The organism is Peribacillus tepidiphilus, assembly GCF_009466385.1.
In the GTDB taxonomy this organism is placed as follows: Bacteria; Bacillota; Bacilli; order Bacillales; family DSM-1321; genus Bacillus_BN; species Bacillus_BN tepidiphilus.
In genome coordinates this window covers 1-57,671 of sequence record NZ_WIAQ01000011.1, presented here as the reverse complement: position 1 = coordinate 57,671, position 57,671 = coordinate 1, and the positions used below count along the sequence as shown (strand labels likewise).

The following is a 57,671-nucleotide window of genomic DNA, read 5'->3' as shown; positions in this document are numbered from 1 at the left end:
AATAAGTACAAACTGCCATTTATTCGTGCCAATTATCTTTATTTCTGCTATGTATTCAGGCGGAACCACTGGACCAAGACTTGTTTCAATAAGTGATAACGTGCCAATTATCTTTATTTCTGCTATGTATTCAGGCAATATCTTCAATATTCATGTTTGCAACAGTTTTCGGTGCCAATTATCTTTATTTCTGCTATGTATTCAGGCATCATGTATATTGGTGATTTATTGCCTATTTCTCTATGTGCCAATTATCTTTATTTCTGCTATGTATTCAGGCATATCCAATCCCACTCCATTTTTTAGTGTTCTTGTGGGTGCCAATTATCTTTATTTCTGCTATGTATTCAGGCGAAACGCCGCGACAGCGTCGAAATTGCAAACAGCTAGAAGTGCCAATTATCTTTATTTCTGCTATGTATTCAGGCACCATTATACATCTGAACAGAAGGAATTTATAAAAACGTGCCAATTATCTTTATTTCTGCTATGTATTCAGGCAGAGCAAAAGGTATTATCATAGCAATAATGGTAAGGTCGTGCCAATTATCTTTATTTCTGCTATGTATTCAGGCAATGAGTAACGAAACTTAAATTTTATTTTACTCAAAGTGCCAATTATCTTTATTTCTGCTATGTATTCAGGTATTGTATTTGAAGAAGTGTTTAAAAATAGTTAAAAAAGTGCCAATTATCTTTATTTCTGCTATGTATTCAGGTAAAAGGTCCTTGTCTTCAAGACCTTTCTCTTTATGTGCCAATTATCTTTATTTCTGCTATGTATTCAGGTTGCTTCTCGTAGAATCTATTGGGAGTACTGTGATTTGAGAGCTATTTTCGAGCAATCATAAATTTAAGATTAAAAAGTCTTTTTAACATAGAAAAAGTTGGTCATTATTGGAGATAAAAACCTGAATAAATAAAGAATTCGAGTACCTCCTGGTCTTTTTGACCTAGGTTGGTACTCGACAATAAAAAAACAAAATACTTAGCAGAAATACGATAATTCTGTGGTGGGTAAGGTTTAATTACCAAGGCACACGCACAGATTCATTGACCCTATAGGTCATTTTTATTATATTATTCTGTCTACTTTAAATCAAGATTATTATTGGAATTTTTTATCAATAAATTAATTTTGAAATATCTCTAGGATAGTATTCTCTTCCCACTGTAGAAATCTTTTTGTCTAACTGATCTCTTGTAACTGAACCAATATGCACAAACATAACCTGATCCTGATTATGGTGAATAATATCTTCTAATTTACCTTTCAAAACTGCAGCTTGAAGATCGGTTAACTGGCAGATGAAAACAGAATATTGTACATGTTCACCAAAAGCCTTCATCGTTTTAAAAACCTTTCTCCAGCGTTTAGCGTCTGAAATATCGTAACTGACTAACACAAAATATCTCATGTTTCACACCTACCTTGTAGTAACCGGCCTATATTCATTAATTTCTCCTTCAAGGTATCTGGCCAACAATCGAACTTCTAAGTCTAATGTTCTTCGGTAACTGATTTTATACCCAAAGCTAGGATGGGTTAAAGTTTCATGCATACGGCGTTCATATGCGGCAAAAAATTTTTTTCTGCCATTTTTCTTTAATTGGCAGCTATCTTGTCCTTGATAGAAGTCTTCAAGGCAGATTTCTTGTGTGTTTAAAGTTCTTAAGACAGCACTATCAACTATAAGTGGGCGAAATGGTTCCATAAGGTCAAGAGCTAGAGCTGGCCGACCTGGCTCAATCGAATGAAAAAAACCAAACATTGGGTCTAATCCTACACTTAAACATGCAGCCATTACGTCACGTGATAAAAGTGTGTAACCTAAAGAAAGAAGCGCATTTACAGGGTCCTTGGGAGGTCTCCTGCTTCTACCTTTCATTAAAAGGACTTTATCAAAATCTTTAATTTTTAACATTGTAGGAAATGCTTGAAAGTAAAGTTTTGCAGCTCTTCCCTCAATCCCTCTTAAGCTGTCTATACTCTCTGACACAATAGCTTTGTCCCTCAGAACTTTCATTTCATCCAATAACATTTTTGATGCCTTTCCATTCCTCCGAATTAAAGTTCTTTGATTGGCTATTTTTGCATGTATGATCCATCGTGATAGCCTTAAAGCAATATCAGGATGCTGAAATTTAATAAATTGATACTTCCGGAGAAAAATATTCTTTGTGATGGGTGGCATTGTGTATCCTACTAATTGGCCATGAGTTGACAAGTAACTAATTGTAATACCACACGCCATTAGAGTATGAGTTAGCTGTGTAGAGCACTGAACATTTCCCATCAAAGAAATATGAACTATATCCTTAATTGGAATTTCCTCTTTTCTATCATCTGGATAACGAATCGTTAAGCTTTCCCCGTCTTTTCCTAATCTTGCTCCAGGCTCAGAAACATATAAGATTCCACCGTCAGCTCTACTTGGGACGATTTTTCTAATATTCGTGCTAGCTCCGACCAAATAATTTGTCTCATCTGGCAAACAAACGTAGTTCAACGAGCATCGAAAACATTTATTAGAATCTTTAAGAGGCTTTGGAATAGGCTTACTCATTAACTCTTGAGCTTTCCTAATGTAATCAGTTGTAAGCTGGACTAAATCATCTGTAAAATCTATTCTTACTTTCTTCTTATTTCCTCTATAGTAAAGATACCCAAAATCAGTTGAATATCCATTTCTCCGTAATAATATCCCTTGTGCACACAATTGAATTTGATCATTCGGCCACGCTGTTCCTTGTAGATCATATGATTCAACTCTAAAACTTTGACCGCCGTCAGGAGCAGACGAATGTTTGCCTTCAACTGGCACCCATTGATCATTTTCAAGAGCAACTGTATCTAATTTTCCCACAATATTTAGGTGATCATCACCTAAATGCAGACTAAGTGGGGCTGCCCCCCACATTTCCGTGGGGGCAATAGTTCCTTTTCTCATACGATTTTCTGCTCTGCGATGCTGTGCAGACCCTTCAACCGTGTCCGCACTTTCTTCAAAAATTCCTTGTACATGCATAATATAGTACAAACGTTCACAATACTGAATTTCATTAAGCATCCTAATCGGGATAGACAACTTTTAAAAAACCTCCATTCACACCTCCACTTTATTTTTCAGGATTTTCTTTTTTAAACTGCTTCTTATTATGTTGTTAACAATAGACCAAAACTCTTTTTGTGGACGCCAGTTTTTTTCATTAAAGAAATATCCACTTGGGTCACGGAACAGTGTCGAGTATTTCTTCTGCTGCTCTTGAGCAAGCTCAAGAGTTTGAAAAATATCTTCGAACCCTTCTAAATCCTGCAAAGTTATTGTGGATTCTGTTTTTATTTTCATTTTTTCAGATTCTTCCCAATTATATACCTCTTTCTTGTCATTAATCTTTACAAATCTTCCTTTACCAAAATACTTCTTTACTATTTCAGTTTGTGATTTTGGAATGAAAAATTCATCGTCACCAGCTTTTTCTAATTGACATGGTATTCTATAAACTTCAGAATTCTGTTGCCAGAACCGTTTTTGAAGATTTTGAGCAGCATTAATATCCGCGTGTATAACTGTTAGCTCTATATCTTTACCCTTTTTATAAGGCTTAGAAAGAGTTACAAATAATTCTCCTCCAGGCCAAGGAACAATGTCACCTTTTTTCAGGCTACTAATCTCTTCCTCACTTATAAATCCAGTTTCAATTAGGTGTTTTAACTTGAAAGATTCTTCTTTTAAATCTTCATCATTCAAGGAATGACAGCGAATTCCAGGTGCTCCTGACTTTGCATGAAAGCGGGAAGAATACTCTGACCGGACATCTCCAACCTGCAATCCGAACATCTCCCCCTGCATCCATACAGTTCTCGGAATACTCCTATGTGCCCACTTCATTAACTTTGAATTTTCACGTTTGGAACGATCTAAGCTAAACAAGTAACGGTTAAGGTTCTCAAATAATATTACCTGACAAGCCGGATATTTTTCTTTCCAACGTTTATCCCGACTCTTCTCTTCTTTGTCATACTTATATCCTAAAGCGGTCATTACAATTAGATTAGCCAATTGTTTAAGCCGGTCATCTTTTACATTTTGGATATGCTCAAGTAACTTGGCTCCAAAAGGTTCATCGTTATTAATTCTATTTGCTTCTCCAGGGGTTCGCGACCTTTTGCTCCAAGAAATTAGCAATCTCCGAGTATCTTCTAATTCTTCTATATTCCACATGGTGATCCCAGCTAAGTTCCGGCGGCCTTCATTTAAACTTTTTCGCCATTCACTTACAAGTTGTCCAACATGAGGTTCCATTCTGTGGTGTGATTTAATCAAACTTTCCCGCCATATTTCTTGTTTAAATACTGCCTTATTAGTTAAATATTCAAATTCACTATTCCAAATTTCTTTTTCAGACTCTGTCCATTCATAAGAATCTACTATTTCTACCAATTTGTTTATCGCTTTCTTCCGTTCATCAGGAGTATTTTTCGTTTCCAATTTTAATACACTAGCTAACATTCGAATTTGGGATCTAATAAATAGAAGCTTCTTTCTGCGGTCTTTTCTTTTCTGTCTATTTCTTTTTGTAACCTCTTCACCAGGAAGATTTAATAGAAAACTCCTTTTATGCAAGGCAAAAAGCTCAGTATCTTTGATGTTATAATATAACATTTTTTCCTTATCTTTCGGCAATTCTTTCACGACTTCAAAAATGGATACAGATGCTGATGTACGTTGCCCCAAATCAATACTCATTACCCGCATTCCTTCAGTTATGGACTCAACACCTACCTTACCCGTAACAGAACTTACATTAATCCATTCTGTTAATTCTTTTGGTTTGTAATCAATTACTTTTGGAAATTCCGAAGACACGACTTTCAACGTTTTTCCGATAGGGCTTTTCAGTCTCCCATTCCTTGTCTCCTGTATAGGTAATAAATCAATGACTAAATTGAAAAAAACAGGCCCGATATCACCCGAAGGTAAAAGTTCTTGATGGTTTTCAATGTATTTTCTGTCAAATTGAATTCTCGACCCTCCCAGTACTCCTTTAAGTGAAATACCAGAGCTATAGTCTGAAAAACTAATTTCTTGCTTTCCTTTAATATGATCTTGCAATTTAATTTGCCGATAAAATTGTTTCGAAGGTGCCAAGTCGACCTCAACATTTTCCTTTTCAAACCATCCATCTTCAGTTGGCCAAATAATTTTACTAAGAATTACTTTACAATTCTTTTTTGTTGTTTCTTCAAGTTTGAAAAGATTAAGATTCGTTCCGCCCTGAGCCTCATAGCGTATCCAAAGGGGATGTTTAACTGCATCAGGAAGCGTGAATGTAGCTTGTGCTTTAGTATGAGAAAGTTTTTTAAGCAAACCATTATATGTTGCTATATGATAAATCCTTTCTGGATGCTTTCTCCATATATCCATGTTTTCTAATTCAGCCAAAAAGCTAAAAACTTTTGGATCTCCAAACCCTTCTCTCATCTTGCTCTGTTGTTCTGCAACAACTCTCCATAATTCTTCTTTTGAAGCTGATTCAGAGATTTTACTCCACTTTTCATAAACACGATCCCACCCGCGTATTTGTCTAGATGTTATTAAATATCCATCGTTTGAGCTAAATGATGTTTCCCCCAACTCTCGGTCGCGTACCCTTTCAAATTCCCTGATTTTTTCTATCCAAATTTGACCACCCGATAAATGCTCTTTATAGAAATTTTCAATTTTCTCTTCTAATTTTTCCCGTTCAGCACCTAACCGGCGATTCCAGGATTCCCAGGATAAAAGACGCTCAATAGCTTGAATAAACATATCCTTATCCCATTTCCGAACAGATTGCCGCTTTCCCATTGGAAGCCATTCTATATCTTTTTGATTATTTGTAAATAATGGAAATAACGGAAGCAAACTGTACTTTTTAAGATGATCAAAAACCTTAATTGTTGGGTCATTAGCTTTACGCTCTTCATCCTTTTTAAACTCCACTTCCCAGTCAGGGTTCCCTTCTTCCTTCATACGTTTCCATTTCGACTTGCGTCCAGCGTTGGAAGTTCCCTTCCCTGACTGGCTGTTTGGATCAACAAGAGGATATAAAAACTTATTTCCTAATTGGTTCGCATCTCCGCTTTCTCCATTAATTGAAGGAATGATTAACTCATATAAATGGCGAAGAAGTGAAAGAATTTCCTGATCACTTCCAAGTTCTTCAGATAGACCATTGTTCCGTTGTTGTTCTCTAATTTTCTTTATTAATTCAGATTGTATTTCCTCTTTAGTCCTATCTCCTAATGTATCTTGACGATAGAGAGTTAATAAACTCATGTAGTAAACAATGCCTTCATTTATTAGTCGGTGTGTTCGCCAAAGAGCTTTTCGTAAATAAATTGAGTCAGTTCCTGAATTCGTTTTCATTTTTAATTTGATGCTACGGACTACCATGAATAATCTTCCTTTCTTTATATTTTATAAATAAGTAAAACTTATATTTACAAGACATACTATTATCAGTATAAAAAGAGAGGATTTTGAACAATATGAGCAGTAACATTATTGAAGTATTAGTTCTAAAAATTGTCATCATAATTATTTGTAAATTTTATAGATATAGGCTTTTATAAATATCCATGCATGTGCAAAAAAAGGCGGAAAAACCCATTTACCCATGGAATATTTTACCTAGCACTATAAATTAAAGTATAACCTAAATTTATGGTTTATTGAAAAATTTTGTAAATAATTTTTTCTATACGATGTCATTTAAACTCTCTAAACTTGAATAGGAAAAATCGTTAGTCATAACTACAAAAAAAGAAAAAGCCGATCCATGATAGTTGTTTCCAACAACTTTTCGGATCAGCAAATAGCTAAGTCTTAAAGACTACATTTCTAATTGCAATTCTGTATTTAAAATTCTCTATATCAATAGAAAATCCTTAAAAAAACAAAAATAGATTGTTCCGACTTTCCCATGAGAGGCGTCTCTTGCTTTTTACTCCATGATCATTTTTTGGATCTGCTCTTTTGTAGGTAAGGCGGAAATGGCACCTTTTCCAGTCGTAGTGAATGCACCGCTGGCATTTGCGAAACGAAGAATTTCCTTATGGTTTTCACAAAGCAGATCCACAAGATTACCCGGTTGTGCCCCTGCTTCTAGCAGCTTGAACAAAAACCCGCCCATAAAGGCATCTCCAGCTCCTGTCGTATCCTGAACATTCACCAAAAACCCTTCAGATTCAAATTTCTTTCTTTTTATATACAAATCGGCACCTTTTGCTCCTTTTGTATAAACAACCGCTAACACATTGCCTTTAAATAAGGATTGAATAGCGTTTTCAACATCATGGATCTCCGTAATAAATTCCAATTCTTCATCTGAAATTTTGATGAGGTGAGCCATTGGCAGAAATTCCTGTATGGCGGCACGGCACTTGTCTTTGCTTTCCCAGAGCGGAAGTCTTACATTGGGATCGAAGCTGACTAGGCAGCCTCTTTCTATGGCACTATGAATGGCCTTTTTATGAGCCGATTTCATCGGACTTTCCACTAAATCTACTGAACAAAAGTGAAGGATATCTCCTTTTTCAAACCATAAAGGATCAATTTCCTCTTCGTTTAACAGCAAATCTGCAGACGGGTTCCGATAAAAGGAAAAATCACGTTCGCCGTTTTCTTTTAACGAAACAAAAGCTAGTCCGGTATTTGCTTCTTTTGTCCGGAGTATTTTATCAGTCTTAACCCCTGCCTGTGACAGCTGTTCAACTAAAAAGTCACCAAACGCATCTTCGCCAAGCTTTGTAATCATAGCCGCTTCCCCGCCATATTTTGAGACAGCGGCCGCTACGTTTGCAGGAGCTCCACCTGGCATGCGTTCAAAAGAAGTAACATCTTTCAACGCCATCCCTTTTTGCTGTGGAATAAAATCGATTAACACTTCTCCGATTGCCCAAAGTTTCCCCATATTTTCACCTCAAAACTCGAATATACTGAACTCACATTTGCTCAACCAATCGTCTAACACAATTTCTAGCTTGTGATTTCCCACTTTTGTGCTTTTAATTGAACAGCCCCATTATTCGCAAAAAATTTAATACCCTTGCTTTCTTTAGCTGGAAATATTCGTCCTGTAAATACTTCTTCTCCATCATTTATAAAGATTTCGACAGAGGATACATCCACAAAGATGCGGAAAGTTAAATCGTCTGACTCCATGCTGCATTTTCTTGCGGTTCCATATTGCTCTCCAACTGCCTCCCCAGATAATGAACGGTCAAAAATAACCTTTTTAATTTTAGAGTCATACTTGATGATCGTCTTTTCGTTCTCCCCAACACGAAGCTCCATCCCAAACTCCTCTGCTGAGTTCCTGGAAAAATGAGCAATTAATTCATAGGTTTCTCCTCTAATCCCTTGAAACTCTCTGCATTCATTCTTGATTAAAGCTTCAACTTCGGTTTTCTCGCCACGAAGCAGTTCCAGTTCTTTAACTGGCTTTTGAATCAGTTTCCCATTACGAATCGATAATTCTCTTGGAAGAGTCAAACAATGGGCCCAGCCATATGGATCAGTAGGATATTCTACTTCCGGCAATCCCATCCATCCCACTAAAATACGACGGCCACTTGGGTCGAGCATCGTTTGAGGTGCATAAAAGTCAAAGCCTCGATCGAGCTCGATAAAATCACCGTGAGAGAATTTCAAATTACCTTGCTGCACATTCAATTTTTCTCCAATTACATAGCCGGATTGATAGATATTCTGATATTGATCTCCTTCTGGCATCAAACCCTGCGGCGAAAAGATCAGTACACCTTGACTATCCAATTCAAAGTAATCTGGGCATTCCCACATATATCCGAAAGATTCGAGACTCGTATGAACTTCTCCTTCAAATCTCCAATCCAGTAAATTAGTAGAACGATAGAGTACCACGCAGCCTGTTTCGTTTGTTCTTTGCGCACCGAGTATAGCAAAAAAGGTATCTCCCTCTTTCCATACCTTCGGGTCACGAAAATGATCCGTATACCCTTTTGGTACTTCAGAAATGACCGGTCCTAATTTTGTAATGCTTCGGTTTTGTTCCATTACCGCCAAACATTGATAAGGGTGTCTTTCCCACTTTTCATCGCGTGTGTTCCCTGTATATAGCAAATATAGCTTTCCGTTGTGATTGACCGCACTTCCAGAATAAGCTCCGTGACTGTCAAAGTAATCATTTGGCGCTATACCAATCCCGACATTTTCCCAATCAACAAGATTTGTAGATTTCGTATGGTACCAATATTTAAGTCCATGTACTGGTCCAAGCGGAAACCATTGATAAAATAGATGGTACTCTCCATTATAATAGGAAAAACCATTCGGATCATTCAGAAGACCTGTTTCAGGTTGAATATGAAAAGTTTGTCTCCATGGACTACTATTCACTATTTTTTTCAGTTTTGTTAATTCTTCCTTTGTAGCATCTTCCATTTTTCTGTATCTTCGTTCTTTAGTCCATTTCATTTCTATCAAACTCCTAGAGGCTAACAAAAAATAAAGAGCCAGGCACCCTTGGCTACTAATGATTGAAAACAGGAGAATTGTTCCACAATATTAGTAACGGTTAACTGGATGCCAGGCGCTTAGTTCAGTTCATTAATATTCCGTTTACTTAAGCGGCTGGTGTTTGCTTTGCAGGACTGCTTTCTTTTATTGCTGCTCTTTTCGATAAAACGATGGTCAATGCAAATGTAACGACAAAAGAGATTGCCATCCCGATGATATAAGGGATGATTGAACCAGGTTGGATCGAAATAACCCCCGGAAGTCCTGCTGCACCCAATGCAACTGCTTTTACTTTGTAGAAAGTGATAAAGGCTGATCCTGCTGCGGCACCACTAATGGCTCCAATAAACGGATACCTTAGCTTTAAGTTAATTCCAAACATCGCTGGTTCTGTAATACCAAGTAGTGCTGAAATACCTGCAGCTGAAGCAGTTCCTTTTAATTTTGCATCACGGGTAATCAAGAGAACAGCTAGAGTTGCTGCACCTTGTGCCACATTGGACATAGAGGCTACGGCAAATATGAACGACCCGCCTGTTTTGGCCATGTCTGCTAATAATTGCGTTTCTACCGCAATAAAGCTGTGATGCATACCAGTTATTACAATAGGTGCGTAAAGAAGCCCAAATAAAGCACCGCCAATGAAACCAGTTGTATCATATAGCCACACGATTCCATCTGACAACAAGTTACCTGCTGCACGTGTAATCGGTCCAACTAATGTAAAAGTTAAAATACCAGTGATGAAAATCGTTAATAAGGGTGTTAATAGGTTATCTAGAGCTGATGGAACGACTCTTCGTAAATACGTTTCGATTTTTGCTAATATAAATGATGCTGCAAGAACCGGCAATACTGTACCTTGATAGCCGACTTTTTCAATTTCAAAGCCAAAAATGCTCCAAACCGGAATTTCACCTTTTGCCAATGCACCGCCGTATCCCCAGCCATTTAGTAAATCAGGGTGCACCATTAGCATTCCAAGTGCGGCTCCCAAATATGGATTTCCTCCGAACCGCTGTGTTGCGGAAAAGCCAATTAAAATGGGAAGGAAAACAAATGCCGCGTTGGCAAAGGTATTGATAAGGGCTGCTAAATCTGCCATTTCCGGATTTGCTTCGACAATTGATTTACCTGCAATAAATAAATCCTTAGCGGTTAATAGGTTATTAATACCCATCAACAAACCGCCTGCAACAATTGCTGGAATGATTGGAACGAAAATATCAGACAGTAACTTAACAAATTGTTGAAGTGGATTTAACTTCTTCGCACCAGCATCTTTTACGTCCTTTGTGGACATTTCTCCTAAACCAGTTAATTTAGCTACATTCTTATACACTTCTTGAACGGTTCCTGATCCTAAAATAATCTGGAACTGTCCTCCAGTAGAAAAAGTCCCTTTTACTGCATCCATGCTATCAAGCTTCGCCTGATCTACTTTGCTTTCATCATGCAACACTAAACGCAAACGAGTTGCACAGTGGGCTGCAGCCGAAACATTTTCTTTTCCGCCTATTGCATCCAGAATTTCTTGAGCGACTTGATGATGATTCATTATGATCCTCCCTTTAAAATATTTTAATCGAAACCGGTTTCAATTATTTGATAATTAGAACCGGTTCCATTCACAGCAAAAAAATAAAGATTTGCTAATTGGAACCGGTTCCGTTTTAAGGTAAAAACCAAACCGGATGGAACCGGTCCCAAACACGTCTATATTAAAAAATCGCTTTCATTTTCAAATCTACTTAGAGTATATCACAACATTATTTATTGTCAACGCTTTCTCTTTCAATTATTTTATATTTTGATATCGTTAATTTAGGGATGTCTTCTCCATTTACTAATCTCACAATATTTTGAGCTGCTATTTCCCCAGCTTCCTTATAAAAAAATTTAGCTGTTGTCAACCCTGGGTTCAGCATTTCGGTTACTTCATATCCTCCAAACCCTGTGATCGATAAATCTGCTGGAACCTTTAAACCTTTTAAATAGGCAGCTTTTAACGCTCCAATTGCAAGATTGTCGGTTGCACACACTAATACAGATGGATTGAACTCTTCAATGATGGAGGGAACTTGATAAAGGGCATCTGTAATTTTAAAGCCTGTTTGATAATATTGAATCTCGCAGTCTGATTGAGTTTGCATGGCGTGTATAAATCCTTCCTTTCTCTTTACTCCAACTGCGATATCTTCTTCTGTTACACCTAAAAAAGCAATTCGTCTGTGTCCCTTTTCTAGAATTAATTTCCCCATTTCAAATCCAGCTTCATAATCATTATGAATCAGGCTGTAAACATCGTCATGCTGTTGCCCTACAAGCATGACAGGAATTTGAACCTCTTGAAACGCCTTTAAATGATCCTCAGTAATTTTCGTAGCCAGCAAAATAATGCCTGCAACCTTCTGCTTTGATAACGTGTAAATATTTTCGATTTCACGCTCTAAGTCCTGGCTCGTATTAGATACAAGCATTTGAAAATGTAATTCTCGCAAACGCTCATCTATGCCAATTAAAGTACGTGATGTTGCATAGGAATCGAGTCGCGGAACAATCGTTCCAATAATATTTGGTTTCTTTGCTTTTAGACTTTGGGCGAAAGTGTTAGGAGTATAACCTGTTTCGAGGATCACTTCCTCGATCTTCCTTTTCGTATGTTCACTAATAGACCCGCCATTTAAATAGCGTGAGACTGTACTTTTTGCAACTCCTGCAATCCGGGCAATATCAGCAATTGTTGTCATATTACCATCTCCATATCAAAAATCCTTCTATCATTATAGACTTAAGTACCTTATTAAAAAAGCAAGAAATTTTTAATGGCAATATGCTTACAAGATAAATAAACAAAATCTAATGAAATTTAGATCTCTTAACTGTAATTTTCTAACAACTGATCACTAATTTTTTCTTATGTAACTTAACTTAGATAAACTTTACTTTTCTGGTGGAGATTCAGGGTGATATTGATAGATTTCAAGATTAATCGAGTTATGATTTGTAAACTGAATACCTTCGCTTTCTAATGACATCTTTTGAATAAAAAATAACTCTTCAGCTTTTAATCCAATCTCACCTTTAGCATTGATGACTCGATGCCAAGGAAGCTTATATTTGTCACTCATTGAGTGAAGAATACGGACTACTTGTCTAGCTCCCCTTGGACTTCCAGCTAATCTTGCAATTTGTCCATAGGTCATCACTTTTCCAGATGGAATTTGCTGAATGATTTGAATGACTCGTTCAGTGAAACTCTCCAACTAGCTCAAACCCTTGATACAATTAAAAATCGACTAGTTTATAAACGATTTAACACGACAGAGGATGATCATTTCCCCTCCCCTATTCGTTTTTTACTATTCCGCTACGCTCTTTTATTCCTTAAACTTTCCCGTTAGATAAACGATGATCGCTTGACGGATTTCTTCTTGCGTATTCATCACAAATCCATTTTTATGAGTGGGACTTTGTCTTTGATATTGTACAGTTTTAATGCGGCGAATACCTCATGGCTTCTCCATAGGTCTACCCAAAAAAAGAATTGACAACTACTTTATAAGAATAGCATACTCCTTTCCATTTCTATGTCAAAAAGATTGATTACAAGATTTGGATGTAATCACGACTTAACAATGGAATGGTATAATAGTATGGAAAACAATGGTGAATAGATTGCTATGAAATGGATTTTTGCTGAAAGGACTGATAAAAATGTCTTGGATCATGGGTTTGATTGGACTAATCGTTTTGAGCTGTTTCGTTTTGCTTTTGATTATGCTAGGAAAACAAAATGAACCTGCAAGGAGAGAACGTTTCAAAAAAGAGTTTCAAAACAAATATCATGAGACTCTCATTCTTTCTCAAACGAATATCGTAAATGAAGAATTCATTCACAGATTAAACAATGCTTTGAAAGCTGATTTTATGGAAACTGTGAATACAGAATTCAGACTTCAATTCCCTCGCTATTCCCAGAATCAGGTGAATGAGTTATGGAGAGAACTAAAACGGTATTTTTTGATGGCAGCTGTATTCAAAAAAATAGAGATGTTTAACGTGAAGGTTGATGAACTGTGGCATATCATGCTGAAGTTTGAAAAAGAGTACAATGAATTCTGCGAGATGTTTATTGGGCGCCGGATTCATCATATTCCCCATGGTCAGCCTATGTTCAAACCTGCGGAAAGAACATTTTTTGATTTTTGCTATGTTCAATTATTTTCGGTAGATTCGGTCTCATTGAAAATATGGGGAAGGTTTTTCAAGCATGGAAAAGGCAAAGAGCTATTACAAGAATTTGAAAATGGAAAGATGACAAAGTTAAAAGACAAATATATGCACGATTCCCCAAGCTCTCTAGGAGAGAAGGTTTTCGAATCATTCGTGTCAAGATTTAAAGAATACAAACTAGATAAATCTCCAATATGGCAACATTCATATAAAGATTCAAGTGATGCAAGCTACGCTTACTTTGCCTATGTAAGTACGAATGATAAGGATGATTCGTTTGGAGATCTTTTTGGTCACGATTCTTCAGACAGTCATGGCAGTCATGATGGTGGACATGGTGGCTCAGATTCTTCGAGCTGCTCATCATGCAGCTCTTGTTCGTCTTCCTGAGGAATGGCATATGAAAGTGTCGATATTGGTTTGCGAAGTTTTACTATTTCACCAAAAAGGGCTGAAAGCTAAATGGCCATTCATGTGCCTTCTTGGCTCAGCCCTAATTTTGAAAAACATGTAATATCCCCTTAATCGTTCTATTAAGACTTTTGCCTAAGGTACCTTTTGTCCTTCATGAACAAGCTCCAAAAATAAATGAAACCAGGGAATAGAATGGCAAACCCAACAATATAAACGATAAACACTGCCCTAAAGGAATTTGGGTCAGTAAATCCAGTTTGAATCGTCACTTCAGGATAAACAATATATGGCAGGTGTGCCTTTCCGTACACATAGCCCGCTACTAAATACTGTGCGGTGATCGCAACAACTGCCAGCCTTGGCATCCCTTTTACTCCCTTTTTATCTCGCATTATAAGGGCTATTCCTGCAATGATGAAGCAAAGGATCGATCCTACTAATAGGGGGAAGTCTTTCATCATCTTGATATATAGCCAGTTTGCTTCACCCTTCATGGTTAACATGATGAGGAAGGCCATAACTAATGAAATAGGGCCAATCATAACTGCATCTCTCCGATACACGTCATAAGCTTGATCCTCTTCAGAAGCTTTTGAGTAATCTGCTAGCCATAATGACGACAAAAACAGCGAACTAGTAATGGCAAACCCAATAAACGCATAAACATGAGGACTAGTAAAAAGCTTACCAAGTAACAAGTACTGCCGTTCCCCATTAAAAACAACATAATCTCCATGCGAAATAGGTAAAACGGCCATTAATAGACCGGGAATTATGATTCCTGAGATCCCTGAAATATACACTAACAGCCTTCTATATTTTTCCGCATTGTGAGAGAACACCAAGAATGCACTTCTTATAGACAATAACAATAAGATCAGACTGCCTGGAATCAGAAGAATCGTCCCAAGCGAATAGGCTGCTCCTGGAAAAAAGCTATAGATCGCCACAACAAGAGCAACGATAAAAACATTGGAAACTTCCCAGGTTGGGGATAAATAGCGATTTGCTATATTGGTTGCGTTTGTTTTTTCTTTATTAATGTAGACCATAGACCAAAAGCCTGCTCCAAAGTCCATCGAAGCCATTACGGCATAAATAAAAACAAATCCCCATAGAACAGTAATCGCCAAAAGCTCGTCACCAAAAGTGACACCGGTCATATCAATCACCTTCTTAATTTATTGTAACGTTATTTTCATCGTTTTTTCCTTCTATAGCATTAATCTCTTGGATCAGCGGATTTCTTTTGAAGTAATAATAAAGAACTAAAATCACCGTTATGCCAAGAATCGCATACACACCAGAAAAGATGGCAAATAGAGGACCTAAATTAGTCTGCGTTGTGACTGAATCACTTGTTCTGAGCATGTGGTAAATCGTCCATGGCTGTCTTCCTGTACAGGCAAAAATCCATCCAAACTCAATCGAAAGAACAGACAGCGGCCCTGATGCAACAAACAACCATAATAGCCATTTTGGAAACCGATCCTTTTTCAAAAACTTATTCCAAACAAATCCAACAATAGAAAGAAGGATGGTAAAGGTTCCGATTGCGACCATTCCATTGAAGAGAGTATGGACGAACAACGGAGGCCAATCTTCTTCCGGATAATCATTCAGTCCTTTCACGACCGTATCAAAACGGTTCCCGGCAAGAAAGCTGAGGGCCCAAGGGATTTCAATCGCCCAATCTACTTCCTGTGTTTCACGGTTTGTAAACCCGCCAATGGCGAGAGGGGCATATGACTGTGTTTCAAACAGCCCTTCTGCCGCTGCTAATTTTTCCGGCTGATATTTATGTAGATATTGTGCTGAAGCATGGCCATTTATGGCACTTGCTAAAGAGAATATGCCTCCAATCACTAAACTTATCATTAACGCTTTCAAATGATGACGATATAAACGACTTTCAAATGGTGTTTTTAACATTTTAAAGGCAGCAACGGCTGCAGTGACAAACGCACCTGTCATGAGCGCTGTCAGAGCAACATGCCCTGCCGTAACAAAGAAGCTCGGATTAAAAAAAGCCGCCCAAGGATCGACATCGTAAATTTTTCCGTTTTCCATCTTAAAACCAGCTGGAGTTCCCTCAAAAGCATGAACGTTCGAAATAAGAACAGCTGATGCTAAAGCACCAAAGGTAACGAGCGCTAAACTGATCACTCTTGCCTTCGATGAAATTCGATCATAAGCATATACATAAATAGACAGAAACAGTGCTTCAATAAAAAAAGCATAGATTTCAATTTGAAATGGAAGTGCCATCACTCGGCCAACCACTTCCATAAATCCCGGCCATAATAAAGACAGCTGTACACCAGCGATTGTTCCCGATGGTATGGCAATTCCAAGCAGAACGGCTTTCGCTTTTGTCCATCTCCTCGCCATAATAGAGTAATCTTTGTCTTTCGTTTTAAAAAACATCAATTCAGCTACCAAAATCATAAATGGAAGTCCAATGCCTAATGTGGCAAAAATAATATGAAAAGCCATAGTCGTTCCAAACAACGATCTTGCGATTAAAATATCACTCAAAACATAAACCCCTTTCAAAAGCACTTAACTTTCAAGGTTATTGTAAGCATAAAAGGAAAAAATATACTTTTAACCAATAAAAATTGAAATAACTAAACATTGTTCTAGACCATCCTGTCTATTGAGTCGTTTCATCAAGCTGCATATTCTCCTCTATTTTTTTACCAATAAAAAATCCCCATGCAGTATGCCTAGGGAATTGATCGGGTATTGATTTTTCTCTTTCATCTAAGCAGGATTATTGCTTCGATAAGATCCGTGTGTAAAGAGGCTATTTTCGAAAATTTAGATATTAATACATAAATAGTAACTATATAATTATATTCAAGGGCCTTATATCATTGCTATCTAAAGGAGAGGAACTCTTTGTTGAAAAAAAATTTTAAACTGGCACTTTTTATTACTTTTCTAGGAATAATAGGGATTATTTCCATCATGCCGTATCAATTTACTTTTATTAAAGGGATGGTTGATCAGCTAGGTGATATACCAATCCCCGTGGTTCTTGCATTAGGAGTCGTTCAATCTACGATTCTAGTTTTTATCCTTACAAACATTGCTTTACTAGTACAAAAACGAACAGGATTAGATGCTCCACACTTACGAACATGGGTGAATAAAACCGAACAGAAGCCCTTTTCATGGAAATGGGTAGGGATTGGGATCCTAGTCAGTTTCTTTGGAAGCCTTCTTGTTTTTGTGCTTGATTCCTTTGTATTTTTACCACAAATCGATACTACAGGAATAGAACAATCTCCAAAACCTCTTTGGTGGCAAAGTTTACTTGCCATGTTTTATGGTGGAATCACAGAAGAAATCATGGTTCGCTTGTTTTTGATGACACTAATTGTCTGGATTTTAGCCAAAATGACTCGTAAAGAAGGAAAAAGTATTCCCCCCATTTATTTTTGGATTGGCATCCTATTATCAACCCTTCTCTTTGGAGTGGGTCATTTACCGGCAACTATTCAGTTATTTGGAGAACTAACACCAATCCTTTTGCTAAGAGCGTTAGTGTTAAATGGAATTTTAGGTGTATGGTTTGGATATTTGTATTGGAAAAAAGGCTTAGAATACGCCATGATCTCCCATATGGCAGCCGATGTGTTCTTACATGTTATCTTCACTAACTTATTTACTTAGGTCGTCAAAAAGTGAACTTGAAAATATCGCCAAAAAATCGAATAAAAAATAACGAAAGCTGACTCAAAAGGTCGTTGTTAACCACACCTTTGAGTCAGCTTTATTTAATAGTATATTACTTCCTGAGTAGTCGAACGACTTGGTGAGTGATTGAATGATCTCCTTAAATAATCAACTTTTCTTCCTAAGTGATTGAATAATAACGCTGAGTGATCGTAATCTATTGAGTAACCCTAACTTTTTATTACTTAACGGAGTACCCTTATTTAGTAGCCACCCTGTAATACTGCTCAATCAATTGATTTAATCGCTGCAAATGAAACGTATATTCTACAATAGAGGAAGCAATAATCAAAAGCCTTAATTTTTGATCCTTGTTTTGAAGGTATAGCTCTAGAATTCGCTCGAAAAACGCTGCACTTTCTTGCATGACATCCTCTTCGATCTGATCTTCTTGCTCTTTCATTTTTCCTTCATATTTTAATAAAAAGTACTCATGATATTTGATTAATTGCTCAAGATGGTGGTCGAATAGATGATTCTCTTCCTCGCTCGTCTTACTTTGGAAATAGTGCTCTTCGATATTTTCTAACACTTCTTCTCCCTGCTGCAGCGTCTTAAGCATTTGCTTAAATACAACAATTTCTCGAACATCTAACGGGTTAAGCTTTGCCATATTTCTTCTTTCTTCATCAAATAGCTTATATTGCTCTTCTAGCTTTTGAATGTCACTCTTTAACTTTTTACTATATTCTTGAAAGGACTTCTCTGTCATTTCGTTCGAAATAGCCGTGCGTAATAATAACGACAAATTCTGAAAAACAGCTTGCACTTGTTCCAGATAATGATTTTTATATTTTGGTGGTAAAATCAATAGATTTACAAGCAGCGCAGAGCCAATACCAATCAATATGATTAAAAAACGATTCCAGGTAAACAATAGATTTTCATTGCCTGGAGCACTCATAATAGCTAACACGGTAACGAGGGTAAGCGGAATCGAGCTTTCCATTTTCATTTTTAAGCTAAGAGAAATCACTACCATCATCACGAGGCCAATGGTAATCGGGTGATCTCCTAAAAAATGAATGGAAAACAGGGCAATCCCTGCACCTATTATATTAGCGATTAATTGGTCTAACAGCTGTCTCCATGTACGATATATAGAGGGCTGGACAGTAAAAATGGCTGCTACCCCAGCAAATACAGCCGGCTGAAGATGTAAAATCGAGCATATGTATAGCGCCAATGTTACCGCAATCCCCGTTTTAAGTACACGCGGACCTAAAGTCATAAATCATGATCCCCCAATCTGTCTTTCGTGATGAATCTTAAAATAGAAATTTATCACATTTCGAAAAAAGAATCTCTCTCTACCTTACAAACCCTCAATGCAAATGTTTTGTACCACTCTGTTTTACCTTTTTCCTGCGCAACCTGATGAGCTGCATGTTCCTTCCAGTTCTTAATAGCTTCTAAAGAATCCCAGTATGAAATCGTTATCCCGATTCCTTCGCTATCACGAGCACTTTCAATACCTAAAAACCCTTCAGCTTGACTAGCTAATTCTACCATTCTTGCTGCCATTTTTCCGTATCCCCGGTCTCCTTCCGTCCGTTCTGAAAAGAAAATCACCGCATAATAAGGTGGCTGGGGTGTTTTCGCGAATCTGCTCATATTCAAAATCCTCCATATTGAGCTGTTAATTTTGAGACTTAAAGAGGTCAGTATTCAACCATACCTCATATATATAAGTACACTGTATTCATTTTACATGATGAAATAATCACAATCCTAATAAAAGGAATGATGATCTTGATAAAAATTAATCAAAAATTGACAAAGGTTTCTGATATTAATCTCGGAAATTTACCATATGAAGCAGCTGATATCCTTGAATTAATGGCGAAAAATAATAAAGTTTATGAATATGAAACACTGGAGGAGCTGAAATTTGAGCTAATCATACGGATTCAAATTACACGAGCTGCTATTTTGTTATACAAAAGCGATGTCCAATTTGCCACCTTTAGAACCTCTAAGTGTAATGAACAATATTGGAAACTGACTGAAAAAGGAGCATTTGAACTCAAACCAAATGTTTTACCTCAAACTGGAATTGAAGATATATTCCTGAATAGTAATAAATATGCGTTTGAATGTGCTACAGCGATCGTCATTATTTTTTATAAGGCTGTTTTAGAATCCATTGATCATAACAGTTTTAACCGACTATTTTCCGATCTGATTCTTTACGATTGGGAATACGATCAGGATCTTAATCTTGAAACGATTGATGGGACAGATTATTTACCTGGTGATTGTGTCTACTTTAAAAACCCTGACCACGACCCAGAAACTCCACATTGGCGCGGAGAAAACGCCATCATTTTAGAAGAAGGACTCTATTATGGCCATGGGATTGGCATAAAAACGAAAGAGGGAATAATTAAAGCTTTAAATACAAAAAGAAAAAAGAACCCCGAGCAATCTGCCTATTTAACAGACATAATCACACGGGTGAAATTTAACATATATAAGGCATACAGAATAAAAAATTTTCGTGAAAATCCACTAATGAATTATAACCTTTTTTCCAATCTAATTGTTTCAGAAATTGGGTCTAGAACGTATTTTTTTTAAATTTAGGCTCTGTTAAACTTTAATGTTGAAAAAAGAATAAAAATTAGGGAAAGCCTTAATTAAGGTTTCCCTGCACTTGTTTAACTGACGTTTATAAGATGCTCTATATAAACAATCCCCATAAAAATTAGCCAAACTGCTAATGGAATTGCCAAACTTCTAATTGCTTGTAACAACTTATAATCTTTATGGTTGTTTTGTAGTACTCTGTCGGTCATAAAAAACAATATAGAAGCACCTAAACTATAAAAAAGTAATACAAGACCAAAAACAACGTGTAAAATGCCAGAGATCATTATTTCATATTTATCATTTTTTATTTTTGTTGAAACAAACTTACTGACTTTATCACTAACAATAGAGGTAAGTACCCCGTAAATTAAAATAACTGGGAAACTATACATTAAATAAAGAGGCGTAATTGATACAACAGAAAATAAATAATTTGGTATGGAAGTGATCGTTTCACCAAATGGATTTGCTTGTATTATTCCTAACAAAATTGCAAATAAAGAACCAGAAATAGATGCAGAGATAATTTTTCTTGATAAAATTTCCATTCACCTCTATTTGTTTGGTACCTACGTTGGTTAATAGAATACTAAACATTGAATTTTGTTCTCTACCTTTTTCTTTTGCATAGGTTTTGTAGGCTCTCCAAGCATCAGTAACGAGTACCTTATCAGGTTGTCAGCTTAGAACCAATCATATTATCAACCTTAGGTCTCGTCAACCTCATCGATCCCTGCAAATTGCTTAAAATCCATTTGTTTTAAGGCACTCAACAATTTGTGCCTCCAATAAAAAAGTGTAACCCATGTAACCCCTACGATTTCAGCCGATTTTCCTTTAACAGAGCCTAAATTTAATGAAGCTCTGTAGAGATTTTTTCTCCACAGAGCTTCCATTTTGTCAGGAGCTTTCTTTCACCAAATATCAGGGCGTGCCAGGTCAGGCTACAAGGTTATTTTAATCAATTTTACAATACTCTCATAATAGACAGGATTGTGTGGTACAAAGTGATCTTTATTTACTGTCTTTTTCATAGAAACTTTATGACCAGCATCATCTATTTCGAACCCTTCAACGGTAATCTCTGCTTTTTCTCCTAACCAAAGTTCATAGAATGTATTAAACTCAGCTTTTACAATCCCTAAAACTTCTTCTTTTTGGAGATTGTTGTCCCATTTTATGTACTTCTTCCCTAGTAGCGATTCCTATTTGATTTCTTTGTTCATCAAATATTTTAAGTGATTCTAATGTAGAAATAAAAGGGGTTCGCCAATCTGACAAAACCCTTAACATTTTTTTAATTATTTCTTTTTCTTACCTATATGCTTTTACTCTATTTCTACATATATTTGCTTTGCTGAAGAAGTTTGGATTCTCCTGTACGTTCCCATTCTTCTACTGTTTCATATGCACTTTCAGGAGAATACCCTTTCCCTACAAGAACTCCCATTAGAATAAATTCTTGCAGAATGTGTGTAGAATTTATTCCTTTTTTAGCATCCTCTAATCCTTCATTTACCAAAAATTCCTGTACTGTATCCATTCATCTGGAGTCCTGCCAAAAATGACTGTATTTCCATTGCCATGACCTTCTTCCGCAGCCAATGCATCTGCTTTGGTAACATGAACAGTACCAAATGGATGGTTAGGAGGAGCATATATTGAGTAAAGTTTTAGCGGAATATTACCTGTATTAGTTAGATTATGCCATGTTCCTGCAGGTATCATTATGGCGGAATCATCATAGACATTTCTTTCAAAGTTTAAATGATCTTTCCTCTTGCCCATTTGAACAATCCCCTGTCCTTGTTCAATACGTAAGAATTGATCAACATCAGGATGCATTTCCAAACCGATATCTTCCCCAACATTGAGACTCATTAACGTAACTTGTAAATGTGTTCCTGTCCATAAAGCAGTACGATACGTATTGTTTTGCTTCGTTGCTTCATTGATATTAACGACAAATGGTTTTGGTCCATAATCTGTTAACAAAATACTTCCATCTCCGTTGGAAGAGCGAAAAGAATCAAATTTGTTTGCATGTTCTATCTCATTAGGAAAAGTCCAGTAAAAAGACTGTCTTCCATAATTATACATTTGTACATTAACATAATAAGGATATTGATATTGATACATATAAGGAACATAGTACATTTTTCTCAATCCCTTCACAGTTTATAAAATTATCCTATGCACTTGTTAAGGGAATGTACTTAGATTCAAGGTGACAAATTTATAGAAAGCGTTTTTAGCCTAAAACACTTATTTTATTAAAAGGCCCTTTAATGGAATAACATGACTGGCGTTTTTAAACACTTTTTTTGTAAATGTAATTGAACAGCTTTATTGTTATTCAACAATTCAATGATTTATTCTTCATTTGTTCTATTCAACATTAATAAAGCAAATCGACATGCTCTGAAAGAAAATGTTATAATTCCACTTTCTTTGCCGAATGCAAACTACTTTTGTCAACTATAGAGGAATCCCGTTGTAAAAAGAGAACTCATTTCTATTAAGGAGGGATTACGATGAATACAAATCATGTTGCAAAGCTATTAGGAGTTTCAAAAAGTACGGTAAAGCGTTGGGTAAAGGATTTGGAATTGGAGATGGAGCGAAATGACCTTGGCCATTATCTATTTACGGAAGAAAAAATCGAGCTATTAAAGCATGTTCAAAAACAAATTCAAAATGGTGTTCTTCTTCAGGATGTAGTCCTTCCTGAGCAACCCATTCATCCTACAACAATGCCTGTAGATAAAAAAGATCAAGTAATCGAGAAGCTGTTATTCAAACTGAATCAAATGGAAAGCACGCTCAATGAAAAAGCAGATGCTGTGGTATCCTATCAGCTATTGCAGCATCGCAGGGAAATTGAGGAATTACAAAGTGAATTGAAAATCATGAAAGAACGTTTAGAAGAGCTTGAGTCCAAGCAAAAACCGAAAAAGAGTCCTTCCACAGAGCAACCACTTATCTTCGAACAAATTGTAAACAAGAAAAAATCCAAAAGAAAGAACCTGATGAGCATGCTGTTTAACTTCTAACCAACACAGCATATATTAGGATGTGCTATGTTGATTAAAATAGTGTCGGATTAATGGCCGATATTTTGATCCTGACGATTAATATATTGCTTTGCCGCTGACGGTTGATATTTCTGTATGACGGTCGATATTTTTCCTCTGACGATTGATATTTTAATCCTGACGACCGATATTTTAATCCTGACGACCGATATTTTAATCCTGACGACCGATATTTTGATCCTGACGACCGATATTTTGATCCTGACGACCGATATATCGGATTGACGACCGATATTTTGATCCTGACGACCGATATATCGGATTGACGACCGATATTTTGATCCTGCCGAGCGATATATCCAAATGATGACCAATATTTAGGTAAAACAAACGTTTTTCAATCCTGTTAAATGTACTTGAACTATACTTATTCAAAATTCTAAGGTGCTTTCCGGTTGGAAAGCACCTTTTTTCCTCCTTATAATTACAAAATGTGATTTGCCAAAAATTTATTGTTGCATTATCAAACATAATACGGATATTATTATATAGGTAAATTTTCCTAATTTTTGATATAAATATCTAAATGGTCTGGAGAAATAATTATGATATTGGAATTGATTAAGGACCTGTTTACAAATCTTGCTATTTTCACTTCTACTACGGTTCTTTTGCATTATTTTTTTAAAGATAAAGTTTTTTTTACAGATGTCCATGATATTCATCCTAATAAGATTCCATTTCGTTTAAAAATGATGATCGGGTTTTGTGATGGTATGGTTGGTACGATCATCATGTTTTACGGTTTTGATTTAGGTTATGGGATTCACATTGATCTTCGGCATCTATCTATTATGATTAGCGCTCTTTTTGGTGGATTGCCCTCAGCCTTGTTGGCGGGTGGAATCATTGCTCTAAACCGAATGATATTTATTACAAATATGGACTTCCCATCGATCGTTGCAGCGATTAATGCGATCAATATGGCAATTGGATGCGGACTGATCTCAACCTATGTTTCCAAAAATAAATGGTGGATTATGACCCTATACTCCCTAATTTCAACTACGATTGTAGGTATTATTCTCTTATATAATATAAAAGATTTTGTATTATTTCTTACCCCCTTATGGACGATCTCCATTATTAGTGCTTTTTGCATCATTTTCTTACTCAATCATTTAATTAAATCAAATGCACTTCAAACCAAAATTAAAGAAAATGAAGAAAAATTTCGTTTGATTACAGAAAACATGTCTGATGTTGTAACTCTTATAGATCCAGCTGGAAGGGCTTTGTATGTATCTCCTTCACTGAAATTATATGGAATCGATCCAAAGGATTATATAGGCTCATATCCTCTCAAAAATATTCATCCTGAAGATATAAAACGTGTACAAGATGAGTTTCGGAAAATGCTAAAGAAAAAAAATGTCATTCAAATTGAATTTCGATGGAGACACCCAAAAGGACATTGGGTTGATATTGATACGAGAGGAACACCAATTGAGGAGGATGCTGTAATAACGAAAGTCGTTCTTGTTTCGAGAGATATTACAGAACGTAAGAAAATGGAACAAAAGCTACAATATTTATCCAATATTGATCCGTTAACCGGCATTGCGAATCGTCGCTACCTAGATCGAGCATTAGACAAAGAGTGGAAAAGATCCATGAGTGAATCAACTCCACTCTCCTTTCTTATGTTTGATATTGACCATTTTAAGGAATACAACGATACCTATGGTCATCGAGCTGGGGATCGGTGCTTACAAAGGATTGCAGATTTGTTACAGCAGATTGTAAAGCCGCCTCATATTGTTGCACGATATGGAGGAGAAGAATTTGCGGTCATTTTACCTCAAACAGACAATGATCAAGCAAAAATAATAGCCGAAGAAATTAGATTTAGAGTTGAAGCATTACGGCTCCCACACATCGGCTCACCAGATTGCCAAGTGGTGACAGTCAGCATTGGAGTAGCTACACAAATCGCTACACCGCAAAGTAAACCAGATCAGTTAATTGAAAAAGCAGACCGAGCATTGTATCAAGTAAAAAATGAGGGACGAAATCGTGTTTTAAGTTACTAAATAAACTTTCCATTGATCGTATAGGACATATGTATTTTCTTTCGTGAAGGATATATATGTCCTTGTAAATAAAAGCTCAGTAGAGAATTTTCTCTCAACAGAGCTTCCTTTTCCTCCCGTGCACAGGATATTCCCGCCAGTTTGTTTGATAATCCCGCGACTTTACGAGGTAATCCCGCCAGTTTACTAGATAATCCCGCAACTTTACGAGGTAATCCCGCCAGTTTACTAGATAATCCCGCCAAATATTACTTTTTACTCTTTTTTGTAAGGTGTGGTGTAAGCGATGGTTGTAACTCTATAAAAAAGCTTTGCAGAGATTTTCTCTCCACAAAGCTTCCAATTTGTCAAGAACTTTTGTTCGTCAAATCTCGGGGCGTGACAGGCACCGTGCGCCTACACGCCTCTTTTATTCCCCCAGACATACGTATGCAATTGAGGCAGAACCTTGACGTTCTTTAATTCGTTATCTTCCATGACTTTATTGATCAGCCATTCATATTTTTTCAGCAATCGTTGGATGAGCTCTTGGTCATCCGTTGTTTTTGTATCATCATTGCCCACTTGTAAAAAGAACGGGATATCGGGATAGCGATGATGCACTTTTTTCGCATACTCATAATCCTCATCATCAAAAACGACCACTTTCAAGCTGACATGATGAGAACCCTTTTGATTTTCTAGGTTCCTAATAATTTGATCGAGAACATCAAAGTCCGTCTTCATTCGAGAACTAGGCGGCTTTGGTGAGATCGTTAATTCATCGATGTCGAAAAACCAATCCTGCCACTTGCTCCCTTGCGTTTCTAAGCAAATTTTGATGTTGTTTTCTTTTAAAAGCTGGATCAAGCTGCTTAAATTTTTCAATAATGCTGGATTCCCACCAGAAATCGTAACAAAGGAAAAGCCATCTCCGCCAAGTGCCTTTAGCTCTTCCCAAATTTCTTCTGCTTCCATTTGTCTAATCGAATCTTTCCCTGTGCCATCCCAGGTAAAAGAAGAATCACACCAAGCACAGGAATAATCGCAGCCTGCTGTGCGGACAAACATCGTCTTTTGGCCGATGACCATTCCTTCACCTTGAATCGTTGGTCCAAAAATCTCCATCACAGGAATTTTACTCACTTTCCATCCACTCCCGTCTAGCTTCCGCGTAACTAGTAGGAGTTTCATATAGGCGAACGAACTCCACTCTTGCTCCGTGATATTTTTTCTGACGATCCTCCTGCTTAAGAGCTTCTGCCATCTTTTCATAAATCCAGACAACCATATTTTCAGCCGTCGTATTCATCGGTGGCAACGTTTCATTTAAGTAGCGATGATCTAAATATATTTCAATTTCATTCTTCCAAATATCCTTAATATCGCCAAAGTCCATCATTAAGCCTGTATCGTCGACATACCCGCTAATTCCAAAAATCACTTTATACGTATGCCCGTGAAGATTTTTGCACTTGCCTTCATAGCAATGAAGATGATGAGCTGCATCAAAGGTAAATTCCTTACTCACTAACACACGCTTGGAATGATATTTCAATTGCTCGCGCTTAATATCTTCATCAATTTTTTGGAGCTTATCAACAATTCGAAAACCGTACATTGTCTTACAACTCCTTTCTAGCTTTCAAGTATTCTTCCAGACCCTTTTGTCTTAGCTTGCAGGCTGGACATTCTCCGCATCCATCGGCAATAATTCCGTTATAGCACGTTAACGTTTTTTCACGGACAAAATCAAACGCACCGAGCTGATCCGCCAGTTCCCACGTTTGGGCTTTATTTAACCACATTAACGGAGTATGAATAACAAATTGCTCATCCATTGAAAGGTTTAGCGTAACATTTAGAGATTTAATGAATACATCTCGGCAGTCTGGATAGCCGCTAAAGTCCGTCTCGCACACACCCGTTACAATGTGCTTCGCACCAATTTGTCTTGCTAAAACCCCAGCAAATGACATGAATAGAAGGTTTCTGCCTGGAACAAACGTAGAAGGCAGCTCTCCATTCTCCCCATCTTTTACCTCAATATCCTCTCTCGTTAAAGCATTGGGAGCCAATTGATTTAAAAGGGACATATCTAATATGTGATGCTTAATACCAAGTTCCTTCGTGATATTTTTTGCACATTCAATTTCCGTTTTGTGTCTTTGATTATAATCAAATGTGACAGCTACGACTTCTGCAAAGCGTTCCATTGCCCAAAATAAGCAAGTTGTACTGTCCTGTCCTCCGCTAAATACCACTACAGCTTTATCTTTTTTCATTTCTAAAGATCTCCTTTTCACGAAAAAACAGCACCACTAAGAAAGTAGTACTGTTTTTCCTTAGTTTTTTTGAGAGGGTAGCTAGAACCTCTACCGCATGTGCGGATTTATTATGAAATTAACAACATTCTTATTCTAACATAATTCAATCAAATAAGCGTGTATTATTTTTTCTTCTTGGCTCTTTTCTAAAAGATTGTTGTTTTTACATAGGTTCTGGGAATGAAAACCTTTGATAAAAAAAAGTTGGTTGATTGGAGCGCAAGGTGCGAGACTCCTGCGGGAGCAGCGGGACAGGTGAGAACCCACAGGTCCTAAAGAGTAAATAAGCACCGATCCCTATCGAAATAATTGAAATAGCATCTCCACCGATCTTTTTTATCCAGTCGTGACCTTGAAATAATAAAAGCCACAAATAATACCCTGCAATAAAAAGCAGAATAAGGGGCAACATCTTTTTATTCCGATCTATATCCAAGGTCATCTAATAAACTCCTCCCTTTCACAGGAGAATATTACTATATAAACCGGCTAACTTTTGTCGTTTTTTGTCGAATTTAGTAAAAATTTCTGCATCATTGATAAAACTAACCTATCCATTTGCCTCTAAATCTAGTTTTCGAATTCAAACCATCGACAAAGGAAATGTCAGTTTCTGCGCTTTCCTGAGAAATAATCGGTGAATGGATCCTGTCACACTTTACAATGTATGCCCTTTTTCTCTTTGTCTATTACACTTTGATAATAGAGGTCTACCATTGCTCCATATCACATTGACCGGAAGCTCCAAAAACTCTGATAGGACCTGTTCTGAAAGCATATCTTGTGTTTTTCCTAAGGCAAATACTTCTCCCTTTTTTAAGAGAAGAGTTTTTGTAAAAACGGGTAAAATCTCTTCCACATGATGAGTAACGTAAAGAAGTGTAGGACCATCTTGTGCGGCAGCAATTCGGTCAATCGCTTCTAAAACTTGTTCCCTTGCAAGAAAATCAAGTCCATTTGTCGGTTCGTCCAAGATAAGTAACTCTGGGTCAGCCATGAGAGCTCTAGCTATTAATACCCGTTGCCTTTCCCCTTGTGACAATGTTTCATAGTTTCTATTTGCATAATCCAAGCAGCCCAACTCTGTTAACAACGAAATAGCTTTTTGTCTGATTTCATCGGTTGGAGTCTGATATAAACCAATCGAAGCATAGGCTCCGCTTAGCACGATTTCAAAAGCATTGTCTGAAGGGTAAAATTTTTGCTGTAAAGACGAAGAAACGAGGCCGATTTTACTCCGCAGCTCCGATCCAAGTGGTGACTTCCCAAACTCTTTACCAAGGACGGTCGCTTTTCCTTTTGTCGGGAAATGATAGGCATTTATTAAGTTTAGTAAAGCCGTTTTTCCAGCACCATTCAATCCAAATATCGCCCAGTGCTCCCCTTTTTCTACTTTCCAATGAATATTCTTTAAGATCCAAGTACCATTTCGAATCAGCCATACATTTTCTATTTTTATAACCATGCGTTTCTCCTCTCCAATTGATAGTTGTAAGTAAAAACATCTAGATGTGCCGATCCAAACCCTACTATTTCCCCATTATACATTAACCATTTTAAATATTCGAATTACTTAATTTTTTCGAGTAAATTTACCATCTGAATAGTCTTTCAAGTTAAAATTTCGAATTGTAAACAACAAGATACAACTTAAAAAGAAAAACAGACTTGGAAGTATTCCAGCCTGTTTTTCTTAGGAGATTTGCCAAAAAATATCAGAAAGTGCCATGTTATATCGTTTTCATTTCTTCGGACTTAAGGCAAATCGTAATGCTTTACGAATTAAGGGAGGGAGAACGGATGTATGACCTTCGTCCTCAAATTCAATGAACTTTACGTTTAAACCTCGATGTTCATAAGCAGAAAGTCGTTCTGACATTTTTTTGGCGTTATCTCTTATCTGACTTTTATGGTATTTTTCTAACTCTCCTATCCCTATTAAAAGGTCGATATGTACTTCTTCCTTTTCTAAATAGGTTAGAAATTGGTTTTTTTCTTCAAGTATAAATTGCTCAATCTGCCCTCATTAATGATTACAGTTTCAACTCTCGGATTTTCATTCAACATAAAACGAATCATTTCTACTAGGGATCAAGTCGTACCTTTTGGTCACCTTTTCACAACAACCTGCTCTGTATTCTTTTCCATGGACACATTGGATTTTTTCATAAGTCCCTGTAGTGCCTCAAAATTAACGAGTACGGTTCCGATCATAATCGTCATGACTCCAATGCCCATTAACCAAGAAATTGGCTCATGATGAAAAATGGCACCTACTGTAATCGCGATGAGTGGTGAGATATATAACCACGTGGATGGGAAAACCGGGTTGGTCTTAGCAACCAGCCAATAATATAAGCTGTGCGCCACCATTGAACCGATGACAATTAAATACAGTAGAGATCCTAACGCTTTCATGGAAAGCAAGGACTCGAAATGAACCGTTTCAGTGAACAAGGATAAAACAATGAGAAGTACACCTCCGTACAGCATTTGAGCTGCGTTCAATGCGATCGGCGATGTATCCTTAAAGATTCCGATTACTTTTTTCGAATAAATGGTACCAGAAGCATAACTGAATACTCCTACTAAAATGACGACACAACCAAGAAACCAAAGCAGGCTTACGTCAAACGTGATGCTAGAGGATAACAAGAGAATGACACCGACAAATCCTACGAAACATCCAATCAATGATTTTCGGTTAAAACTTTCACGTAAAATATACGTTTGGATGACTAAAACCATGATCGGACCTGTAGCGGATAGCACAGCTGCAATCCCTGAGCTTACATATTGTTCACCCCAATAAAGGGTTGAGAACGTACCAAAGGTTAAGCCTAAACTTGACAACAACATCTCTTTTCGAAAAAGAAGCGACAGGTTTGCCTTTCCTCTGACCATCATGACCAAATACAGTATAAGGCCCGCCAGAAAAAAACGAAGTCCCGCTGACATAAACGGAGGAGCCCCTGCATCCACCCCGATTTTGATTGCTAAAAAAGTCGTTCCAAAAATAAAACACATGATGACATAATTCATTAAGACCATGAATCATCCCCCTTTTTCCTAATCATAATGGATTGTGTATAGAACAGATCATAGAAAACAGAACAGTTTAGCTGGTAAATCTGTTATGATGAGAAGGAAAGGAGCTGAGCTGATGGCATTGAAAAAGAGCGCAAACCATCTGTATGAAGAGGTGTACGATTATATCATAAACCGAATCAATCGTGGGGAATGGAAGGCTCACGACAAGCTCCCCTCTGTTCGTGAACTAGCCAAGGAATTGAATGTTCACCGTCTAACGGTCTTTAAAGCTTATCAACAGTTAAAAGAAAAAGAAAAAGTGTATGTAAAAGATAAATCAGGCTATTTTATTCATCCAGGTCATGTATTAGGACTTGAACCATTCGATTCACCTCTTTTTTCGTCATATGGTCAAAAAAGTCATCTGTCTGAAATTCATCAAATCCCTGTTACCTATCAGTTTTCTCAGGCGGTCATTGATCCGAATCTTCTTCCGAACCATTACTTTGCCGATTATGTAAAGAAGGTATTCGATCTGTATCCAAAGGTACTAGGAACCTATTCAACGGTTCAAGGGGATGAAGAACTAAGAGAAGCTCTCTCTCACGATTTTTTCAAACGCCATCAGGTAGACGTCAGCGCCGATGAATTACTGATTACATCCGGTGCCCAGCAAGGAATTAACTTGATTGCACAAGCGCTGATTAAGCCGAGAGATACGGTGTTAATGGAACGACCAACCTACAGTGCCGCCATTGATATGTTTCGTCACCAAGGCGCGACAATCATTCCAGTGGATATTCACCCAGATGGATATGATCTTAAGCAGGTAGAACAAATAATGAAACAGTATAAGCCGCGGTTATTTTACATGAACCCAACCTTCCATAACCCAACAGGCTATACTGTTCCAACTGTACAACGGAAAAGATTGGTCGAGCTTGCTGAGCAATATCAGTGTCTTTTAGTAGAGGACGACCCGTTTCACGATATCTATTTTGAAAAAGAACCTCCCTCACCCCTATTCAAATATGATACGGAAGGGTACGTCATGTATATTCGCAGCTATAGCAAATACATTGCCCCAGGTCTCAGGATTGCTGTGGTTGCAAGCAGGGAACCACTCATGAAAATTCTATTAACCGCCAAATCTCTTTCTGACAATGGAACACCTTTACTCAACCAAAAGATGTTCCTGCACTACTTCACGTCAGAAAGAATGCAGCAGCACCTTGATAAATTACGCATTGCCTTAAGCATTCGAAAGGAAATCATGGAAAAGACTCTCGCATCTACTGGCTGGCAATGGATCAGTCCAAAAGGTGGGCTAAACCTATGGGTGAAGCTGCCTGAAACGATCTCAACACCCTTATTGCTTTCCAAAAGCATTGAACAGTCTGTCTCCTTCGTTCCTGGAAACATATGTGACCCGCTCAACGAGCTAGATTCCTGGATTCGCTTAAGCTACTCATTTATGAACGAGCGGCAGCTGGTGGAGGGGATGGAGAGGCTTGTAGGAGTGTATAAAATGTTGAAATCAGAAGAATAAACCTCCTAATGGTAAAAATCTTTCAAAATAGCGGTTTCCAAAAATTACTCATGATCTCTAAAATCATGATATAATTTTTCTAAACTTGTTATTGCCAATTGCTGGATTAGGAGGAAAACGATGAGCACATGTAAGGTAGATCATTCGATAGAAGATGTTAAGCAAAAACTTTCTGATCAAAAACTCTTTTTACCAGAGAGCCTATGGGAAAAATGTTCACAATTTCTCACACAATCTGTTAGTCAAACTGACTTAAATGAATTGTTTCACCTGTTAAAAAAATATGATTTAGCTCCAGATGAAGAAAAAGAATTACGGAATCAAAAAATGTATGCCTTACTTGAAAAGTAAAAAAAATGCCTGACCCCCGGTCCGTTAATGGATGTGCACAGTGGGGGTTAGGCACCTTATCTAAAATGATCGGTATCAACCGTTATGAGGACTAAACTAGCTCCATCAGGAATAGAAATCGCATCTGCCTTACTTGGAGCTGGTATCTGCTCCCCTTCGTCCTCTAATACACTTAAATAGAGTCCTAGAGCATCTTCAGCCATCTCAATAGCCTCAACTAAAGTCTCTCCAGAAGTAAAACATGACTCAATATCTGGAAAGGTGACAATCAATACTTCCTCATCTTCTGCTTTTTTAATGATTGAATAAAAATTATACACCGTCACAGTATGTTTTTCCTCATTTCTATCTATATATTGATCTATTTTTCAGCAAAGAATCAAACACAGAAAAATAACAAAAGGTGATCCTAAATACAGGAAAGGTCAGGATTCTAAAATAGTAATGCACCAATAATTAGGGTTCCCACTTCCATTTTAATATGAATCTTACTCAGACACAATAAAATTACCCAGATCTTGACGTAAACCAACTATGAAAAAAGTTGTCTACAAGTTGTAAATTTATAATTTCCTAAACAATAAAAAATTTTATGAGTTATGCATTTTTCGTGAACTTATTGAAACAATAGAAGTTTTATCATTAATTTTAGGTACTACCCAATAAATAATAATTGGTGGTAATAGAAAAATAGCAGCTACCAAAAATGTTGTTGTTAATCCAAATTTTACTGCAATAATTCCAAAGATAATACCAGATAGGATTTCTCCTAGGGCGCCAACTCCTGAATTCAAAGAAAATAGAGTATTTTTGTATTTATCCGGGAAAAATTTATTTAAATAACTGATAACAATTGGGTGTCTAACATCTTCAACTGCTAATAATATTGAAGTTGCGATTGCCCCTAGAGGTTTGAAACCTATTGTTAGTACTCCTACTAATAGTAAGCTGACTGATTCTACAATTGTTAAAGAAATATATGGATTTGTTTCTATTTTTTTCTCTAATTTCATTGTTATTCCTAAGAGACCATGTAACAACTGAGAGAAAGAAAGAACCCGCAATTGATAGTTTGATGCCATAACGGTCCGCAAATGTTCCGGATGGTACTTCAAAAATTAACTTTGCTATTTCGAAAATTGTACCTAGCAATCCGATTTGTAGTAAATCATAACCTTGATCCACCAAGTAAAGAATCCATATAGGAGAAAATAATCCCATTGCAAGTCCTCTTAGAACCGCAAAATATTGAATAGTACGCATACTTATACTCCTTTATTAATTATTTAAAATCTTGAAGAACAATAAGTTCAAAATCAATGGCTTCTTTAAGATATTTAGCGATATTAGGTAATTTTATATTGGTATCGTTTAAAATCTGCTTTAATTTTTTCTTTCCATCAATAGTTTGTAATACGTCTATCCATTCGCCAACTTCTTTTCTTGATAAAGAAAACTCAATAAGGTTATTGACCACTGTGTAATATAAATCATTTTCAACTCTGTTATTATCCAGCTTTTACTAATTTTACCCCCTCTTTAGGGGTCAGTTCAACATGCTACTTTTCATCACTTCGATTACATGATCAAATACTTTGCTTAAGTCAAGTAATCGACTATGATAATATTTTCCTTCATTCATCTACTACACCTCGATTCCTTATTAAAACGACCTGACCGCTTTACTATAATGCTACTTGTTATATTCGTTTCCTCTGCGAGTTCTAAAAGCTTGTCTATTTCTTTTTCACACTTTTTTAATCTTTCCTCAGCAATCTTTAACAGTTAAAATATGGTATATTGATGAAGTGGAATAAAAGTCCATAATGTCATGTGTAAAAGGTACTATACTAGGAGGTTGTTTAAATGGAAATTATAATGATTATTTTCGTTTTTATAATTGTGCTGCTAATTAGTTCTATTTTAAATATTCTTTTTAAAATGACAGAAAAGAAACATTGGATTATTTCATTATTATTGAGTGTCTTATTAGCATTAATCATTGTTGCAATTTTAGGAGGGTAATAATAAAAGCCATTCACACGTTATTGTGTAAATGGCTTTTCGTAATAAAACATACTGAATTTACATTCTCTTAAAAAGATGGAATTAGATCTTTATTTGCTTATTACTCATTTTGTAGTATCGAGAGTCATATTCTCACCTTTATTAAATATTTTTCCGTAAATGTTGTCGCCTAATAATCCATATTTACTCATATTTTTTAATCCTCTTATCCTATTTTGATACATAATATGAATTAACTGATTTTCATAAGTCAAGTCCTTAATATTGTGTAAAATACAAAATACAAGGTTTTACCCTATTTTTGTTTGTAGATTGATTTTATTTGATTGGTAGGGGGCCCCCCACCAATGTTCATACTAGTGGTACAGATCTCACTAGGAACATATATAAAATTGGTATAGACAACTATACTAATTGTTGGTAAAATGGAATTGTAAGCGAATCCATTTTTTTGATCTTATTCTTATTCATACCTTATGAATAAAGGGGGACTATTTATGAGAAAAGAAGAAAGTTTGGCCAAGGAAATTATCGAACAGCTCGGCGGAACAGGTAACATCGCTGAGCTCGCATCTTGTATGACTCGTCTGCGTGTTAAACCGGTTGATGAAAGCAAAGTCAATCTTGAAGGCATCAAAAGCATTGATGGTGTCATGGGTGTTGTCGAAGCAGAAACACTACAAATTATTCTTGGTCCTGGAATCGTAACAAAAGTAGCGAATGAAGTTGCTGAACTGACAGGTAAGAATGTTCAGTCTGTAGATGAAAGCAGTGATAATCCTTTTGAAGGGCTTGCTCACAAAACAAAAGCGGAATTAAACAAAAAAAATGCGACGCCGTTTAAATTATTCCTTAGAAGAATTGCCAGTATCTTTATCCCGCTTATTCCAGCTATTGTCGCTTCCGGACTCATTGCAGGAATCACAAATGTTATTATTCGTTCCGGAGCAGATCCAACATCGACACCTGTCCAAGTATTAGATTTAATAGGATGGGGATTGTTTGGTTACTTATTCGTATTCGTTGGTATCAATACAGCAAGAGAATTTGGAGGTTCTCCAGCCCTTGGGGGAGCAGCCGCTATCATTCTATATAATCCGAAGCTAGCTGATATCCAAGTCTTTGGCGATGCGTTACTTCCTGGACGCGGTGGATTGATTGGTGTGATGTTAGCTGCCGCATTCATAGCATTCGTTGAAAAACGCATTCGTAAAATGGTCCCCCCTGCCATTGATATTATCGTAACGCCTACTTTATCGTTATTAATTACCGGTGTAGCAGCCTTATTCGTTTTACAGCCTGTTGGCGGTCTAATCTCTGATTTAATCACAAAAGGTTTATTAGGCTTAATCGACATGGGCGGCATCGTGGCCGGATTAATTCTTGCAGGTACATTCCTGCCACTAGTAGTAACGGGACTACATCAAGGATTGACTCCCGTTCATATGGAATTAATCAATACGATTGGAGATGATCCATTACTTCCAATATTAGCCATGGGCGGTGCTGGTCAAGTGGGTGCAGCCTTTGCCATCTACTTTAAAACGAAAAACGAACGGTTGAAAAAAGTTATTAAAGGTGGTCTTCCAGTCGGAATGTTAGGGATTGGGGAACCGTTAATTTTCGGGGTTACCCTGCCACTCGGGCGCCCATTCTTAACTGCTTGTCTTGGTGCAGCAGTCGGCGGTGCCTTCCAAGCGTTCTTTAAAATTGCCACTATTGCAATTGGAGTTTCTGGCATTCCGCTCGTATTCCTAGTTCATACACACCAAATTCTCTTATATCTACTAGGCTTGCTAGTTGCATACTTTTTTGGCTTCCTCTTCACTTGGACCTTTGGTTTTAAAGAAGAAATGGCGAAAAATATTTAATGAATTATTTCATAGAATGGAAGATGAAGGAGGATGATCCCTCCTTCTTTCTATTAGAAGGTATTTTTTACAAAATTCTGACTGTTAGTGCAGGTGAACATCCATGATTGGTATTTCCGTCTATTTAAACGAAAATAGAAGAGAACATTATGCTCAATGGATTCAAAAAGCTTCGTCCTATGGTCTCTCTTCCATCTTTACTTCTCTTCATATTCCAGAAGATGATCCTAAAGCATACAAAGCTCTCCTCCAAGAGCTAGGAGCTTTAGCAAAACAATTCAACATGGAGTTGTTGGCAGATATATCCCCAACATCTTTAGAACATTTAGGTCTTAAATGGGAAACACTAGACACTCTATTAGACTGGGGACTTACTGGCATTCGCGTTGATTATGGTTTTTCAGCTTACGAAATCGTACATCTATCAAAAATCATCAAGGTCGGTATCAATGCTAGTACTCTTTTAGAACATGAATTGGATGATTGGATCGAAAAAGGGTTAAATGTAGCAAATGTGGAAGCCTGGCATAACTTTTATCCTCGTCCCGAAACAGGGTTAGACCAATCTTTTTTGATCGAGAGAAACCGGTTTTTAAAAGCAAAAGGCATAACAACAATGGCGTTTATACCTGGGGATCAGGATTTGCGCGGCCCCATTCATGCCGGACTGCCGACTTTAGAAAAACACCGCTTCTCCTCCCCTGTTTTAGCAGCAGCAGAACTCATGTTTTCGGCTTATACTGACAAAGTATTAATCGGTGACCATGATTGCAAATATGAAACACTGGAGTGTTTGTCATATCTATCTAAAGGTATCATTCCGTTAAGAATGAAATTATTTCAAAAGAATCTATCTACATCAATATTGCGCCAGGTCCATACGAATCGAAAGGATCCCGCTCGTGATGTGATTCGTTCCGTTGAATCTCGTTCCTATGCCCAAATGGGAGATATCAGCATTGCTCCTGCCCATCAAGTCGAAAGAAAAATGGGAATGGTTACGATCGATAATCAGTTATATGGACGTTATGCCGGGGAATTGCAAATTGTATTAAAAGATCTCCCTAAGGATGAGAAAGTAAATGTAATAGGTCAGATTCTCGAAGAGGACCTCCCTCTTTTGAAAGAAATTAAAGCGGGGGGAAAATTCCAATTGATTGTGAGGGATTAAGCATGAACATTTCTAAACTAAACACAGAACAACAAAACCCTAAAACAGTAAACATTGATTTAATGACCACGGAAGAAATCATAACAGTCATTAATCAAGAAGACACACTCGTTCCTAATGCAATCGCAAAGGAAATTCCTATAATAGCAAAAGTAGTCGATCGAATCGTTGAAGCGTTCAAAATGGGAGGAAGACTCATCTATGTGGGTGCAGGTACTTCTGGAAGATTAGGAATTATCGATGCGTCTGAGTGTCCCCCAACTTATGGGACTAGTCCTGATATGGTAATTGGAGTTATTGCCGGAGGAAAAAGAGCGATGACAGATGCCATTGAAGGGGCTGAGGATAACTTACAGCAAGGAAAACAAGATCTAGTCGATATTTATCTAACCAATAAGGATGTCGTGGTCGGAATCGCCGCAAGCGGAAGAACACCGTATACCATTGGTGCTCTTCAATATGCCAATGAAATAGGAGCTGTTTCTGTTTCGATTGTTTGCAGTAAAGACTCTGAGATGGAGAAAATTTCTCAATATACGATCGCGCCTATTGTCGGTCCAGAAGTTATCACCGGTTCAACAAGAATGAAAGCAGGAACAGCTCAAAAACTCGTCTTAAACATGCTATCAACCGCTTCCATGATAAAAATGGGAAAAGTATATGGAAACTTAATGGTCGATCTACAAATGACCAATGAAAAACTTTTTAAACGAGCTGAAAATATCGTCAAAATGGCGACGGGTACAACCGATCAAGAAGCCCGTCAAGCATTAGTTGAACAAAAGTACAATACAAAAGCAGCCATTCTGCAGATTATTACAGGACTAAGAGGTTCACAAGTAACCGACCTTCTAGAAAAACATAATGGCTATTTAAGAAACGCCATTGAAGATTTTCATTCTAAAAAATGATCATCACTATGGGGGAAGTGTAGACATTTACTTAACGTTTCCCCCTCTCTTTCACCAACACTTGTATAGACCATTTAAATTCACAAAACTTATTTTTCCTCTGGTATATACAACTATCTTTCAATCGTTTTATAATAATAACAAGGATATTTACATGTAATGGAAATGAGGATGAACCATGAACCGTCTTCTATTAAAAAATGCAAAAATTATGCTTGAAAATGAAATCATACCATCTGGTTACTTATATATTGAGGAAGAAAAAATTCAAGATGTAGGTCCAATAAATAACCTGCCTTCTTTCGATGGAAACATAGAGGTGATTGAACTTTGTAATGAGGATACGATTGTTCCAGGTTTCATTGATGTTCATATCCATGGTGCTGGCGGAGCAGATACGATGGATGCCAACCTTGAGGCACTAACAACGATAGCGACTGTTCTTCCTGCTGAAGGTACGACAAGCTTCCTAGCAACAACGATTACTCAAGAAAAAGATCAAATAAAGAAGGCTTTAAAAAATGTGGCAGTTTATTGCCAACACCTTAATGAAGCAGGAAAGGCAGAAATATTAGGTATTCATCTAGAAGGACCATTTATTAATAGCAAACGAGCAGGTGCACAACCGGAAAATCATATTATTGCGCCAGACTTAGAGCTTTTTAAAGAGTGGCAAAAAGACTCCAACCAGTTAATTAAGCTGGTCACGTTGGCTCCTGAAGTCGAGAATGGACTTGAATTGATTCGATATTTATCATCAACGGGCGTCATTGCATCGATTGGACATTCAGATGCAACCTATGAGGAGGTAAAAGAAGCCGTCCATGCTGGTGCTACACATGTCACCCACTTATTCAATGGAATGAGAGGAATACATCACCGTGAACCGGGAGTTGCTGGTGCTGCTCTTCTGTTTAAAGAATTAATGATTGAAATCATTGCAGATGGAATTCATGTATGTCCAGAAATGATAAAGCTTTCCCTACAAGCAAAAGGTATGGATGGAATGATTTTGATAACGGATTCCATAAGGGCAAAATGCATGAAAAATGGTCTATATGACTTAGGAGGCCAAAATGTCACCGTAAAAGAGGGAAAAGCACTTCTTGACAACGGCACTTTAGCCGGAAGCATTTTGAAAATGAAGGAATCTGTTCAAAACATGATGGAATTCGCCAATATTTCATTAAAGGAAGCGGTACGTCTTGCCAGTACAAATCCAGCTAAGCAATTAAATGTCTTTGACCGAAAAGGCAGTATTGAAAAAGGGAAAGATGCGGACATCGTCATTTTGGATCGCGATTTAGAAGTGAAACAAACCATTTGCCGTGGAGTAAAAGCTTTTGAACGCAAGGTGATACGACAATGAACATCATTCAAGTAGCCAACTATGAAGAGATGAGCAAACACGCAGCACAGTATATCATTGAAAAAGTACGCGCCAATCCCTATATAAAACTGGGTCTTGCAACGGGAAGTACTCCAAAACGTACCTATCAAGAGTTGGTGAAGGACCATCGAGAAAATGGCACTACTTACCAACATGTCCAAACAATCAATCTCGACGAATATATAGGATTGCCTAAAACAGATCCTAACAGTTACCACTATTTTATGAGAAGGCATCTTTTTGATCATCTTGATATTCCTTCTGAACAAATCCATATGCCTTCAGGGACAGCAGATGATCTACTAAAGGAATGCGTTCGTTATGAACAATTGATAAAAGAAATCGGGGGCGTGGATCTCCAACTGTTAGGAATTGGGCAAAACGGTCATATCGGATTTAATGAGCCTGGAACATCCTTTAAAAGCCGTACCCATATTGTTTCTCTTGCGGAAAGTACTCGTATAGCGAATTCAACATTCTTTCCTTCCTTGGAAGAAGTGCCGACACGTGCCATTACAGTAGGTATTTCAACCATCTTAGATAGTCGTGAAATTTTATTGCTTGCTTCAGGGTCAGCAAAAGCACACGCTTTAAAACGTTTAATAACCGAGGGAATCCATGAGGAGTTCCCTGCTTCTGCCCTCAAGCTTCATAGCCATGTCACCATCATCGCGGATGCAGAAGCATTAAAATTCGTTTAGTAAAGGAGATTTGCCTATGATTGATAAAAATTCACCTATTCCAATTTATCATCAACTTGAAGAATACATTAAATCCCAGATTGAATGCGGTGCCCTGAAGGTAGATGAAGCGATTCCTTCTGAACGTGAATATGCGGAGCGTTACCAAATAAGTCGGATGACCGTTCGACAAGCTATTAACAATCTGGTGAATGAAGGATATTTATACCGCCAAAAAGGACGAGGAACATTCGTCAATAAGCAAAAGGTAGAACAGAAGCTCCAAGGTTTAACAAGCTTTACAGAAGATATGTTGGAACGGGGAATGAAGCCAAGCAGCAAGCTGTTGTCCTTTCAAATAATCCCTGCTGACATTCAAGTTGCCAGTCGATTAAAACTAAAAGAAAATACCCCTGTTTACGAAATCCAGCGTGTACGTTTGGCAGATGATGTTCCAATGGCTTTAGAAACCACCTATCTTCCTGCCAATCTGGTAAAAGGTTTGACTGAAGAAATCATTAATCAATCGCTCTATAAGTACATCGAAGATACCTTATTGCTAACAATTAGTGAAGCAGCCCAGCAAATAGAAGCAGCAAGCGCAAAGGAAATTGAAGTCAAGCACCTAGAAATTGAAAAAGGCTCTCCCGTCCTGCTAATCCTACGTACATCCTATTTACAGGATGGTACTCCCTTCGAATTTGTAAAATCCGCCTATCGAGCTGACCGATACAAATTCGTTCATACAATGAAAAGAACCTCTAGCTAGTAAAAGATTTATAGAGAAGACTTGATACAGGTCTTCTCTTTTTTATTATTGGTTTTTCCAGTTTGTCCAAATCGATTTTTCATGCAAAAGAAATATTATAAGGTGCGACATCTTCCAGTGGTTATTTTTGACCTTTCAAGAAGCTTTGAAATTGGGTAATAAGCACCTTAAATCACATTGCTATGCGATTGTTTACGAAATTTTTTATCTAAAACAAAACTGGCACTAACTCGATCTAATTGGTATAAAATATTAGTTTCTTCAACAGCTGGTTCTGGGCGATCGCTCTAGTCTGTGCTATCGCTTCCTTCAAAGAAACTCATTGATCTACCTTTTTGGCTGACTTATTTTTTCATCTATACTCGCGAATTTCTTCCGAAGGAACCGTTAAGCTAGTACTTACGATATAGATTCTCCCTTCCATGCTTCCTCTCTTCGATCACTCCATTGTGCAGGTCTTTTTTCTAAAAAGGCTTTAATTCCTTCAACGGCATCCGGTAGCTGACTGCTTTCAGAAATCACTTTTGAGCTATATCGTAAAGCATCAAAATCCTCGAACTGTAATTGAGTATAAAATTGTTTTTTACCAATCTCTAATACTGGTAGACTATGACGGGCAACAGAAGCTGCAAATTTTTCTGTTTCTTCATCCAGATGATCATGTGGCACGACTTTATTTACTAACCCATGGATCAGTGCTTCCTCCGCAGAAATAAAATCACCCGTAAACAATAGCTCAGCTGCTTTTTTCCGTCCAAGATTCCGGCTAATGAAAACCGCTGGTGTACTACAAAATAGTCCAATATGAACACCAGGTGCTGCAAATTTTGCTTCTTCACTAGCTATTGCAAGATCCGAAGCTGCAACTAGTTGACAGCCTGCCGCTGTTGCAATTCCATGTACTTTTGCTATGACAACCTGTGGGATCTTTCTGAGGTTTTCCATTAAAATCTGGCATTCATCAAATAAATGCCTTACCTCTTCTTCTGGACGCCCATCAATTTCTCTTAGGTTATGACCTGAACTAAACACTTTCCCTTCTGCCTGAATCACTACTACATTTACTCTACGATCCCTGGCAATTTCACTTAGAAGTGCGTCAAATTCCTTAATCAGTTCTAACGAAAGGGCATTGCGCTGCTTCTCATTATTAAGCGTGATCGTTCCAATCTTCCCTTTTTCCTTATACTTGATATAGCCCATATTCATTCCACCTCTCACATTTGTTTCGTTGTATTGAAAATGAAAAAGCGGCCTCTCCTAGATAAGGAAAGACCACTTCCAGTTATATTAGTCTCTCACTTATCTTACTAAAGCTTTGTTGACATTAGCAGGAATTAGCACCTTCCATTTATTAAAATATTGGGGTTGCCGTGGTTTCACAGGGCCTTTCCCTCCACCACTCTGGATAAGTAAAACATCCAACATTTATTTTTTAAATTTTTAGAAAAATCTTACTTTTAACTTTACCACCATTTTCCCATTCCGACAACTCCATTTTAAAAATGGCCCTGTTAAATAACATTGTTGAACATGGATAGAACAATAAAAGACCTCACAGTTGGAGGTCCTTTATGGTTCATTATTCCAAGCATTAAGTTAACTTATATTTTTAAGCCAAGTCATAATACGAATAACTTGAAAAGGTTCAAACCAAGTGATTAAAAACAGAAAAATAAAAAAAAGATTAGTGAAACAAACGTGAATCTTCCTTCTTCCTTTTTGGCAATTGCGGTAGCCTTTTTCTTATTCAGATCGGTTCATTCTGTTTTATGAATCAATTTTCCATTGGTAAATTTCGTTAAATGTTGGTATGATAATCTTAGTATTCCTTATTTGTATATTACTAATCCAGTTGTAAGGGAGTTCACTCGTACATGCTGCAAAAAGCACTCTTGTTTCTTAAATATCATTTATCCTTGATTTATTCCCTCTTATTTTTCTTTATGATGTTTTCCATTCTCGTCATCGTCCTACAGCTATCTAACTTACATGTGACCGATCATTCCCTCTATGTATTTCTATTAATCTACTTTGTCTATTCTTCCTTTTGTTTGTATGTCATTGTCCCTTATTTCCGTGAAAAAGAAATCATTAGAAGAAATCTGGAAAGAGAAATCCGGTACAAAAAGCTCATCGATCAACATCCTGATGGAATCGTAATGCATGAAAAAGGCCGTATTATCTATGCGAATTCCGTTGCCCTCAATCTTGTTGGATATCATGAAAATGAAGTGATTGGTAAAACATTGCTAGACTTCACTCATCCATCGGGGCATGAAAGGATTTTGAAGCGTCAAAAAGATATTTATAGCTCTACTGAGGAAATTATGTTGGATTTGTGTGAATATGAGCTGATCACGAAAAATGGTTCTTCATGCTTTGTAGAGTCAAAGGCCATTGTATGTCAGTTTAATGAGAAAAGATGCGTACAACTTGTATTACGTGATATTACCGAAAGAAAAAAACAAGAAGAACAATTAAAGGTATCTGATAAGCTGGCAGTTGTGGGACAAATTGCAGCGGGAATAGCTCATGAAATTAGAAATCCTTTAACAAGCATTAAGGGATTTATACAAATTATGAGAGAATCCTCCCAAAATCCATTTTATTATGATGTAATCATGGAAGAGATTGATCGAATTAATCAAGTAACCAATGATTTTCTCATCCTAGCAAAGCCTCATGCACAGGATTTTCGACTCTATGATTTTACGAAAATCCTAGATGATGTCGTCCACTTACTTCAACCGGAAGCTTTATTACATAATGTAGAATTTATTTTTCAACCTATGAATGACAAGCATTTCCTGCTATGTGATCGAAATGAGCTGAAACAGGTATTTATTAACATTTTCAAAAACTCCATCGAGGCCATGCCTAACGGTGGGCAAATCAAGCTGAACTGTTCTCCAAATCATGATCGACTAAGAGTTACGATCGAGGATACAGGCATCGGGATTCCAAAGAACCAGCTACCTAATATTGGCCAGCCCTTCTACACCCTCAAAGAAAAAGGCACTGGCCTAGGACTCATGACCACCATGAAAATTATTGAAAAGCATAAAGGCACATTCGACATCGAAAGCATGGAAGGTCGAGGTACCATTGTAACTATTGAATTCCCTTTGGAAAAGCTAGACAATCTTTCTGAAGAAAAATCTGTAGTGGAAGATCAAATAGCGTGACGACATACTTTTAGAAATATAGATAATCATTATTAGTCAAAACTATACGAGCCTCTTTCCTTTTAGGAATGAGGTTTTTTTACGGATAGGTAGAATTCTCTTAAACATGGCTCCGTAAAGTTACGCCTATGCTCGTAAGCTACTGAAAGTATTTGCAAAGTTTATTATCCTCTTATTAATCGAGATAAGATTAGTCAAAAACGGTTCCAATACTATACTTGAAAAATAAAGCCTTCTTCGTGGTTCATCTCATAAAATTCGTATTCCTTATCAAGACCTAAATACTTATAAAAAAAAAGCACATATTAGCCCTTGTTAATACGTGCTTTCCTTTTTCTATTAGGTACATTCATTTATCAAACGATAGGATCTTATTGGATTCCTATTAAAGTTTCTTCATATCAACCTGTTTTGTAGCAGGCCTTTTCCATTAAAACAATTCCATCTGTTCAAATTCTGCTAATTTTTCTAGCGATTGTGGATCGTTGTCTTGGAAGAAAGCATGATGAATGATTTTTTCTTTTGTCATAATTTGCTTTTCGCTTCCTTCTGCTTGTCTTAAGCGGCAGCTGTAAATAATCGGGAAATAATCTCGTAAAAATTTACCTTCTGCATGAGCTGTTAACGCGATGATTTGGAATCCAAGCTGTTCCGCAATAAAAAATACAGGTTGTAGTACATGGTCGCTGGATGCTTTTCCAAATGGATTGTCCACAATGACGGTACGGTGGCGCTTCATAATTGACTGAATGTGCTGTCGTTTTTCAGCAATGTAGTTTAATAAGCCAAGGAAAAGCGTCATGTTCTTGCTCCACTTTTCTCCTCCAGACCATACGTTTGACTGCTCCCAGGAATATAAGCTTTTCGTCACTTTGTTATCATTTGTCACTTTGCGACAGCTAACCTTCATCGTTTGATTTTTCATCACAACTTGCAATAACTGTTTGGACTGTAGCCATTTTTCCAAGTCCTTCTTCATTTTTCCGACATCTTCACGACCATTTTCATCTTTATACACATCTTTATCTAGCTGTTCGAGAATCCAATGGATGTACGCTCGGATTTCAGCTTTTCCAGCATGTTCGTCCCACTCTGGAATCGTAAAAGCAAAGATCTCTTTCCACTGGTTTTCGATTTTAACGCTCGTTTTCTTTGGAATTAATTTTAGTTCATCTACAATTTTTTGTAGATGAGTATGAACATGAATGATGAATTGCTCAAGCTGCTGATCATGAGTGATCATATTTTGCTCAGCGTATTTAATCGCGGTTCGAATTCGTCCTTCTAACAACTCTTTATATTTCAGCACATCTTCATACGTATGTTTGCTTTCAATACCTCGGATGGCTGTTTCCTGCATACGACCATCAGATATTTCGTTACGGCAAAAATGAATGTAATTCATTTTTTCATTTTCTACTTTTTTCAATTCTTTTTCTTTTTCATCAAATGCATCTTCCAGCTGTTTGATCATTTGTTTTGTTATTTGAATACGGGCATACGTAAATTCCATGATTTCTTCAGAAGACAGGAGCGCCTCTTTTACAGATGAATGTAAAAATTTATGCTTCGTATCGTATTTTTGAAATTCAATGACGGCTGTATGAATGTCTTTTACTTGCTTTTCAACTTGCATTAAAGACCGATCAAGATGTTCTTTTCTTAATACAAGAGATTGCTTTTCTTCATTTAGCTGCTGGCTAATTATCTCGAGATGTCCTTCAAATTCAAACAGCTTTTCTACTTTCCTTTTCATGTTTTCTATGGAACCAACTAGCTTATCATGCTTACGGGTGAGCTGTTCTACTTGCTCAGAAGCTGTTTTTAACTGAGATTTTAGCTTTGTACGTTTATTCAACAGCTCATTCATTTTTTCTGTTCCGTTCAGTGGAAACACAAGCTCTTCATTCAAATCCTCTTTTTCTTTACGAAGCTGATCCATCTCTCGTTCATAGCGTTCCATATTTTGGTTTGAAAATTGAATCGCTGTTTCGATTTGCCCACGGTCTTTTGAAATCTTTTCTAATTCTAGCTTAAGCTCTTGTCTTTTTTCTTCTAACACTTCAAGATTCGTTTCTGTAAAAAATGGATCCACCGTTTTAACTTCTTTATAAAGTTTATTTTCATGTATAGTTAGTGAAATTTGGTTAGAAATTTGATTGTGCTCAGTCTTTAAATCGTTGGCTTGATTTCGCAGGTCATGTATTTGATTCTTCAACCTGCTAGCTTTTGTTTCGAAATCTTGAATCTTAGCCCTAATAAATACTAATTCTTTTTCAATTCCTTCATTTTCTTTTTTCAATTTCAGGTATTTTTGAGCTTTTTCAATTTTAGTTTCAAATCCATTAATAGAATCGCTGTTTTCCTGACGTTTTTTTTCATTAATCTCAAATTCTTTTTCATTTTCTTCCAATTTTATGTACAGATCTTTTTCTTCAGAAGATAGAGCAAACATTTCATCGCTCAGTTTTGAAATGCTCTCCGTCAATTCCTGATAAGCTGCAAAAGGGAAGTGATGGAAAAAATCATCCCAATCTTTTTGCAGCTCTGTCCAAGCTTTTAGCTCCTGCTCTTTTTCTTGACGTTGCTGCCTTGCTTCCTGAGCTGTTTGCTGGATGGTCTCTTTCCAATGAGCAAAGCTCTCGGGATCCATGTTTGTACTCCAATGCTTTGGCTGGATCCATTCGAATATCAATGAATGGTTTCCTTGTACAAGATTTGAGGCTTCATCGAGCGATAAAACAATGATTGGATATTGCAGCTGTTCATGAACATGTTGAACTTTCTCTTTTAGCTTTGTCTTTTCTTTGTTCGTAGTTACGATCGTAATGGGCCAAAGAGAATAGTTCTCCGTTATCCCATCTAGATGTAAACCAAGCGAATGAATATATGAAACCCCTGTTTCTAAATAGGTGAATTGACTCTTCCATTGCTCGATTTGCTTAAACATATATGAGTCAGCTGAAAACACGTCTTGAGTTGCATAATCATCGACAAAGCGAAAGGCCAGCCGTTCTTGATTCAATAGCCTCTCCCGTTCACTAGACACTCTTTCAATATCCTCTAGCATTTGTTTTTCAATGGAATCTTGTTTTAAATAAACAGAATCAACGCGAGCCCATATCATTTTCCGTTCTGCTAATTTTAACTTAAGCTTTTGGTGCTCTTGTTCAAATCGATTCTTTGTCGATTGCATTTCAGCTTGTTTTCTATGTGCTGTTTGCAATTGTTCACGCTTTTCTTTCAGCTTCTCTTTAAGACCTTCATTTTCTTTTTTTATCTGTTTATTTCTTTCTATGAGTGTTATGTTTTCTTGATCTAAGTCGGTGGTCGTTTGAATCCAAATGGGTAGCTGCTCTTCAATGGTTTCTTGCATTGGATTTGACAAAGCTTCAGCCAAAAGATTTTTCATTTCCTTATGATTCTGTTCAACAATTGTCTCTTTGGAAGTAGTTAGTTTCGAAAGCTCATTTAATTCAGTCATTAATGTTTTTAAATTGGATTCCTCTTCTTCCAGTGTGTTTTGAACAGAGTTCCATTCAAACTGAATGTCTTGCTGCTTATTTTTTAACTTTTCTTCGAGTTCAACGAAATACCCTTTAATTTGGCGAGCATTCTCATGTAAAGCTTCTTTTATTTCCTCCGTATCTAGCTCTTGATCCAACTGCTTCAGTTTTTCTTCATTGAATACTTTTCTTTGCTTTTCGGTTTCATAGTTCTTCTTCATTTCCGCTAGCTTTAAAGAGTAATAGAAAGAATCCGTTTCATTCAATTGAATTTGGATTTCGTCACGCTGATACATATGTTCAGTGAGTTTAATTGAAACTTCAGCTAGCTTTTGTTGTTCCTTTGCAATTTCATATGAAGCTTCCTTTTGAGCAAAAAGATGATTTTTTTCTTGCCAGTCCTGTAACGCTTCATGAAGTTTCAGTTGTTCTTCTTCTGCTTCATTCAGTTGATTCTTCGCAAGGTTATAGTACGCCTTTGCTTTTTCCTTTGCTCTTTCATATTCGTGTGTTTTCTCATCCAGACTTGCAAATCTTTTGACATACTGATCTAATCTTTCTTTAATCCGTTCATTTTCAGCGATTTTTTCTTTTAATTGTTTATATTCTTTAAAGCTTGTGCGATGTTTTTCAAACGTTTCAGCAAACTCATGCTTTTGAAAACCAGCCAAAGATTCTTCAACAGTTGGAATGAGTAAGCGGTCAAACAATTGTCCGGTTGTTTTGCACTCATCAAAAAAATGCTCGACTCCTCCTTCGGCACTGTTGATTTTTACGATGCTTTCCCATTCTTTAGGTATAATATGATAGTTTTCTTCTAAATACTGTTTGTAGTTTTTAATCGTATCAAATGTTTTGGCATTCAAATAGTTTTGCGACATATAAGAATAGTATTCTTGTATTTCGGAACGATCGGCAGCTCTTATTTTCCCAGCGAACTCTTTGACAAATGGAATTTCTACGAGTGAATGCTTGTCATGCTCCCCATATTCATAGACATAACGGAACGAATCGAGTCCGTTTTTGGTTAAAAATAACGAGACAGCCGTAACCGCATAGCGGCGAGGTCGTTCATGTAAAATCCATTCAATGGCAATATGAGCTGGAGCATCTTCTAGCTTTAACGTGTCTTTAACTTTTCGATCCGCTAAGTCAACATGAGGAAGAACTGCTTGAATCGCCGTTTGAATAAAAACGGTTTTTCCTCCTCCGTTTTCAAGCAAAATAGCACCATTATGGCCATCAAATACAAAAATTTCATCATTGTACCGTTTATTGCCACCTTCATAAACGACATTCGTAAATCTAATTCTCGAGATCGACGGCATTCGTTTGGACCCCCTCTTTATCCGCTTCAAACTGATATAGAAACTCTAGTATTCCTCGGTTATATTCCAATTCCATAAAATAGCGCTGGACAATCGTTTTAGCTTTTTCTGTTAAACTGAGCTCTTGATTTCCGATTTCCTCAACAATCTCCTGGTCGACTAAAAATCGCTTCACCGTGTCTAAAAAGCTTAGACGGCTGATCGTATTCCCCGTTTGTTTCTTTGCTGTTTCCTTTAAATCATCCATTGCATCCCATTTTTCAATAATAGCTGTCCAATTGTATGAAAAATCCTTTTCATATTGTTTTAAATCCTCTTCAGAATGCTCCTTCAGTGATTCGATTCGCTTATTCACACATGTTACCCATTCGTCTAATCGGAGAAAATCTCTCGTCGGCTCTTTCGAATGATAGCTATCATAAAATTCACCTAGAAAAATAATCGTTGCAAAATATAAAAGATAAAGGTCGGTATTTGTTGCATTTGCTTTTAAATACGTTCGCTTTAAATAGTCATTGCTTACATGAAATGGGGACAGTTTTACAAGCGGAATCATATATAAATGTTCACCTGCAATAATGGTCGTACAATCGACTTTTCTTGCAAATTGATCGACCAATCCTCGGACGCCATCATCAGCGATGTAGTCTCTAAGAAGTGATTTTTCTGCTACTCCATTCCGTGATAATACTGAATAGATATCAAATGCTTTCATAACGGTTGCTTCATCAAAATGCACTGTGTTCATCTCCTACTGCAATCAACATATTTTGAATTGAAAATCGCTTGGACCCATTAATGATGCTAGGTTGTTCGGTCACATAAAGCGTCTTGCTGCCTAACAACGAAGTAACGCCATCTAATACATGCGTTTGTTCGTCCTCTCCTTCACTGTTTTTTCGGATCGGAGAACGGTGGTGGAGAAGAATAAAAAAGTCGTAAACGTAACGGCTTTCTAACAAGTGCTCATATCCATTTGTTTTTAAATACTGAAAATAATCTTCAATTGAGATCGCTTGATGATCAGCCATTGCATCTAACAATAATTGCATAAACTTTTCATAATAACGAGCAATCATTTGTTGATAGCGTAGTGTTTCTCCTTCACTTACTTCAAGAAAACCGTCTTGTTCATGTTTCTCTCGTTCTTCGGTTATATTTTGTTCGGTAAATACTGTTAATAACGACCATTGCTTTGTTTCCTGCACCTTCAAAAATGGAGCCATGATCCCTTTCATAGATTGTAACGGAAGCGGAGAACTAATCATTCTTGAAGTAATATCCTGGTCAAAATTAAAAGAGTCAATGCCAACATAATAAAGAGACTCCTGCGCCGCTTGTAGAGCGGTATTTTTCAAATGTATACTCTTTTGAAGAAGCGATGTATGAGCAGCATGCACCTTTTCCAATTCCTTTGAAATTTCAAGGACTAATTCGTATGTTTTTCGTTCCTGCTTTGTATGATCCTTGTAATAAAGCCGTTCTTTTGTTTCTTTTACAAAATCATGCAATTCTTGAAATTCTTCATTCTCTAAGTTCAATCGATATAGGATATCTTCAAGCAAAGCTTTATACCGAGCATGAGTATCCTCCGAGATAATATTTCGTTTAATTTCATGCTCGAGCTTCACCATCCGCTCCTCTAAAGCTTCCACATCAATCCGCATCTCGTTAATTTGTCTTAGAGCTCCTTTAAATTCACCTTTTTCTAGCTGTTTCCTAAGCATAAGCTGATTAATCGATAACTGAAACTCACTATAAAACTCTTTCGTAGCAAACACGAGTTCTAGTCCGTCTTCATCGAGTGTATAATATTGAGAATTCGTTTTTACATCAAAGGAATGAGCTTTTAAAATCGAAAAATATACGGTATCCAGCTGCTTTGTCTCCCAATTAAAAAAAGAAGCCTCACGTTTTTTGCCTGATGCAGGACGAAACGTTTGAATGATGGTTCTGGATAAGTCTTCAAATCCACTCACATCAAGTGTTACTTGATTTTCCGTTACTTTTTGTAAAAAAGCAGCAAGCTCTTTTACCCCTGCGCGATGGTTTCGCATCAGCTTTTGTTCAAAAAAGAATAAGAGCGTCAACAGCCCTAACCCTTTCATATCGATCGGGTTTCCTTCTAGGTCCACTTGCTTTTTCCTTTCTAATTCATAAAGTGGTTCAAACAAAACAATTCTAGCGATCCGTTCACTATATCCAAAAGTGATGTCCTTTATTTCCATGAAGCATTCCTCCAAATGTGCTGCAATTCATTTGTTTTGATGATTTCTTGAGGATAGTAGCCTCCGTTTTGCAGCATCGACGTAATTTGAGCTAGTTGTACTTTTGGAAAATAAGATAAAAATTCATTCATCGCCTCATCGTTTTTCCGCTGATTTTGCTTGCCAAACACATAAGGCTGGCTTAGGCATGCCTCATAAAAAGGAATAGCTGGTAGTACTTGAATTTTTTTCGATAGCAAATACCAAATGTTAATCCCTTCGTGATCCAAATCGCCAAAATAATAGAAATGATGCTGGCAAGACTGTAGCGGCAATTGATAATCAAACTGTTCGATGCTTTTGATAATTTTTTTGCCGCTGCCGTAAATAAGCGTTGTAAAGGAAGTTTCCGTTAATGTGGGTAGAAGCCCTTGATAGGTTGTTTTATTTTCAACGATTAGGTGCTTGTGCGATGTATTTTGTATCATGAGTGGATTTACTGCAAACATCAATGGATCGGAAACAGGAACGATTTTGAGTAGCTTCCATATACGAATGCGTTCTAACAGTTCTTTTCCGCCACCTTCTGTGATCCATTTTTCATCGCCAATGATTTCAAACGATCTCTCAGGTGCGGGCACTTGTTCAGCTGGGAAGCTGTGTTTTTTCAAATATTCATTGATTTTTACAATCATCGGATAGTCTTGCTTCCATTGTTCTTCAGGTAAATGAAAATAGCCCTCGAGGTAAATAGAGGGATGTACAATTAGTCTGGCTTCTTTTATTTTCTCTTGAAGGTCTTGCTTTACTAGACTTTTGTTAACTCGATATGTATAAGATAACGAAGGATTTTTCCCATTTTCTCCGTGTGACTTGACTTTTTCAATAATACTTTCGGCTTCTAATTGCATAACACAGCTGGCAAAGCTGTCATAATCCAAAGTTCCTGAAGCTAACTGTTCCAACTCACTTAATGAAACGGTTCTCTTTTTTCTCATTTTTAAAAAATCCATTAATTTCTCTTTCACGAACCATCACCGATCTGTTTTTCTTTAAGTATATCATCATTTTGGAATTGAATTGGGAAATTTCATAGTAAATTTTATCTGCATATTCTGTGATTAATGGGAAAATATATTTTGTAAATTTTATAAAGAACAATTTATTTAAAAAGACATACAAGGAGCATCTGACTCTCGTTCCAATAATTCGAGATTCTTATAAAAATCTTGTTTTCCTTTTGCGGAAAATAACTGAACCTTTTATTCCCTTCTTTTTTACACATTTCAAGTAATTTGTCCATCAAGAACTTTCCTATTCCCTGCTTCTGATATAAAGGATGAACTATTACATCACAAATAAACGTTTACGATAACACCCTATCATTAATGAATCCGATTTAAAATCAAGTACCTATCAAAAGGAACAAAAAAGAGCCTACTATTGTAGACTCTCATAACCAAGTTCCCTATTTCGCCTTCCTCTCTCAAAATGATAATGCAGGCGGTATTCACAAATGTCTTTTGTCATGCTGAATAAAATCTCTTCATCTTCTTTGATCACATCAAACTGCAGCTCGAACACATCATTCTCATATGTTATTAACCCTTTAGAACTGCCGCTCCAATTTTTCATAGGTGCTGCAGCAACAAGCTTGCTGACTTTTTCTTCATCATATTCCCATAGCTTCTTTGTAACGTTATCCGTAAAATCCATTCGTTTTCGATATTCCTTACTCGTTAAGTAGTGATGGAAAAAAGGAGCAACCTCCTTTGACGTTACTGGATCATACCAATGACTTGTACCTCTTTGAAGCATCGCTAGAAGAACGACCATTTTGTAACTCTTTGTCATTGAGGTTCTCTCTACTTCGACTAACCAGTTTTCATAACGCTTATAGACTTCTTTTTCCCGTTCTGATAGTTCATCCGCCCATAAAAGGAAGCCGTAATACGATTTAAACTCCTGTCGATAATGAGCAGCTTCGGAAGCACCTTTCAAATGCAGTTCTAGGTAGGATGGCCTTCTGCCTAACTCTTGCTTTAATGACATGTAGTCATGGAATAGTTTTTCTCTTCGAGGCTGTTTCTTACGTGTCATTTCTTTTAGTAAATTTATGACCTTGACGTCCAAATGAATATCACATATTTCTGGTACGACTGGCAGGATCTTTTTTGTCTTGCCAGCTAATCCTTCTTTATCAAATAAACTCAGTTTAATATCCGCATTTCGGTAATTTCCAATTAAGTCGATAATCACGCAATACTTTTTAGATTCATGCAGTCGAAGCCCGCGTCCAATTTGCTGGGTAAAAACAGTCAGGGATTCTGTAGGTCGAACAAACAAAAGGGTATCAACAGAAGGAATATCTACTCCTTCGTTAAACAGGTCAACTGTGAAAATGACATCCAGTTCACCTTTTGTCAGCTTATCGATCGCTTCATGTCTGCCAACCTCTACCTGTTTTGAATGTAGGCTTACGGTTTTATATCCGTTTCGATTGAAATACTCCGATAAAAAGTTTGCTTGTTTAATAGAGGAACAAAAGCCGATTGTTCTCGTCTGTTTTTTATCTACCCACGCTTGCAAAATCTTACTCGCCATTTCGTCTCTAAGCTGGACCTGTAAAAGCTCCTGGTCATCATAACGATTACCCAACCAGGTAATTTGGCTATAATCCGTATCATCATATACTCCATAATATTTAAAAGGAGAAAGCCAATTTCGTTCAATAGCTTCTAAAAAATCAAGTCGAAACGCAACGTTTCCATCACAAATCGCATAGACATCCTTATTATCATTTCGATCAGGTGTTGCTGTAATCCCCAGTAAAAACTTTGGTTCAAAATAATCGATCACTCTTTTATAGGAATCCGCAGCTGCATGGTGAAATTCATCCACAATGATTAAATCAAATTCATCTGGCTGAAAAGAATGAAGATGCTTCCTAGAACTCAAAGTAAATATGGATGCAAAAACGATATCTGCCTCTCCTTCTTTTCTCTTCCCATCATATATTCCATATGACTTATTGGGCATAATTTTCTGGAAAGAGCTCTTGGCCTGCTTCAGTATTTCCTCACGATGGGCAATAAACAACACTCTCTCAAAGTTTTGAGAAAAGAAGCCAGCTAAATACGTTTTTCCTAAACCAGTCGCCATGACCACAAGAGCTTTGTTGTACTCTTCTTCAAGAGTCTTATTTAACTCCTCTAACGCTTCAATTTGTGCAAAACGAGGTTTGATTTCACCATAGGTGACTGGTGGATCATGAATAACCTCTTCATACTCCTCTTCCTTGTTCTTAGTTGGAAGCATTAAATCTAGCTCTTCAGCTTTTGACCAAGCTTGAGCAAGTTGAGGATGACACTTATGATACTCTTCATATCGGACATAGTAATCCTTCAAAGTCTCTGAGTTTAGTGGCACTGTCTGGTCGGAGTAAAAGGTTTTTAAGAATTGCTGCAGTGCTTCATCAAACACCTCTTTTTCATCACTAATAGAGACATTCCATTCAACACCATTACTCAACGCTGACTTTGATAGATTAGAAGACCCAATAAAAAAACACTCGTGCTCTCCGTTTTGAAAAAGATAAGCCTTTGGATGAAAGGAGGTTCCGTTACTCTTCCAAATACGAACTTCAATTCTTTTATCAATATGTAAAAGCTCTTCCAAAGCTTCCGGCTGGGTAACAAATAAGTAATCCCCTGTACATATTTTTATATCAGCCCCTCTTTCAGCTGCAGCCTTTAAGGCATCTCGTAAATATTCAACACCTGACTTCATCACAAAAGACGTCAAAATACAAATCGTAGAAGAAGCTTCCATTTGTTTTATGATGTGTTTACCTAATTGATTTGTTATTAATTGAACCTTACTCATCTTCAACCTCAATCAAGAAAATTTTCTCTTTGAAGCCCCCTCTTTTCTCCGCCTTTCTCTGACGAATTTCTTCAACCTTTTCAAACGAAGCTCCATGATATTCCGCCAATGCATGAATGATTTCCAGCAAATCCGCTAACTCTTCAAGAGCATCTTCATCACTCGTCGTACTCACATACTCTTCCAGCTCTTCATAGCTCTTCTTTTTCAACTCTTTTATGTATTCATCGTTGTCTAGAATCCTAGTAGAAAACTTTTTTCCTGTGCTTTCAATTATTTCTGGGATACGATCGCGAACTAATTTATTATAAACAGGCATATAGTTACCTCCAAATTTATGATAATTCAATTATATCAAAGAGCATTACAAAAAATTAGGAGGGTTCTAAACTCCCATAAAAAAATGGCTCTGAATTTAGTTGAACGTCCCTGTCTCTTTTATATAATTCAGTACGTCTAGTTTAAACTGTGTTGTGTAGGATGTATAGGGCTTTTTAAAGGCATTTTCACCATGGTGTTCATATTGTTTGATCCAATTTAATAATACTGTATGATGGACTCCTATAGATTTTGCAATAGATTTTACCCCCTCCGTTCCCTGTTGATAACGAATAACTGCTTCTTTTTTTTCCTCTATGTTAAATTTAGGCATATAAAAACTAAACCTCCAATTGTTAGTTGTGTGTCTAACAATTGGAGGTGCAGTTCAAAAAGGGTGGTCTTCCTGGTCGTTCTCGTAAAAATCCTTTCGATGAACCAAACCCCATGTGACTCGATAACATATGGAGGGCATCGATATTACCAGTATCGGTGTCCTCTTTTAGATTACAATAAAAATACAGATAATACCAGAGCAAAATTCCAAATAATAGAGGGCAAAAATCTATACAAAGTTACATATTTTTAGGATAACTTAATTTCTACATTAATTCTTTGTTTAGCAACACATTCTCCATTTTTTACGATATAGCATTCTACATAATGATTCCCTTTAAAGGAGGTTTCTTCATAATTACTAAATTTATAGTAAATAGCTACTCTTAATTTGGATAAGCCTGCCTATACAAATCCTCCAAAGCCAATCTCACAGATTCTCTTTCAGTTAAGGCTACACCTACTCCTGTGTAGTCCCTCCAAGGATATCCTTCATCACAGAGAGTAGCAAAAGTTTTAATACTTCCATCTACCAAGTAATAGACTCCAATTTCAATACAATCTTTAAATTCATTAATAATAGTATTTATTTCTGCTTTTACAATACGATCTTTTACTTCCATTTCATCGCCTCTTTCTAAAAGAATTTCACTCCTTTACATGATAAAATACTTTTCTTATTAAATAACACTAGTGTTGCATTAATTAAATTTTAATATTAAAAAGACTCGCAATCTTCACTTATTTTATTTTGTGTAAAGAAAAAGTCCTTTATAATGGATAAGTTAGGTGGTAACCCGTCCAAATCCACTAAAAAGGACCAAACTCATGGACAAGATTACACGAAAAACTTCATTTGGACAATGGTTTTCGCCAATAAATCTTCAATTATTTGAAGAACAGGTGAAAACGATGAAATTAGATTACTATACGAAAAAATTAACGACAGAGTCATTTCTAAAATTACTGCTTTTTGCGCAATTGGAAGAAATCGAAAGTCTCCATGCGCTAAGCGATTGCCTTTTTGATGACCAACTTCAAAAGGGGATCGACCTTAATTCTATTAGTATTTCACAGTTGTCACGGCGATTAAATGGTATAAACCCAGATCTATTTCAAAAGCTTTTTCTTGATTTAGTCGCAAAAATTCATGCCAAAACACACTACACAAAACGGGTCATGCCTTTA

The 57,671-nt window shown here is 36.9% G+C and carries 51 protein-coding genes, 2 pseudogenes, 1 CRISPR repeat array and 2 riboswitches (1 of these 56 running past the window's edge); of the genes and pseudogenes, 16 read left to right on the top strand and 37 right to left on the bottom strand.

The annotated features are described in order from the left end of the window. A CRISPR array of direct repeats spans window positions 1-790; the repeat unit is 36 nt; unit sequence GTGCCAATTATCTTTATTTCTGCTATGTATTCAGGC; it reaches 628 nt to the left of the window's first position. A gap of 334 nt (window positions 791-1,124) precedes the next feature. The 8 genes from cas2 to GD441_RS08375 all read right to left on the bottom strand — a co-directional run bounded on the left by cas2 (window position 1,125) and on the right by GD441_RS08375 (window position 12,811). Then, on the bottom strand, window positions 1,125-1,418 hold the full coding sequence (gene cas2 / locus GD441_RS08410) for a CRISPR-associated endonuclease Cas2 (protein ID WP_153125667.1): 294 nt from the start codon (window positions 1,416-1,418) through the stop codon (window positions 1,125-1,127). 9 nt (window positions 1,419-1,427) lie between these two features. After that, window positions 1,428-3,089 (bottom strand): CRISPR-associated endonuclease Cas4g/Cas1g, encoded by a 1,662-nt coding sequence (gene cas4g/cas1g / locus GD441_RS08405; protein ID WP_153125665.1) that lies wholly within the window; start codon window positions 3,087-3,089, stop codon window positions 1,428-1,430. 18 nt (window positions 3,090-3,107) lie between these two features. Continuing rightward, the gene (gene cas12b, locus GD441_RS08400) at window positions 3,108-6,440 is read right to left on the bottom strand and encodes a type V CRISPR-associated protein Cas12b (RefSeq protein ID WP_153125663.1); all 3,333 of its coding nucleotides are present in this window, start codon (window positions 6,438-6,440) and stop codon (window positions 3,108-3,110) included. Window positions 6,441-6,990: 550 nt separating this feature from the next. Then, window positions 6,991-7,959, bottom strand: coding sequence for a carbohydrate kinase family protein (locus GD441_RS08395; RefSeq protein WP_153125661.1), 969 nt, complete (start codon window positions 7,957-7,959; stop codon window positions 6,991-6,993). A 65-nt stretch (window positions 7,960-8,024) separates the two neighbouring features. After that, entirely contained in the window at window positions 8,025-9,503 is a 1,479-nt protein-coding gene (locus tag GD441_RS08390) for a glycoside hydrolase family 32 protein (RefSeq protein WP_153125659.1), read from the bottom strand. Between the two features lie 148 nt (window positions 9,504-9,651). Then, complete coding sequence (locus tag GD441_RS08385; protein WP_153125657.1) at window positions 9,652-11,103, bottom strand: sucrose-specific PTS transporter subunit IIBC; 1,452 nt, start codon at window positions 11,101-11,103, stop codon at window positions 9,652-9,654. A gap of 211 nt (window positions 11,104-11,314) precedes the next feature. Then, the gene (locus GD441_RS08380; RefSeq protein WP_153125655.1) at window positions 11,315-12,295 is read right to left on the bottom strand and encodes a LacI family DNA-binding transcriptional regulator; all 981 of its coding nucleotides are present in this window, start codon (window positions 12,293-12,295) and stop codon (window positions 11,315-11,317) included. 192 nt (window positions 12,296-12,487) lie between these two features. After that, complete coding sequence (locus tag GD441_RS08375; RefSeq protein WP_153125653.1) at window positions 12,488-12,811, bottom strand: MGMT family protein; 324 nt, start codon at window positions 12,809-12,811, stop codon at window positions 12,488-12,490. Window positions 12,812-13,262: 451 nt separating this feature from the next. On the opposite strand from GD441_RS08375, the gene GD441_RS08365 reads away from it, so the two are divergent. Further along, window positions 13,263-14,171: a glycine-rich domain-containing protein gene (locus tag GD441_RS08365; protein ID WP_153125651.1), complete on the top strand. Its 909-nt coding sequence runs from the start codon at window positions 13,263-13,265 to the stop codon at window positions 14,169-14,171. Window positions 14,172-14,314: 143 nt separating this feature from the next. Here the strand turns inward: GD441_RS08365 and GD441_RS08360 are convergent, their stop codons facing one another. Then, window positions 14,315-15,358 (bottom strand): cytochrome d ubiquinol oxidase subunit II, encoded by a 1,044-nt coding sequence (locus tag GD441_RS08360; RefSeq protein ID WP_153125649.1) that lies wholly within the window; start codon window positions 15,356-15,358, stop codon window positions 14,315-14,317. A 13-nt stretch (window positions 15,359-15,371) separates the two neighbouring features. After that, window positions 15,372-16,733: a cytochrome ubiquinol oxidase subunit I gene (locus GD441_RS08355; RefSeq protein ID WP_153125647.1), complete on the bottom strand. Its 1,362-nt coding sequence runs from the start codon at window positions 16,731-16,733 to the stop codon at window positions 15,372-15,374. A 366-nt stretch (window positions 16,734-17,099) separates the two neighbouring features. Between GD441_RS08355 and GD441_RS08350 the strand changes: the two genes are divergently transcribed. Next, a complete protein-coding gene (locus tag GD441_RS08350) occupies window positions 17,100-17,876 on the top strand; it encodes a CPBP family intramembrane glutamic endopeptidase (RefSeq protein ID WP_225434177.1) in 777 nt (258 codons plus the stop codon). A gap of 262 nt (window positions 17,877-18,138) precedes the next feature. Here the strand turns inward: GD441_RS08350 and GD441_RS08345 are convergent, their stop codons facing one another. Both GD441_RS08345 and GD441_RS08340 read right to left on the bottom strand, forming a co-directional pair. Then, the gene (locus tag GD441_RS08345) at window positions 18,139-19,170 is read right to left on the bottom strand and encodes an FUSC family protein (protein WP_153125645.1); all 1,032 of its coding nucleotides are present in this window, start codon (window positions 19,168-19,170) and stop codon (window positions 18,139-18,141) included. Window positions 19,171-19,223: 53 nt separating this feature from the next. After that, on the bottom strand, window positions 19,224-19,553 hold the full coding sequence (locus GD441_RS08340; RefSeq protein WP_153125643.1) for an antibiotic biosynthesis monooxygenase family protein: 330 nt from the start codon (window positions 19,551-19,553) through the stop codon (window positions 19,224-19,226). A gap of 138 nt (window positions 19,554-19,691) precedes the next feature. On the opposite strand from GD441_RS08340, the gene GD441_RS08335 reads away from it, so the two are divergent. Then, window positions 19,692-20,519, top strand: a complete 828-nt coding sequence (locus GD441_RS08335; RefSeq protein WP_153125641.1) for a protein-glutamine gamma-glutamyltransferase — start codon at window positions 19,692-19,694, stop codon at window positions 20,517-20,519. An 80-nt stretch (window positions 20,520-20,599) separates the two neighbouring features. Here GD441_RS08335 and GD441_RS08330 read toward each other — a convergent pair whose 3' ends face one another. The 4 genes and pseudogenes from GD441_RS08330 to GD441_RS08315 all read right to left on the bottom strand — a co-directional run bounded on the left by GD441_RS08330 (window position 20,600) and on the right by GD441_RS08315 (window position 22,688). Further along, complete coding sequence (locus tag GD441_RS08330) at window positions 20,600-21,079, bottom strand: hypothetical protein (RefSeq protein WP_153125640.1); 480 nt, start codon at window positions 21,077-21,079, stop codon at window positions 20,600-20,602. A 58-nt stretch (window positions 21,080-21,137) separates the two neighbouring features. After that, window positions 21,138-21,364 (bottom strand): annotated as a pseudogene (locus GD441_RS08325) (IS1595 family transposase); the annotation flags it as partial. A gap of 506 nt (window positions 21,365-21,870) precedes the next feature. Beyond that, complete coding sequence (locus tag GD441_RS08320; protein ID WP_153125638.1) at window positions 21,871-22,074, bottom strand: hypothetical protein; 204 nt, start codon at window positions 22,072-22,074, stop codon at window positions 21,871-21,873. Continuing rightward, on the bottom strand, window positions 22,047-22,688 hold the full coding sequence (locus tag GD441_RS08315) for a cupin domain-containing protein (protein ID WP_153125636.1): 642 nt from the start codon (window positions 22,686-22,688) through the stop codon (window positions 22,047-22,049). Before GD441_RS08315 ends, GD441_RS08320 begins: the two co-directional genes overlap by 28 nt. Before the next feature lie 377 nt (window positions 22,689-23,065). On the opposite strand from GD441_RS08315, the gene GD441_RS08310 reads away from it, so the two are divergent. Then, complete coding sequence (locus tag GD441_RS08310) at window positions 23,066-23,584, top strand: MerR family transcriptional regulator (protein WP_153125634.1); 519 nt, start codon at window positions 23,066-23,068, stop codon at window positions 23,582-23,584. A gap of 195 nt (window positions 23,585-23,779) precedes the next feature. Here GD441_RS08310 and GD441_RS08305 read toward each other — a convergent pair whose 3' ends face one another. Further along, window positions 23,780-23,956: a hypothetical protein gene (locus GD441_RS08305; protein WP_153125632.1), complete on the bottom strand. Its 177-nt coding sequence runs from the start codon at window positions 23,954-23,956 to the stop codon at window positions 23,780-23,782. A gap of 215 nt (window positions 23,957-24,171) precedes the next feature. On the opposite strand from GD441_RS08305, the gene GD441_RS08300 reads away from it, so the two are divergent. Further along, complete coding sequence (locus GD441_RS08300) at window positions 24,172-25,659, top strand: diguanylate cyclase domain-containing protein (protein WP_153125629.1); 1,488 nt, start codon at window positions 24,172-24,174, stop codon at window positions 25,657-25,659. Window positions 25,660-26,055: 396 nt separating this feature from the next. On the opposite strand, the gene queE is transcribed toward GD441_RS08300, so the two are convergent. The 6 genes from queE to GD441_RS08270 form a co-directional block, all read right to left on the bottom strand. Continuing rightward, window positions 26,056-26,784, bottom strand: coding sequence for a 7-carboxy-7-deazaguanine synthase QueE (gene queE, locus GD441_RS08295; protein ID WP_153125627.1), 729 nt, complete (start codon window positions 26,782-26,784; stop codon window positions 26,056-26,058). Then, a complete protein-coding gene (gene queD, locus GD441_RS08290; protein WP_153125625.1) occupies window positions 26,777-27,259 on the bottom strand; it encodes a 6-carboxytetrahydropterin synthase QueD in 483 nt (160 codons plus the stop codon). The genes queE and queD overlap by 8 nt, the downstream gene beginning before the upstream one ends. A 4-nt stretch (window positions 27,260-27,263) precedes the next feature. Further along, window positions 27,264-27,944: a 7-cyano-7-deazaguanine synthase QueC gene (queC, locus tag GD441_RS08285; RefSeq protein ID WP_225434176.1), complete on the bottom strand. Its 681-nt coding sequence runs from the start codon at window positions 27,942-27,944 to the stop codon at window positions 27,264-27,266. 33 nt (window positions 27,945-27,977) lie between these two features. Continuing rightward, window positions 27,978-28,020, bottom strand: a riboswitch (PreQ1 riboswitch). Window positions 28,021-28,128: 108 nt separating this feature from the next. Next, window positions 28,129-28,407, bottom strand: a complete 279-nt coding sequence (locus GD441_RS08280; RefSeq protein ID WP_153125621.1) for a hypothetical protein — start codon at window positions 28,405-28,407, stop codon at window positions 28,129-28,131. Window positions 28,408-28,623: 216 nt separating this feature from the next. Further along, window positions 28,624-29,430 (bottom strand): ABC transporter ATP-binding protein, encoded by an 807-nt coding sequence (locus tag GD441_RS08275; RefSeq protein ID WP_153125619.1) that lies wholly within the window; start codon window positions 29,428-29,430, stop codon window positions 28,624-28,626. Between the two features lie 644 nt (window positions 29,431-30,074). Next, window positions 30,075-31,016, bottom strand: coding sequence for a DMT family transporter (locus GD441_RS08270; RefSeq protein WP_153125617.1), 942 nt, complete (start codon window positions 31,014-31,016; stop codon window positions 30,075-30,077). Between the two features lie 112 nt (window positions 31,017-31,128). Between GD441_RS08270 and GD441_RS08265 the strand changes: the two genes are divergently transcribed. Then, window positions 31,129-32,544, top strand: coding sequence for an aminotransferase-like domain-containing protein (locus GD441_RS08265; RefSeq protein ID WP_153125615.1), 1,416 nt, complete (start codon window positions 31,129-31,131; stop codon window positions 32,542-32,544). A 120-nt stretch (window positions 32,545-32,664) separates the two neighbouring features. Beyond that, a complete protein-coding gene (locus tag GD441_RS08260) occupies window positions 32,665-32,895 on the top strand; it encodes a group-specific protein (protein WP_153125613.1) in 231 nt (76 codons plus the stop codon). Between the two features lie 56 nt (window positions 32,896-32,951). Here GD441_RS08260 and GD441_RS08255 read toward each other — a convergent pair whose 3' ends face one another. From GD441_RS08255 to GD441_RS08245, 3 genes and pseudogenes are all read right to left on the bottom strand, one after another. Beyond that, on the bottom strand, window positions 32,952-33,221 hold the full coding sequence (locus tag GD441_RS08255; protein ID WP_153125611.1) for a type II toxin-antitoxin system HicB family antitoxin: 270 nt from the start codon (window positions 33,219-33,221) through the stop codon (window positions 32,952-32,954). 264 nt (window positions 33,222-33,485) lie between these two features. Further along, window positions 33,486-34,158: pseudogene (locus GD441_RS08250) on the bottom strand (MFS transporter). Between the two features lie 19 nt (window positions 34,159-34,177). Then, the gene (locus GD441_RS08245) at window positions 34,178-34,372 is read right to left on the bottom strand and encodes a hypothetical protein (RefSeq protein ID WP_153125609.1); all 195 of its coding nucleotides are present in this window, start codon (window positions 34,370-34,372) and stop codon (window positions 34,178-34,180) included. Window positions 34,373-34,761: 389 nt separating this feature from the next. On the opposite strand from GD441_RS08245, the gene GD441_RS16990 reads away from it, so the two are divergent. The 7 genes from GD441_RS16990 to GD441_RS08215 all read left to right on the top strand — a co-directional run bounded on the left by GD441_RS16990 (window position 34,762) and on the right by GD441_RS08215 (window position 41,715). After that, window positions 34,762-34,920: a hypothetical protein gene (locus tag GD441_RS16990; protein ID WP_191992128.1), complete on the top strand. Its 159-nt coding sequence runs from the start codon at window positions 34,762-34,764 to the stop codon at window positions 34,918-34,920. A gap of 500 nt (window positions 34,921-35,420) precedes the next feature. Further along, window positions 35,421-36,794, top strand: a complete 1,374-nt coding sequence (locus tag GD441_RS08240; RefSeq protein ID WP_153125607.1) for a PTS transporter subunit EIIC — start codon at window positions 35,421-35,423, stop codon at window positions 36,792-36,794. Between the two features lie 103 nt (window positions 36,795-36,897). After that, window positions 36,898-37,965: a DUF871 domain-containing protein gene (locus GD441_RS08235; protein WP_153125605.1), complete on the top strand. Its 1,068-nt coding sequence runs from the start codon at window positions 36,898-36,900 to the stop codon at window positions 37,963-37,965. Between the two features lie 2 nt (window positions 37,966-37,967). Next, window positions 37,968-38,876, top strand: coding sequence for an N-acetylmuramic acid 6-phosphate etherase (gene murQ, locus GD441_RS08230; RefSeq protein WP_153125603.1), 909 nt, complete (start codon window positions 37,968-37,970; stop codon window positions 38,874-38,876). Between the two features lie 178 nt (window positions 38,877-39,054). Further along, window positions 39,055-40,245 carry an N-acetylglucosamine-6-phosphate deacetylase gene (gene nagA, locus GD441_RS08225; RefSeq protein ID WP_153125601.1) on the top strand — a complete coding sequence of 397 codons (1,191 nt, stop codon included), beginning with the start codon at window positions 39,055-39,057 and terminating at the stop codon, window positions 40,243-40,245. After that, window positions 40,242-40,967, top strand: coding sequence for a glucosamine-6-phosphate deaminase (gene nagB / locus GD441_RS08220; RefSeq protein WP_153125599.1), 726 nt, complete (start codon window positions 40,242-40,244; stop codon window positions 40,965-40,967). Before nagA ends, nagB begins: the two co-directional genes overlap by 4 nt. Window positions 40,968-40,983: 16 nt before the next feature. Continuing rightward, on the top strand, window positions 40,984-41,715 hold the full coding sequence (locus GD441_RS08215; protein WP_153125597.1) for a GntR family transcriptional regulator: 732 nt from the start codon (window positions 40,984-40,986) through the stop codon (window positions 41,713-41,715). 399 nt (window positions 41,716-42,114) lie between these two features. On the opposite strand, the gene GD441_RS08210 is transcribed toward GD441_RS08215, so the two are convergent. Further along, the gene (locus GD441_RS08210; RefSeq protein WP_153125595.1) at window positions 42,115-42,918 is read right to left on the bottom strand and encodes an enoyl-CoA hydratase; all 804 of its coding nucleotides are present in this window, start codon (window positions 42,916-42,918) and stop codon (window positions 42,115-42,117) included. Between the two features lie 96 nt (window positions 42,919-43,014). Beyond that, a riboswitch (SAM riboswitch) is annotated at window positions 43,015-43,130 on the bottom strand. A gap of 462 nt (window positions 43,131-43,592) precedes the next feature. Between GD441_RS08210 and GD441_RS08205 the strand changes: the two genes are divergently transcribed. Beyond that, entirely contained in the window at window positions 43,593-44,903 is a 1,311-nt protein-coding gene (locus GD441_RS08205; protein WP_153125593.1) for an ATP-binding protein, read from the top strand. Between the two features lie 430 nt (window positions 44,904-45,333). Here the strand turns inward: GD441_RS08205 and GD441_RS08200 are convergent, their stop codons facing one another. The 10 genes from GD441_RS08200 to GD441_RS08160 all read right to left on the bottom strand — a co-directional run bounded on the left by GD441_RS08200 (window position 45,334) and on the right by GD441_RS08160 (window position 57,106). After that, complete coding sequence (locus GD441_RS08200; protein WP_153125592.1) at window positions 45,334-49,737, bottom strand: coiled-coil domain-containing protein; 4,404 nt, start codon at window positions 49,735-49,737, stop codon at window positions 45,334-45,336. Continuing rightward, window positions 49,715-50,476, bottom strand: a complete 762-nt coding sequence (locus GD441_RS08195; RefSeq protein ID WP_225434174.1) for a DUF6063 family protein — start codon at window positions 50,474-50,476, stop codon at window positions 49,715-49,717. Before GD441_RS08195 ends, GD441_RS08200 begins: the two co-directional genes overlap by 23 nt. Continuing rightward, window positions 50,466-51,965, bottom strand: a complete 1,500-nt coding sequence (locus tag GD441_RS08190; protein WP_153125590.1) for a replicative DNA helicase — start codon at window positions 51,963-51,965, stop codon at window positions 50,466-50,468. The genes GD441_RS08195 and GD441_RS08190 overlap by 11 nt, the downstream gene beginning before the upstream one ends. Further along, window positions 51,956-52,972 (bottom strand): Wadjet anti-phage system protein JetD domain-containing protein, encoded by a 1,017-nt coding sequence (locus tag GD441_RS08185; RefSeq protein ID WP_225434173.1) that lies wholly within the window; start codon window positions 52,970-52,972, stop codon window positions 51,956-51,958. The genes GD441_RS08190 and GD441_RS08185 overlap by 10 nt, the downstream gene beginning before the upstream one ends. A gap of 134 nt (window positions 52,973-53,106) precedes the next feature. Next, window positions 53,107-53,262 (bottom strand): hypothetical protein, encoded by a 156-nt coding sequence (locus GD441_RS08180; RefSeq protein WP_263862433.1) that lies wholly within the window; start codon window positions 53,260-53,262, stop codon window positions 53,107-53,109. Between the two features lie 122 nt (window positions 53,263-53,384). Further along, window positions 53,385-55,829, bottom strand: coding sequence for a DEAD/DEAH box helicase family protein (locus GD441_RS08175; protein WP_153125588.1), 2,445 nt, complete (start codon window positions 55,827-55,829; stop codon window positions 53,385-53,387). Next, window positions 55,822-56,148: a nucleoside triphosphate pyrophosphohydrolase gene (locus GD441_RS08170; RefSeq protein WP_153125585.1), complete on the bottom strand. Its 327-nt coding sequence runs from the start codon at window positions 56,146-56,148 to the stop codon at window positions 55,822-55,824. Before GD441_RS08170 ends, GD441_RS08175 begins: the two co-directional genes overlap by 8 nt. Window positions 56,149-56,244: 96 nt before the next feature. Then, window positions 56,245-56,481 (bottom strand): transposase, encoded by a 237-nt coding sequence (locus tag GD441_RS08165; RefSeq protein WP_153125583.1) that lies wholly within the window; start codon window positions 56,479-56,481, stop codon window positions 56,245-56,247. Window positions 56,482-56,732: 251 nt separating this feature from the next. Further along, window positions 56,733-56,861, bottom strand: coding sequence for a nucleotide-binding domain-containing protein (locus GD441_RS16985; protein WP_191992129.1), 129 nt, complete (start codon window positions 56,859-56,861; stop codon window positions 56,733-56,735). Between the two features lie 8 nt (window positions 56,862-56,869). After that, window positions 56,870-57,106, bottom strand: coding sequence for a hypothetical protein (locus tag GD441_RS08160; protein ID WP_153125581.1), 237 nt, complete (start codon window positions 57,104-57,106; stop codon window positions 56,870-56,872). 205 nt (window positions 57,107-57,311) lie between these two features. Between GD441_RS08160 and GD441_RS08155 the strand changes: the two genes are divergently transcribed. Then, a partial coding sequence (locus GD441_RS08155) for a DUF4372 domain-containing protein (RefSeq protein WP_153125579.1) occupies window positions 57,312-57,671 on the top strand: 360 nt, incomplete at its 3' end.

Coding starts and splice junctions, on each gene's coding strand:
- cas2 (WP_153125667.1), bottom strand. CDS start 1,418: ATGAGATATTTTGTGTTAGTCAGTTACGATATTTCAGACGCTAAACGC.
- cas12b (WP_153125663.1), bottom strand. CDS start 6,440: ATGGTAGTCCGTAGCATCAAATTAAAAATGAAAACGAATTCAGGAACT.
- GD441_RS08395 (WP_153125661.1), bottom strand. CDS start 7,959: ATGGGGAAACTTTGGGCAATCGGAGAAGTGTTAATCGATTTTATTCCA.
- GD441_RS08390 (WP_153125659.1), bottom strand. CDS start 9,503: ATGAAATGGACTAAAGAACGAAGATACAGAAAAATGGAAGATGCTACA.
- GD441_RS08385 (WP_153125657.1), bottom strand. CDS start 11,103: ATGAATCATCATCAAGTCGCTCAAGAAATTCTGGATGCAATAGGCGGA.
- GD441_RS08380 (WP_153125655.1), bottom strand. CDS start 12,295: ATGACAACAATTGCTGATATTGCCCGGATTGCAGGAGTTGCAAAAAGT.
- GD441_RS08365 (WP_153125651.1), top strand. CDS start 13,263: ATGTCTTGGATCATGGGTTTGATTGGACTAATCGTTTTGAGCTGTTTC.
- GD441_RS08360 (WP_153125649.1), bottom strand. CDS start 15,358: ATGACCGGTGTCACTTTTGGTGACGAGCTTTTGGCGATTACTGTTCTA.
- GD441_RS08345 (WP_153125645.1), bottom strand. CDS start 19,170: ATGACTTTAGGTCCGCGTGTACTTAAAACGGGGATTGCGGTAACATTG.
- GD441_RS08340 (WP_153125643.1), bottom strand. CDS start 19,553: ATGAGCAGATTCGCGAAAACACCCCAGCCACCTTATTATGCGGTGATT.
- GD441_RS08330 (WP_153125640.1), bottom strand. CDS start 21,079: ATGGAAATTTTATCAAGAAAAATTATCTCTGCATCTATTTCTGGTTCT.
- GD441_RS08320 (WP_153125638.1), bottom strand. CDS start 22,074: ATGGATACAGTACAGGAATTTTTGGTAAATGAAGGATTAGAGGATGCT.
- GD441_RS08315 (WP_153125636.1), bottom strand. CDS start 22,688: ATGTACTATGTTCCTTATATGTATCAATATCAATATCCTTATTATGTT.
- GD441_RS08310 (WP_153125634.1), top strand. CDS start 23,066: ATGAATACAAATCATGTTGCAAAGCTATTAGGAGTTTCAAAAAGTACG.
- GD441_RS08300 (WP_153125629.1), top strand. CDS start 24,172: ATGATATTGGAATTGATTAAGGACCTGTTTACAAATCTTGCTATTTTC.
- queD (WP_153125625.1), bottom strand. CDS start 27,259: ATGTACGGTTTTCGAATTGTTGATAAGCTCCAAAAAATTGATGAAGAT.
- GD441_RS08280 (WP_153125621.1), bottom strand. CDS start 28,407: ATGACCTTGGATATAGATCGGAATAAAAAGATGTTGCCCCTTATTCTG.
- GD441_RS08275 (WP_153125619.1), bottom strand. CDS start 29,430: ATGGTTATAAAAATAGAAAATGTATGGCTGATTCGAAATGGTACTTGG.
- GD441_RS08270 (WP_153125617.1), bottom strand. CDS start 31,016: ATGGTCTTAATGAATTATGTCATCATGTGTTTTATTTTTGGAACGACT.
- GD441_RS08265 (WP_153125615.1), top strand. CDS start 31,129: ATGGCATTGAAAAAGAGCGCAAACCATCTGTATGAAGAGGTGTACGAT.
- GD441_RS08260 (WP_153125613.1), top strand. CDS start 32,665: ATGAGCACATGTAAGGTAGATCATTCGATAGAAGATGTTAAGCAAAAA.
- GD441_RS16990 (WP_191992128.1), top strand. CDS start 34,762: ATGGAAATTATAATGATTATTTTCGTTTTTATAATTGTGCTGCTAATT.
- GD441_RS08240 (WP_153125607.1), top strand. CDS start 35,421: ATGAGAAAAGAAGAAAGTTTGGCCAAGGAAATTATCGAACAGCTCGGC.
- GD441_RS08235 (WP_153125605.1), top strand. CDS start 36,898: ATGATTGGTATTTCCGTCTATTTAAACGAAAATAGAAGAGAACATTAT.
- murQ (WP_153125603.1), top strand. CDS start 37,968: ATGAACATTTCTAAACTAAACACAGAACAACAAAACCCTAAAACAGTA.
- nagA (WP_153125601.1), top strand. CDS start 39,055: ATGAACCGTCTTCTATTAAAAAATGCAAAAATTATGCTTGAAAATGAA.
- nagB (WP_153125599.1), top strand. CDS start 40,242: ATGAACATCATTCAAGTAGCCAACTATGAAGAGATGAGCAAACACGCA.
- GD441_RS08215 (WP_153125597.1), top strand. CDS start 40,984: ATGATTGATAAAAATTCACCTATTCCAATTTATCATCAACTTGAAGAA.
- GD441_RS08210 (WP_153125595.1), bottom strand. CDS start 42,918: ATGGGCTATATCAAGTATAAGGAAAAAGGGAAGATTGGAACGATCACG.
- GD441_RS08205 (WP_153125593.1), top strand. CDS start 43,593: ATGCTGCAAAAAGCACTCTTGTTTCTTAAATATCATTTATCCTTGATT.
- GD441_RS08200 (WP_153125592.1), bottom strand. CDS start 49,737: ATGCCGTCGATCTCGAGAATTAGATTTACGAATGTCGTTTATGAAGGT.
- GD441_RS08190 (WP_153125590.1), bottom strand. CDS start 51,965: ATGGAAATAAAGGACATCACTTTTGGATATAGTGAACGGATCGCTAGA.
- GD441_RS08175 (WP_153125588.1), bottom strand. CDS start 55,829: ATGAGTAAGGTTCAATTAATAACAAATCAATTAGGTAAACACATCATA.
- GD441_RS08170 (WP_153125585.1), bottom strand. CDS start 56,148: ATGCCTGTTTATAATAAATTAGTTCGCGATCGTATCCCAGAAATAATT.
- GD441_RS08165 (WP_153125583.1), bottom strand. CDS start 56,481: ATGCCTAAATTTAACATAGAGGAAAAAAAAGAAGCAGTTATTCGTTAT.
- GD441_RS08160 (WP_153125581.1), bottom strand. CDS start 57,106: ATGGAAGTAAAAGATCGTATTGTAAAAGCAGAAATAAATACTATTATT.